This window comes from Bacillus cereus, assembly GCF_002567495.1.
GTDB classification, from domain to species: domain Bacteria; phylum Bacillota; class Bacilli; order Bacillales; family Bacillaceae_G; genus Bacillus_A; species Bacillus_A cereus_AQ.
In genome coordinates this window covers 115,343-168,252 of sequence record NZ_NVAP01000027.1, presented here as the reverse complement: position 1 = coordinate 168,252, position 52,910 = coordinate 115,343, and the positions used below count along the sequence as shown (strand labels likewise).

The following is a 52,910-nucleotide window of genomic DNA, read 5'->3' as shown; positions in this document are numbered from 1 at the left end:
GCCATTAACATTACTGTATCATCATAGCCTTTTGCTGCTGCTTTTTGTAATTCTGGAAATACTCCAGTACTTTCAATTGCGCTATTAAGCAATGGACAGCCTCCAGCAATAGGAGGATTATTAGCTGCATCTTTGTATATAAGGAAAATTGCAAGGATTTTATCGAATGCTGTCTTTTTATTTTCCATTGCTTTATGAAAATGCCCCCACATAATCTCACCACTTTTGTCGTAGGCAGCAAGGACAATTTCTTCTTTATTTTTGAATCTACGATAAATAGCTCCTTTAGATAGTTCCGTAGCTGTCATTATATCCTGAATGGATGTACAAGTGATCCCATTAGTATTAAATAAATATAAAGATGTTTCAATAATCTTTTCTTTTACCTTATCAACTTTAGTCGTGCTTTGTGGTCCTCCTAATAAAACGAACTTAATATTTAAGGTGATTTTTACTATGATTTTTCTACAAGTTTTATTGTAAGTATAAATAAGTTTGAAGCAAAAATATCATATCAATCCCTATCTTATAGGAACTTAAAACAATACAGTTTGAGGTTCATTAAATTATATATTCTATATCATCTGAACGAATTTTCTGTCAATAATAAAATGACCAATTGGTTAATGCAGTCATATTATACAACTAATTTTACCTAAAATTATAGAAGAAATAAAAATATCGTTAATTTTAATGTATGAACATATAACTATTATATCTAATTTTTATTAATATGTTTAGCTAAAGGGGGGAGCTATTCCCACTTTCACTCCATTCTATAAACGGTTAATCATTAATAATTACTGGAATTTGATTGTAAATAAGCAACTGAGATACAAATATATTTTATTATCAATATATTTATCTTACAAATAATTCGTAAAAGGGTTTGAAAAACTAGAAACTTATAGTATTATTAGATTCCGAACCGAACCGTTCGGTTCGTAATCTAATATAAATATATTAAGAAGGAGAAACTAATGCAGCAAGAAAAATCAAAGATTTTAAGTAATAGAAGAAACGAATGAAGTTGATGACTCAATGGATGCGTTTAAGATTCTGAGAGACAAACACAATGTAAATACATCTATAAGGCTGATTCTGAGTCTACTGTATTACAGCCATTGTATAAAAAAGATGGCGAAATAAATTGTGATTAAGCATTGATTTGAAATAAACACGATTTTCCAGTGAAGATATAGAAATTGTATCATATGTAGTGCTGGAAAGAGTATCGTTCCGCATACTGTCACCTTTTTATTACCAAATTACTGTAATATCAATGTCTGTAAGCTGTATCCATATGCTGATTGAAAGAGAGAGGTTAGACATTTATTAAATCTAATTGTTTTAAATGGAGGATATTTAATGAAAAAATTATTTGAAAAGTCACCAGCTGGTGTAATACTTAGCTTTTTTGTAGTAATTATGGCACTTACAATCGTAGTAGATTCAGTTTTCGGGGCTATATTTACTGATGGTAATATATCGCAATTAGTAGCTCGTACTGTTCTAATTGTAATTATGTTGTTAGTTAATGTGACAGTGTTCAAACTGAAATTTGGAAATATGTTGAGTCGAATTGGATTAGGTCTTCTTTTATTGCTTCCAGGATTAAGTTATGTTGTACTAAATTTACTAAGTGTTGAATTTGACACTTTAATGAAAGCAAGTATGCAGGCTTATCTAATAGCGGTAGTATCTACACTTGCTGCAGTTTCATATGAAGAGATTCTATTACGTGGGCTTCTATTAAATGGATTGTTAAAAGCTTGGAGCCAGAAAAAGAACGGTATTTTGTTAGCTGTTATATGGTCAAGTTTACTCTTCTCATCAGTGCATGCTTTAAACTTACTTGCTGGCGCACCTTTAGATGCAACTTTATTACAGCTTGTTTATGCAACAGCATTGGGCTTCCTTTTCGCGGCTGTGTATTTAAGAACAAACAATTTATTAATACCAATTATCGGTCACTTCGTGATAAATTTCAGTGGTAAATTACAAGATATAGGTATCGATCCAGAGGAAGTTACGGGTCATGTTAGCGCAGGAGATAATGTTGGAGTGGCTCTTATTGCTATTACGGTGGCATCAGGTATTGCTTTTGTATTTGCGATGATTTATTTACGCAAGAAGAAACTTGCTGAAGTTAATGATTTAAACTTAAATATAAAGTAAGATTAGAACCATTAGTTATCATAAAGATATTAAAAGTAATTTATACATATAAAACGCAATTATACATTTTAGAAAATAAATAAGACAAGAAAACTGAGACAATGTTTTATGAGCAAAAAAGAATGAATTACAATGTAAAAATGTGATTACCTCATTAGCGTTATATTGAGGGATAGCAGGATTCTCGCACATCATCATCAAGCTAAAGTTTTATTACACCCCCAAAACGAAAAAACTTATTTATCGTTTTGGGGGTGACCTGTTTTCTTAGGTTGATGGGCATGGGGGAGCAGCATAGTAAATGAAATTTACATCAATGATTTTTCGAATATATCTATCGTAACTTCAAATATAGTAGCGATTCGGAGAGGAATACCGATTAACTGACAAAAAACAATAGTAGACGGATCTTTTTCACGATTCAAATGTAATCATCCAAACCCCAATTCATACACTAGGATAGAGGTTTTTTTTCCTAACAATCCGATGAAAAAGGAGCGTAATGATGAAAAAACGTATTGTTAATGAAGCGGGAGGAAGTATACCACAGCCAATCCGTAGCGATGGAGCAGGTGCGATCGATTCTGGACCGCGTAATGTCATGCGGGATATTCAAAATCCGAATATGCTCGTTCCGCCTATAACTGATGCGGGGTTAGTTCCTAACTTGAAGTTTTCATTCTCGGACACTTCTATGATTTTGAAACAAGGTGGGTGGTCTCGGGAGATTACTGTAAGGGAACTGCCGGTTTCGACTACGATTGCTGGGGTAAATATGAGTTTAACGGCTGGCGGAGTACGAGAACTTCATTGGCATAAAGAAGCGGAATGGGCGTATATGCTTTTAGGACGGGCACGCATAACGGCTGTTGATCAAAATGGACGGAATTTTATTGCTGATGTTGGTCCGGGTGATCTTTGGTATTTTCCGCCTGGTATTCCGCATTCCATTCAAGGGTTGGAGCATTGTGAATTTCTGCTCGTTTTCGATGATGGACATTTTTCTGATTTATCTACTTTAGCTATTTCTGATTGGTTTGCGCATACACCGAAAGAAGTGCTATCGGCTAACTTCGGAGTGCCGGAAAGTGCGTTTCACTCCATTCCTTCAGATCAAGTGTATATGTATCAGGGGGAGGTACCGGGTTCGCTTGAGAGTCAGGAAGTGCAGTCACCAGAAGGAGAAGTACCTTTAACGTTTAAACATGAACTATTAAAACAAAATCCGATTAAGACTCCCGGTGGTAGTGTCCGAATTGTAGATTCTACAAATTTCCCTATTTCCAAAACAATCGCAGCAGCGCTCGTTGAGGTTGAGCCTGGTGGAATGAGAGAACTTCATTGGCACCCGAATAATGATGAATGGCAATATTATTTGACTGGGCAAGCGAGAATGACGGTGTTTCTTGGAAATGGTACCGCTCGTACATTTGATTATCGAGCTGGCGATGTCGGATACGTACCGTTTGCGACGGGGCATTATATTCAAAATACAGGTGATGAAACATTATGGTTTTTAGAGATGTTCAGAAGCAATCGTTTTGAAGATGTATCGTTAAATCAATGGATGGCATTGACTCCTAAAGAAATAGTAGAAAGTAATATACATGTTGGGCCGCAAGTAATGGATTCCCTACGTAAAGAGAAGTGGCCTGTTGTGAAATATCCTGGGTTTTCATATAGTCCGAAAGAAAATGAATAAAAATGGGGATACGCGCTATTCTTTCTATAAAAGTATAGGAAGCGATGGCGTTTTTTGTTTGCATGAATAAATTGAAAGAAATCCCCAACACTTGCTGTTCTTTTTACTTAAATTGTGTACTATAAAGGATAGGATGATATAAAGAAGGGGTCATATAGAATGGAATTTCATGAACAGAAGATTTTGCCGGCAGTGAGGCAAATTAAAGATTTGGAAAAGCTATTACATAGTTCGTATGAATATATCGTTATTTTAGATATTCATGTCGGTCAATTGAAGAGTGTTATATCACTTGCGAAGCAATATTGTAAAAAGGTGTTTTTACATGTGGATTTAATTCATGGTTTGCAGAGTGACGGGCATGCGACGGAATATTTATGCCAGGAGTTTAGACCGTACGGGTTACTTTCGACAAAGGCGAGCGTTATTATGAAGGCGAAGCAAAAGGGTGTTGTAGCAATACAGCGCATCTTTTTAATTGATTCTAGTGCAATGGAGAAGAGTTGTAATCTTTTAGAAAAGACGAAGCCAGATTATATTGAGGTGCTTCCTGGTGCGTTAACGGATGTGATTACTGAGATGAAAGAGCGTACAGGTGTACCGATTTTGGCAGGTGGTTTTATTCGTACAGTTGATGATGTGGAGAAAGCGTTAAATGCTGGTGCGACAGCAATTACGACGTCTAAACGTGAATTATGGAAACATTACCAAAAAAAGTGACGAAAATGTGAATATTTCCGTTGACACCGCTTTCATTTGCGGTTAACATTATAGACAAGTTAATAAACGTGACGGAGAAAAGTAGAGATCCACATTTCATTGTTTCTATATAAATTTATATAGAAGCGTGCAAAGCTGTGGGTCTTTTTCTTTTGACAAAAACGAATGGCCATTCATTTTACCTCTATCACATTTGAAAGCGTTTAAATTGATTGTGGAGGGATACTATGTCAGCATTTTTAGGAGAGTTAATAGGGACTGCGTTGTTAATCGTACTTGGAGGCGGCGTTTGTGCTGGTGTAAGTTTAAAGAAATCGTTTGCGAAAGATTCAGGTTGGATTGTTATTACAATGGGCTGGGGCTTAGCAGTAGCGGTTGCAGCGTATGCGGTTGGATCAATTAGTGGGGCACATTTGAATCCAGCTTTAACGATAGGACTAGCGTTTAAGGGAGCGTTCCCATGGAGTGACGTACCAGGTTATATCGCAGCACAAATGATTGGGGCAATTATCGGGGCAGTTATCGTATATTTACATTACTTACCACACTGGAAAGAAACAGAAGATCCAGGAACAAAGTTAGGCGTATTTGCTACAGGTCCAGCAATTCCGAACACATTTGCAAACCTTTTAAGTGAAATGATTGGAACATTCGTTTTAGTATTTGGTATATTAGCAATTGGTGCAAATAAATTTGCAGATGGATTAAATCCATTTATCGTAGGTTTCTTAATTGTAAGTATTGGTTTATCATTAGGTGGGACAACAGGATACGCAATTAACCCAGCACGTGATTTAGGTCCGCGTATCGCACATTTCTTCCTTCCGATTGCAGGAAAAGGCGGTTCAAACTGGAAGTATGCATGGATTCCAGTAGTTGGTCCAATTTTAGGTGGATCACTTGCAGGTTTATTCCATCAAGTTGTATTTGAAGGAAAACAAAATTCAGCACTTATTTATGTGATTATCGCAACTGTGATTGTACTAGCAATCTCTTATATGACAAGTAAAAAAAGCGGAAGCAATACAAATAGTAGAAAAGTAGCATAAGGGGGAAACCGATATGAAAAAATATATTCTTTCATTAGACCAAGGAACAACAAGCTCACGCGCAATTTTATTCAATAAAAAAGGTGAAATTGTTCATTCAGCTCAAAAAGAGTTTACACAACATTTTCCGAAGCCAGGTTGGGTAGAGCATAACGCACAAGAAATTTGGGGATCTATTTTAGCAGTTATCGCAACTTGCTTAAGCGAAGCAGATGTAAAACCAGAACAAATCGCTGGTATCGGTATTACGAACCAACGTGAAACAACGGTTGTATGGGATAAAACAACTAGCAAACCAATTTATAACGCAATCGTATGGCAATCTCGCCAAACAGCTGAAATTTGTGATGAGTTAAAAGAAAAAGGTTATAGCGAAATGGTTCGCGAAAAAACAGGTCTTTTAATTGACGCATACTTCTCTGGTACGAAAGTAAAATGGATTTTAGATAACGTTGAAGGTGCAAGAGAAAAAGCAGAAAACGGCGATCTATTATTCGGAACAATTGATTCGTGGCTTGTATGGAAACTATCTGGTGGTAAAGCACACGTAACAGATTACTCAAACGCATCACGTACATTAATGTTTAACATTCACGACTTACAGTGGGATGATGAGCTTCTAGAAATGTTAACAGTACCGAAGAGCATGCTTCCAGAAGTACGTCCATCATCTGAAATTTACGGAGAAACAATTGATTATCACTTCTTCGGTCAAAATGTACCGATTGCAGGTGTAGCTGGTGATCAACAAGCAGCATTATTTGGACAAGCTTGTTTCGGCGAAGGTATGGCGAAGAACACTTACGGAACTGGTTGCTTCATGTTAATGAACACAGGTGAAAAAGCAGTAGCTTCTGAGCACGGCCTATTAACAACAATTGCATGGGGCTTAGATGGTAAAGTAAACTACGCATTAGAAGGAAGTATTTTCGTAGCAGGTTCTGCAATTCAATGGTTACGTGACGGAATGCGCATGTTTAAAGATGCAAGTGAGAGTGAAGTGTACGCTTCTCGCGTTGAATCAACTGACGGTGTATACGTTGTACCAGCATTCGTTGGACTAGGAACACCTTACTGGGATAGTGAAGTACGCGGCGCTATGTTTGGTGTAACACGCGGTACGACGAAAGAGCACTTCATTCGTGCAACGCTAGAATCTTTAGCATACCAAACGAAAGATGTATTATGTGCAATGGAAGCAGATTCAGGTATTGAACTGAACACATTACGCGTTGATGGCGGAGCAGTTAAGAATAACTTCTTAATGAAGTTCCAAAGTGATATTTTAGATGTTCCTGTAGAGCGTCCAGTGATCAATGAAACGACAGCTTTAGGTGCAGCATACTTAGCTGGTCTTGCGGTTGGATATTGGAAAAACCAAGATGAAATTAAAGCGCAGTGGCATATGGACAAACGCTTTGAACCAACGATGGAAGCGGAAACAAGCGAAGAGCTATATGCTGGATGGAAAAAAGCAATTGAAGCAACAAAAGCTTTCAAATAATCATAAACAGTGTTATAATGATGACAAGTTAATAATTCGGTAGGAGATTTGGAGAGACCACAACGCGCTATAGAGGCGAAATCTATAGCGGAGTTTGTGGTCTCTTTTTTCGTTATCAAAGGGAGGAATTACCATGAAATTTTCAAGTAAACAACGTAAAGACGTATTAAACGGAGTAAATAAACAAGAGTTAGATGTGATCGTAATTGGTGGAGGTATTACTGGTTCTGGTATTGCATTAGATGGAGCAACACGCGGGTTATCAACAATTGTGTTTGAAATGCAGGACTTTGCAGCAGGTACATCAAGTCGTTCAACGAAGCTTGTACACGGTGGTCTACGTTATTTAAAACAACTTGAAGTGAAAATGGTAGCAGAGGTGGGTAAAGAGCGTGCGATCGTATATGAGAACGGTCCCCATGTAACAACACCAGAGTGGATGTTACTTCCGTTCCATACAGGCGGTACGTTCGGATCATTCAGTACATCAATTGGTCTTCGTGTATACGACTTCTTAGCAGGTGTAAAACGAAGCGAGCGCAGAAAGATGTTTAACCGTGAAGAAACGCTAAACAAAGAGCCTCTTGTAAAAAAAGAAGGGTTAAAAGGCGGCGGTTACTACGTAGAATATCGTACAGACGATGCGCGTCTTACAATTGAAGTAATGAAAGAAGCAATTGAGCATGGTGCGAAAGCTGTTAACTACGCAAAAGTAGACAGTTTCTTATATAAAGATGGAAAAGTATGCGGTGTACGTGTAATCGATTTACTAGACGGAGAAGTGTACGAAGTTTACGGTAAGAAAATTGTCAACGCTGCTGGTCCTTGGGTAGATACACTTCGTGAAAAAGATAACTCGAAAAAAGGGAAAGTACTTCAATTATCAAAAGGTGTGCATTTAGTAATTGATCAAAAACGTTTCCCACTCGGGCAAGCAATTTACTTCGACACACCAGATAAACGTATGGTGTTCGCGATTCCTCGCGGCGGAAAAACATACGTAGGTACAACAGATACGTTCTATGATAAAGATGCAGCTGTACCACACATGACAACAGAAGATCGCACATACATCATTAATGCGATTAACTACATGTTCCCAAGTGTGAAAATTACAGAAAAAGATGTGGAATCAAGCTGGGCTGGTGTACGTCCGCTAATTTACGAAGAAGGTAAAAACGCATCTGAAATTTCTCGTAAAGATGAAATTTGGACTTCTGAATCTGGCTTAATTACAATCGCAGGTGGTAAATTAACAGGATACCGTAAAATGGCTGAAATGGTAGTAGACTACGTAACGAACTTACTACAAAAAGAAGGTCATAGTGCATATCAGAAGAGCGATACGAAACATATGCCAATCTCTGGTGGACATGTAGATGGTTCACACGGATTCCCAGCATTCGTTGCGAAAAAAGCAGGCGAAGGTACGAAATACGGTTTAACGACAGCACAAGCAGAAGAGTTTGCGAAATTCTACGGCTCTAACGTTGACGTACTATTCGATTTAGCGAAAAAACATAAAGACGAAGCGAAAGAATACAACATGCCGCTTGACGTTCTAATCCCACTTGTATACGCAATGGATTACGAAATGACAGCAAAACCAGTTGACTTCTTCGTACGTCGCAGAGGTGCTGTATTCTTCAACATCCACTGGGTATACGAGTGGAAAGAAGCAGTAATCAACTACATGGCTGCGAAACTAGGCTGGAGCAAAGAAGAACAAATGAAATATACAGCTGAACTAGAAAAAGCATTAACAGATGCTGTCATTCCTGTAGATCAACAAGAACAGGCAGCTGCATTAGCGTAAAATAGAAAACCACCTGAAGGGGAGCCTTTAGGTGGTTTTTTTGTGCGTTATGTATAGAATATACTTGTATTTTATAACCAAAAAACCTAATATTTAGCTTGTTAAGAGAGGTTTCATACAAAAAATAAGATATCAATATGAGGTGTATCATGAAAAAATTAATTACGTATGATTCTGAAATTCAGATGGCATATCTGTATGTAATTCCATTCACTTCAGAAATTGAGATTGAATCAACTGAAGAATTGGAAGAAAATCCAAAATTGAATGTAGATGTAGATCAATTTGATCGTATAGTGGGGATTGAGTTTTTTGGAGAAAATGCTAATAAATTAAAAGAATTAACAAATAGGAGTAAAATATATATAAAGAAAACGTCAAGTGATAATAAATACATATACTCATTTAGACTTTCTCAGGATACCCATTTGCAAAAAGTGTTATTTCATAATATCGTATTTTATTTTTCGGATAAGAAGTATGAAGAATTTATCGGTTTTGATATTATGAACCCCTCTTTGTATAGCCATGAGATATTAGATTCTTTAAGTGAGTATTAGGAAGAAGGAGGACTCGGTGAAATGAGTTCTCTTTTTCATTTAGCGGTGAGGGGAATCTTGACTATAGAAAACGAAGGTAAAAATCCTTATTGCAAAATAAAAGAGCGCATTGGGAGGAAGACGCTCTTTAGGTGAATGTAGTGTAATGACTATTTGGTTTATTATATGTAATTTGCTGAGGGAATGATTTCCCAAAAAAATATTATTTTAAAAAGGGAGTTGTAATTGATAAAATCAAGAGTTAGTGTTTATAAAACTTTCACTTTATCCTTTTCTTATTATTGGAGGTATAAAGAAAAGCAAGAAGTCCGTATAAGATGCCTCCTAATAAGAAAAACGGTTCAACAATTATCAAGAGTAAAGAAAGGGATTCTGAGTCCAACAAGCTTTGAATGATCCCTACACAACCCCGCAAACCTAAAACCACACATGCTCCCCATGCTGAAGTGAGCAACAGCGAGAGTTGCTAGGTGATATAAATAGACTCGTGGACGAACCATCAGGTAAGGTCGTAGGAAGTTCGATGAGGAAGTAGGAACGAAGAGGGGGAAAGAGCCCTTCTTCGTTTTTGCGTTAAAAGCAACAATATGTACGAAAACAGCCATTAAAAAAGACAAACCTAGCGATTTGATTAGGTTTGTCTACGTTTGATACTTTTTCAGTTGTTAAAACTTGATTGGTTTTTCTATGTTATTTACTACTAAAATCCTTCCAATTATCGGGTTAGTTAGTTTTTTACATTTATAATTGTAATAGGATAGTTAGCGACCATAATCAGTAGTTTTTATAGTTGTTGCCCTTTAACGATGAACTTAGCTTTACCTAATGTATGTTCAATCATGCTGAAGTCCATGAAAGCTGGTGTTGATTCTAATGGAATATCCAATGTTTCAACATCGAGAGCTGTTAAAATAAAGTGATAGTTATGTGGGGCGTCACCTTTAACTGGTGCTGGACCAACATATTGTGTTAAACGAGTATCGTTAGGCATTGGAATAACTGCTTTTGGCATTAAACCACTTTTTGGGTTACCGGCATCTGCTTCTAATGATGAGATGTTTCCTGGAATATCTTTAATCGCCCAGTGCCAGAATCCTGATTCTGTTGGTGCATCTGGATCAAAAATAGTTAAAACAAAACTTTTAGTTCCTGCTGGAACACCGCTCCAAGTAATTTTAGGTGAAACTTCTTCGCCACCTTCAACGCCAAACATTTTTGAATAATGGGCAGGTGCAAAGAACCCGTTTTCTAAAGAATCTTCTACTTTTACTGTGAATTTTTCTGCCATAATCGAGTCACTCCCTTTCGTTATAAATTAATATTACCAATACGAAATAAAAATAAAAGTAGACACTTTAAAGTTCTATACGAACTAAAAAGTAACAATTGAGAACTAGCAACGATTATGACCTGAAATATATTTCTTTACGAATGTATAAAACTTTTCCATAGGTTGTGTCGTCTAATATATGGGAAGGAGGAAATGATGTGGATGAATTAACGATAGAAGTGTTTGAAATAGAAGATAAGGAGGACCTTATCGACGAAATAATGAACAAGTATGGACAAGAAGTCCTGGAGCTTGTGTATTCATATGTAAATAATAAAGAGGTTGCGGAGGATTTAACGCAAGATATATTTGTGAAATGCTATAAATCTCTTCATACATATAAAGGAAATTCGAACTTAAAAACATGGTTATGGAGAATTGCAATCAATCATTGTAAGGACTATATAAAAAGTTGGTATAACAAAAAGGTAATCGTGACAGAGGATGACTTTACATATATGGGGAGTCAAAAAGAAAGTGTGGAACAAACTGTTATTCAAAATGCAGAGGATAGTAGGCTGGCTGCTGCAGTAATGAACTTACCGATAAAATATCGAGAAGTGATTTATCTATTTTATTATGAAGAATTATCAATTAAAGAAATTGCTACGGTAATAGAAGTGAAGGAAAACACAATAAAAACAAGACTGAAAAAAGCGAAGGAACTTTTGAAGAAAGGATTGGAGGAATAATCAAATGGAAGATCGATTAAAAGGCTTGCGAAAATCAGTGGAGAACACAACTTTTAAACATTTGAGTTTTTCTGATCAGCATCGAAAGCGGGTGCGTGAAAAAATCAATCAATCGTCCGAAAAGGAAGAAGATATCCTTTTAGCAGTGTTGCAACTTCTGATGAATGAAAAAACAGGTTATGAATTGATGCAGTTACTGAGGGGGAGAGGGATTCACAAATTCGAAGGCAATGAAGGGTCTCTATACACTGTATTACATCGCCTAGAGCAGAATCACTTTATCCAATCTAGCTGGGACCACGCGGGAGCTAAATATTATCAATTAAATGATAAAGGAAACAAGATGCTGCGAAAGGCAGAGAAGAATGCTACGAAGGCGCGATTTATATTCAAAGGATTAGTACAGGAGTGAGGCAAAGTTGAATAAAAAAGGGGAGCGTTTTTTAAAGGAAGTTACGAACCATATTAAATCAAAAGAAGCAAAGAGCTTTGTAGCAACTGAACTAAATTTTCACTTAAAACAGGCGAAGAATATGTGGATAGAAAAAGGGTTAAGTGAGGAAGTTGCTGAAGATAAGGCTGTTGATCAAATGGGGAGTCCGATTAAACTTGGCCGGGAACTGAACAAACTGCATAAGCCAAAGGTTGATTGGTTCTTAATTGGTTTATTAGTGGCTGCGATGGGGCTAGGATTTTTGCCAGTTATAACTTTTGGACATGCTGACTTATTAATAAATAAGGTGATATTTGTTATTCTCGGCATTGCAACAGCTGTTGGGATCATGCTACTTGATTATCGGAAGTTAGAGAGGCTCGGGTGGCTGTTTTATACAATCGGTGTACTTATCTTGTTAATGACAAAATGTTTTCCGACTGGTTATGTGATTGGGGAAGCAATAATAAAAATGGGCCCCATCAGAATTGACTGTTTAATGACGATACCATTCTTTTTTCTAGCATGGGCTTCATTTTTTAATAACAGTAGATTAAAGTTTATACACCTTCTCATGTTGTACGTATTTTCTTTATATCTATTTTCAACTACATCAACTCTTGTACCACTTTTCATCTACATTACAATGGTATTCGTTATGCTTTGGTGGAGTAAATTAGGAAAGAAAACGGCATGGCTCATTACAATGTTACCAATTTTTCTCTTTATTATTAGGGATCTCTTTTCCTGGTCTGCCGTAAAAGAATACCGGATAGCTAGAATTTTAGGATTTATAAACCCAGCGCATGATCAATGGGATTTACGTTTACAAGAGGCGATGTCTTCAGCAGGTTGGTTTGGTACATATGGAAATATAAAGTCTATCCGTGCTGCCCATACTGATTTTGTATTCGCGAGTTTGACTTACTATTATGGATATGTACTTGCACTAGTTCTTGTCATTATTCTTTCTCTTTTTGCAGTAAGAATAATGAACATAGCTTATAAAATAAATGATGGTTATGGTAAATTGCTTCTCGTTGGCGGAGTGACTCTTTTTGTAATCCATTTTATTTGTAACGTTGGCATGATTTTAGGATTATTACCGCGTACTTCTATATCATTACCTTTTATTAGCTACGGGTTGATACCAACTTTATTTCATGCATTTATAATGGGAATCGTGTTAAGTGTATATCGACGTAAAGATATGCCGTTTAGAATGAGAAAAACACCTTGATGATCATCAAGGTGTTTTCGTTATAAGTTCAAAACTATCCGAATCAGCCCCAAGAACAAAAGGACTAACCTCGCCAACGCTATAAAGTTGTAATTCATGCATCGCTCGCGTACAAGCAGTGTAGAACAGTCTACGTATGCTTTCATCACTGTACACATCTTTAGAAGCATCGTAAATAATAACCGCATCAAACTCAATGCCCTTCGCTAAATAAGCAGGGATAATAACAACGCCTTGCTCGTATTCAGCAGAGGTGCTCTTCACAAGTTTAATACCTTCAATGCTACTAAGTGCCTCATAGGCAGCGGCACTTTCGGCAGCGGATTTACATATAATTGCGATCGTATTGTGATTTTGTTTTTGTAATTCAGCAATTTTGGAAGTAATATGCTCGTGCAGTTCGTTGTGATTTGATACCTTAGTCACTGTAGGTTTCTCACCGTCACGTTCAAATGCGTGAATGTTGTTGCCTTCCGGTACGAGAGCACGTGTAAATTCAATGATCGGTTTTGTTGAGCGATAGCTACGAGTTAAATTGATGCCGTTCGTTTCATCTGGTCCGTATAAGCTAGTAAGTGTATTGAAATTCACTGCTTCACTCGCATGGGCAAATATCGCTTGGTTAAAGTCTCCGAGTACAGTCATTCTTGCAGCAGGGAAGAGACGTTTTAAAAATTCAAATTGAAACGGCGAGTAATCTTGTGCTTCGTCTACGAGTACGTGTTTAATCGATCTATTCGTTTGGAAGCCTTCAATTAATTCTTTTAAAAGTAAAAATGGAGTCGCATCCTCGTAATATAGCTTTCCTTCATCAAGCATGTTTACTGTTAATGAGCAAATGTCATCCCATTCTTTCGGTTTTTCTCCAGTAACCCATGATGCATCTGTGAAGAGCTGTTTATAGATGCCTGTGAAATTGATGAAACGTAATGTTTGAACGCCTTTACGAAGTGGCTTCAATTTTTTACGGACAATCATACGTCCAAGTACTTTCGTTTCTTTCTTAAAATCATGAAAGGAGTTATCGTCAAACTCGCCTTTTTTCTGTAAATATTTATAAGCCTTTTGGTATTCATCTTTACTAAGTAATTCAATTTCTTCTTCTACCCAAGGCTTTTTCAGTTCCGCTTTTTCAATTGCATCTATTTGTTTGTTTAGCCAATCTGTTAACTTTTCAATTCGATTATGGAAACGGAGGGAGGAGTCAGTGTTGTAAAATTGCTCTGTAATTTCTTTAGCAGAAACAATTAACTTTCCTCTAAATTTCATTCCTCTAAATAGCATGCCAGACGATTCAAGAGATTGTCTGTACGCTCTAATCATCTCGAAAAATTGAGTGGATGCTTTAAATCGGATGCTCGCATTTCTCGTTTTATAGGTAGGGCTATTCGTTTCAGTTAGCATATATTCTAATTGCTCATAAGGATCTTCCACATCAAAGGACTTACTTAGTCTATGGTTTAAATATTCTTGGAATGTTACTTGTTGCATATTTTCTTCACCGAGTTCAGGTAGTACGTTAGAAACGTAGCTATTGAACATAGAGTTAGGGGAGAAGAGAATAATTTGATCCGCTTTTAGCCATTCGCGATATTTATATAATAAGTAGGCGATTCGCTGCAAGGCAGCTGACGTTTTACCACTACCAGCAGCTCCTTGCACGATAAGGAGTCGGCCTTCATCGTGACGGATAATTTCATTTTGCTCGCGCTGAATTGTAGCAACGATGCTTTGCATATGTTTGTTCGTACCTTTTCCGAGCGCTTGTTGCAGGATTTCATCACCAATTGTGAGACTCGTATCGAACATAGAATCAATCTCGCCATTTTGAATAATGTATTGTAATTTTTTCTCCACATTACCGTGGATTACGCCACCTGGTGTACTGTATTCAGCTGGCCCTGGTGGATAATCGTAGTACACACTCGAAATGGGGGCGCGCCAGTCATATATAAGAAAGTTTTCTCCGCTTGCATCAGTAAGTGTAGCTACGCCGATATAAATTTGATCGGCAGCAGATTCTCCTTCTTCTTTGAAATCAATTCGCCCAAAGTAAGGTGCTTTATGCATGCGTCTTAATGCGGCAAGTCGATTAAAGGTGTGCTTATGGGTAATTTGTGTGACAGCTAGTGACTGAGCTTGTTGTCTTAAGTTGATAACTGTTTCAAGATAATCATCGAAAGTATCAGTATTCACTTTCACGTCATCCCAGAAATGTTTACGAATATTGATTACTTCTGCCCGGCGTCTGCCAGTTTCGTTTTCCAGTTTATCAATTTGCTGCGTAATCGTTTCGATTACGGTATCCAATCTTTTTTGCTCTAAATCAAGTTTTTTATTCATACGTAAGCACTCCTTTAAAAGTGAAAAATAGAGGTTGACTGAAGAAAGATTTTGTTGTACAATTAAGATACGGATAAATACGTTGTTCGGATTTACGAAAACGTGTTTCTGTACTAATTTAACATATTTTTTTAATTTAATCAATAATGATGAGATAAACCCTCGGTTCCACGCTGCGTGAATCGAGGGTTTTTTGTTTTTCTTTAAGAAACAATTGTAATTTTGCCGGGGGAGAATCTAAGTAGAGCATAGAAGAAAATCAGGGATAGGGGGATACTGATGGAAAAATATTTTGAGGAAGCACATCGTTTTTGTTCTCGTAATAGAAAGCACTTAGAAAAGGATGTTATATGTGGTTGTTTCTATTGTTTAGAAATTTTCCATCCAGAAAAAATTACAGAGTGGTGGGATGATGATAACACAGCAATTTGTCCGCATTGTGGGATTGACTCTATTATAGGGGAAAGTTCAGGATTTAGAATCACAGAAATGTTTTTAAGTGAAATGCATAAAAGGTGGTTTTAGTTAAATAAATGACAAAATAAACTTTCGTGAACTAAGATTTTACACTATCCATAAAACGAAAAAGACGTTATCCTTCCTGTAGAATCGGAGAAGTAATCATATAATTTCATTTGCCGAAAGAGAAGAGGGTACACAAAAAAGCTCGGGCTAAGCCCGAGCTCTTCATTATTTCTTTTCGTCTTTCTTAGCATCAGCTTTCTTCTCGTCGAAAAGATCTTTTAAATCTTTATCATCAACTTTTACGTCAGCTTTTTTGATTTCTTTCATCATAAGATCGTTCATGAATGCGCCATCTTGTGCTTTCTTCGCAATTAGTTCTTTTTTGATGTCTGCTTTAGATTGTTCGAATGATTTTTCTGGCTCTTTAATGTCTGTAACTTTAATGATGTGGTAACCGAATTGTGTTTTTACAGGTTCGCTTACTTCATCTTTTTTCAGTTTATAAGCAGCATCTTCGAATTCTTTAACCATTTTACCATGTTCGAAGAATCCTAAGTCTCCACCTTTTTCTTTTGAGCCAGTATCTTCAGAGTATTGTTTCGCTAACTCTTCGAAAGATTTACCTTGTCCAAGTTCTTCTTTAACCTTTTTCGCAGTAGCTTCATCTTTTACAAGAATGTGGCTTGCTTTAATTTCAGGTTTGTAGTTGTCTTTTAATTCTTTATCAGTGATTGTTTTTTCAATTGCTTTTTCTTGAGCTAATTGAGCACGTAACATATTTTTAAATGTTTCTTCTTTCATACCTTGTTGTTTTAACAGTGTATCGAATTGATCACCAACTTGTTTTTTCGTTTCATCGAACTTCTTGTCTACTTCTTTGTCATCTACTTTGTAGTTTTTGATAAGTACTTTCTCCATAACCATACCTTGTAAGACTTGGCTACCAGCTTTTTGCTTCATTTCATTGTAGAAATCGTCTTTTGTAATGTCACCAGCTTTAGATGTAACGATTTTGTCTGATGATGATGTTCCACATGCTGATAATGCGATTACACTTGTTGCGGCTAAGGCAAGCATAGCTTTCTTCATTCGATAAACACTCCTACTATTATGTATTTTTAATTTATCCTACACCAATGAACTTAAGTTCATAAGAGCCCGATTAAGTCTCACTGATACTTTTGCTTTTTATATTGGTAAAGCGCGCTTAACAGGGCTTACCGAGGCTGAGGATAAAGTTTTGATGAATGTTTTGTTCTATAGTATAAGCAATATGTACAAAATTTAATATATCATATTTCGAACCGTTTTCATATTGATAAAGAAAAATTAACCAGCATGTGTCAGATTTTGAAAGTGTGCCATATTGGGCGTATGTCGCATATACAGAATAGAGGAGGGGATGGGGATGAATTCTCAACTTATTTTATTACTTGTACTGTTTATTTTATTGGTTATAGTAGGTATAATTTGCTTATAGAGGAAAAAAGTGAGGAAGGGGCTTTCCTTCCTCACTTTCCATGAAATATAATTTCTATATAACTAGAAATTAATAAAATTGTTATACATACATTAATAACCCGAAAGACACTGGGTTGGCGGCTCGCAGCTATTTGTTTTCGTTCACACAGTGTATGTGTCATGAAATTCGTGTAAAATATAACAAGAAGTGCGAATGCGACAAAAACAACTGTTATAAGTGTCATGAGGCGAGACCTCCTTTTGGCTAAAATACATATATATATTGTATCACACGATATTTTGTTCGTGTTACAAAATTCAGAAATAGAAGACTTTGTGTTAGAAAGTGAGGGAGAAAATGGACGTTGTTAGAAGATTAGAACAAGCTGAATACTACGTAGACCTACTATTTAAAATGATTGATGAAGAGAAGTGTCCATTTTATTCTTTGATCATAAAGAAAAAAGCTCGTAAAAAAGATATTGAACGTATACTAAAACTTTGTGAAAAACTGAACGAGCAATATGTAGTGGAGAAAGCAGAAGGGCTTCTTTTGTTCGATGCACTATTAAATCAATTTGAAAAAGCGCTTCCACATCAGCTCGAAGTAAACGAAACTGCGGAAGCGCTAGCAAAACAAGGTTTATTTAATCCGCTTATGAATGAATTCTTAAGCATGATTGCGAAAAAATAAATAGATTATTTTTTAACTAACTTTTGATCGGATTCTGTAAAGTTCTCTTCAATATCTTCTAATGATTTCTCAAAAATATCGATGAAGTCTTGTCCGTAAATATTACGTAGGATTGCGATTAGTTCGATATTTTCTGGGAACTTCCCATAAAAGTTACGAAGTGCAAGAGCCCCATTAAACACTGAGTTACTTTCAGGATCATACTCCTCCATTAAGCGAAGTAGTAATTCTTCCCCTTTTTCTGTAATTTCAATGTACGTATTTCGTTTATCATCTTCTTTTTTTGAGAATACAAGATAGCCGCGTTCTTCAAGCTTTTTAGAGAAGTTAAACGCCGTTGATACGTGCATAACTCCAAACTTAGCAATCTCAGAAATAGAAGCCCCTTTTAAATGATAAGCGATTGTTAAAATATGATGTTCATTAATATTTAAATCGTAAGGTTTAATCCACATTTGCCAATCTTTCTCTACACATTTCCATAGCGCTTTCGATAATTGAGCAATGCGTTGGCTGAAAATCATCGCTTCTTTTACCGAGTAATCTTTTTCTCCACTTTTCATTTACTCACCCACTTTAACATTCTTTTTTCATTACTATCTATTATGCCAGTAAAATAAAAATTAATAAAGTCTTTTTGTGAGAATTGTGAAAATTTTTCGGAAAAATGACATTCTATACAAATCATGCATAACTATGGAAGCGTTTTATGAGTCGTGAATACATGCGTTGTCCATACATGTTAAGTGATAACATATATTGTAAATGCATAAAAACACGGCATATCTATGCGATATGCCGTGTTAAGGTCAATTTATATAAAAAATATTTGTTATATGCAAAAAACTAAGCAGGAATTTGTTTACGCTTTTTCTGGAACAGCTTCTTGTAGTTTCTCAATTGACTTTTGGATGTCCAAAATTTCTTTCTCAATATGGCGCTTGTTTTGAGAGATATCTTGCTTCCAGTTAGAAAGCGTGTCTTGCATGTCGTCTTTTAATTCTTGAAACACTTCTTTACCTTCTGAAGCAGTTTCAACGATTTGACGCTTTAATAATTTCGTATCAGCTGTAATATCAGCTAAAGTCTTTTTAATATCATTTCCTTTTTCTTTTAACTTGCCGCGCATGTCTTTACCAGAAGAAGGAGTTGAGAAAAGAACGGCTAGTCCAGCAACTGCCCCGCCGCAAATAACACCTGTAATAAAGGATTTAGCTTTTGACATAAAAGGAGACCTCCTTATTTTTTGTTCGTATTCATGATGTGAAAAAGTATGCATATCTTTCTTATATATGCTATGCACAAACAATCATCCCTGAGCATTTTAAGTGAAGAAACAAGCCATGCAAAATCCGACGACTTCAGGGAAGCGGATTGTTATGTATTACGCTTTCTTATAGTGTCATTATTTCACACTATTTGCAATTGTACTTGCGATGTTTTGTAAATTTTCCATAGTGTATTCATTTTGGTGTGATTTCCAAACAGCACCGAAACCATCTTTTTCACCGTAGCGTGGAATTAAATGAAGGTGGAAGTGGAACACAGTTTGTCCAGCTTTTTCACCGTTATTGTTAAGTAGGTTAAAGCCAACTGGATTAAACTCTGCTTTAATCGCATTTGCGATTTTTGGAACGACAGAAAAAATGTGTGATGCGATTTCTGGCGTTAACGCAAAAATGTCTTGTTTGTGAACTTTTGGAATAACAAGGGTATGTCCTTTTGTTACTTGACTAATATCTAAAAATGCAAGCACATGTTCATCTTCGTATACTTTTGAGCAAGGGATTTGCCCGTCAATGATTTTACAAAAAATACAATTGTCTGCTGTATGATTCATCGATCTCATCCTTTCAAATAGCCTTAGCCGTATTTTACCATAATTACATAAGAGAACAAACACGAAAAACAGGAAGCTGACTCAGCTTCCTGTTTTCTGAAGAGGGATTGAAAAAGCATTATCGTAATTTACGTTTCGCAGACACCTCATTTATTTAAGAAATGCACGGTAAATCGGCTAAAGTTTCTGCCGTAGACACCCCATTTTCAAGTGAAATGAATTGCAATCTTTTTTAAAATGAAATTGTTTATTTTTTAAAACAGTATATGCTCTTTCGGAGACACCCCGTTTCGAAAATGAAACAAATAATCTGGTTATGTGTAAATTTCATTGTCCAACATGGACACCCCATTTCATGATGACTTCACTATGTTGTTGTACTCATCAATTGGTGGTTGCTTTTTCAATGTTTCCTTCTTCAATAATTATGATGTCCGCTTTCGGGAAAATATATGCTCATAAATTTAAATTTTTTTTTGAGGACATGGATACTATGTAGTACACCATGATTTTTGGTAAGATGAATATAGAATGAATACTAATGAAGAAAGTGGTGTCGTATGAGCGAGTTATTGCGTGTAGAAAATGTTACAGGAGGATATACGAAACGACCTGTATTAAAAGACGTTTCGTTCTCTGTTAATAAAGGCGAACTTGTCGGCTTAATCGGTTTAAATGGGGCTGGTAAAAGTACGACGATTAAACATATTATCGGTTTAATGGAACCGAAAAAAGGAACTGTCACAATTAATGGGAAAACAATTCGTGATGATATGACAGCGTACCGTTCTAGCTTTTCATTCATTCCAGAAACGCCGGTATTATATGATGAATTAACGTTAGAAGAGCATTTGAAGTTAACAGCTATGGCGTACGGCGTTGATGAAAAACAATATGAAGAACGTGTAGGACAACTATTACATGAATTTCGCATGAAAAATCGTTTAAAATGGTTTCCATCTCATTTCTCAAAGGGGATGAAACAAAAAGTAATGATTATGAGCGCATTTTTAGTTGAACCATCTCTTTACATAGTAGACGAACCTTTCGTTGGATTAGATCCATTAGCGATTCAATCGCTTCTTCAAATGATGGATCAAATGAAAAAGAGTGGTGCAGGTATTTTAATGAGTACACATATTTTAGCAACGGCAGAGCGTTATTGTGATTCGTTCATTATTTTGCATCAAGGTGAAGTAAGAGCGATGGGAACATTATCTGAACTGCAATCACAGTTTAATATGCCAGGTGCAACGCTAGATGATATTTATATTGCATTAACGAAGGAAGAAGATTATGAATAGCACAGCATTATGGAAAGAACGATTTCGTCACTTTCTAAAAGAAGTTCGTACATATAGTAAATACGTATTTAATGATCATTTGAAATTTATTTTCGTATTTATCATCGGCGCAGGGGCGTATTATTACCAGCAATGGTTACAAACGTTAACATCTTCGTTTCCGACAGCGCTCGTTATGGCAGTGTTACTCGGTCTCGTATTAACGGCCGGATCCATTCAAACGTTATTAAAAGAAGCGGATCTCGTATACTTACTGCCAGTTGAAGAAAAGTTAAAACCTTACTTTACAAAGGCATTTCTTTTTACATTTATGATTCAGTTATACATAATCGCAATCGTAGCAGCTGCGCTTGCTCCGTTATACTTCCAGCAAATGAAGCAAACAGGTGCTGGCTACATATGGATTGTACTCGCGTTTGTCATTGTAAAAGCGTGGAACTTATTCGTTGCGTGGGAAAAATCATTTTTAACAGACCAAAATATACAAAGAGCTGATTGGTTTATTCGTTTTATTTTAAACGGCGTATTTGTGTACTTCCTTGTAGAACGTACTTCCGTTATGTTTATTGGCGGAACCGTCCTTCTCATGGTGTTATACCTCGTAGTACTGCATCAAATGGTGAAGGGGAAGCCGCTAAACTGGGAGTATTTAATTTCTGAAGAAGGTAAGAAAATGATGCTACTGTACCGCATCGCGAACATGTTCGTTGACGTACCAGCATTAAAAGAAAGAGTATCCCGCAAGAAATGGCTTGATTTCATTCTGTCAATGATCGGTGAAAAGCGTACCTATTTATACTTATATACGAGAACGTTTTTACGATCTGGCAACTATTTCGGTTTATATGTGCGCCTGCTCGCTCTTGGCGGAGTTATTCTTTACTTCATTCCGTTTTTATATGGACGATTTATCGTAAGCTTTATCTTCCTATACTTAATCGGCTATCAGCTCTTAACTTTATGGAAGCATCACCGCATGAAGATTTGGCTTGATTTGTATCCAGTAAAGGTAGATGAAAAGAAAAAAGATTTTCTTACTTTATTAAATGCAATTCTAATCATCGGGAGCGTAATCTTTACAGTTATATTTGCACTAGCAACGAAAGATTTCATGATGACAGGAATTTTACTTGTCGTAAGCATATTATTTAGTATCGGTTTCGTTTACCAATACGGGGCGAAACGCATTGAGCGTTTAAATTGAAAGGAATGAACCTATGATTACATACGAAGAGAAAGTTATAAAAGAATTGGAGCAGTGGAAAGCTACATTCATGAAAGATTCTTCTATGATGACACGGTTCTCAAAAAAAGTGCAGACGAAAGTACAACAGCTTATTCCGGCGAAAGTACAAAAGGTGCTAACAGAAACGATTCGGATGATGGTACAAACGATCAGCGCTGGATCAAACTTTATAAAGCCGAAGCTCAAAGAAACAACATGGTCACTGCAAAGACGTGACGATGAAGTACGTAAAAAAATGGATGAGTACAAAAAAATAGCAGCGGCAGAAGGAGCAGGGACGGGAGCTGGCGGTATTCTCCTTGGCCTTGCCGACTTTCCGCTTTTACTCGGCATTAAAATTAAATTTTTATTCGATGCAGCAACATTGTACGGATTTGATACGAGTAACAAAGAAGAGCGCCTGTTTATCCTTCACGTTTTCCAACTCGCCTTTTCAAGTGACGATCACCGAAAAGAAATATGGAATGTGGTTGAAACGTGGGATACAGAAAAAGAAAATCATATGGACTGGGAAAAGTTCCAAACAGAATACCGAGACTATATCGATTTAGCAAAAATGCTTCAGCTCGTACCAATAATCGGTGCCCCAGTCGGCGCATATGCGAATTATCAACTACTGCAAAGACTGGGTGAAGTGACGATGAATTGTTATCGTATGCGCTTGCTGAATAGGGATTAAAAAGAAGGCCTCCTACATGTGTAATGTAGGAGGCCTTTTCTTAGAAGCTAACTCCAATTATAATCAATACGATTAAAAGTACAGTGATTAATGGAAATCCACTCTTACCAGCTTGTCCAGCTTCACCGCCGCCAGTGCCACCGCTACCACCTTTACCGCCAAGTCCCATATGGAAATCCTCCTTATTGTTATATGTTGCTGTTACTTTATATTTTCTTAATTACTAATAAATCCCTTCTGGAGCGCTAACTAACTTGCAAATCATTTCGTTTCATTTTATAATCTACTTACCGACCGGTAAGTAAAAATAAGTGAGGTACAGTATGACAAAGAATTTACAAACATCGCAGAATATTGTTGAGGCATCATTTAAATTAATGGCAGAACACGGTATTGAGAAGATGAGCCTTTCCATGATTGCGAAAGAGGTAGGTATTTCAAAACCGGCTATTTACTATCATTTTTCTTCTAAAGAAGTGTTAGTTGATTTTTTATTTGAAGAAATTTTTTCAGGGTATCATTTCGTGAGTTACTTCGATAAAGAGCAATATACGAAAGAAAATTTTGCAGAAAAATTAATCGCAGATGGTTTACATATGTTGTCTGAGTATGAAGGACAAGAAAGAATACTACGCGTTATCAATGAATTTATCGTAACTGCGGCACGAAATGAAAAGTATCAGAAACGTTTATTTGAAATACAAGAAGATTTCTTAAATGGGTTCCACGATTTATTGAAGCTGGGTGTTGAACTTGGCGTCGTGTCACAACATGCAACGGAAGAAAATGCTCATACACTAGCGCTTGTTATCGATAATATGAGCAACTATATGCTCATGGGATTCCAGTTAAAGTATAAAGAAATTTGGATTCAAAATGTGAAACATGTCATGAAGGAGGAATAAAAATGAAAATGCAAAAAAACTGGTGGCTCGGTTTTCTTGGATTTATTGGGATCTATAAAATTCCAGGTATGATTGAAGCTTTTCAGGCGGATGGAAGTTGGCTTAAGTTAATCGGTTTCATTTGGTTACTTTGGTTTGGATATTTTATTCCTGAGAAGAAAGAAGATTAAATTTCAATTTTCTGTAAATTTATGTAAAATATAGATTGATATTATTCATATATTAGATTACTAGATTTGGAGTGGTTATATGGATCCATTGAAAAATGAAATTCACCCTGACATGGTCAAGGTGTGGAAAGTTCGTGCTGTAATTGAAGAAGGGATCGGTATACTTGTCATTTTAGCTTACCTTTTCCTCATGATAAAATTTGATTGGTGGGCGTGGATTTTGTATGTGATGATTGGGCTAACAGTTGTGTTCGCACCATTTTCGTACTTTTTATTCCCAAAACTACGTCAACGTTATTACAGCTACCAACTAAATGAAGAAGAACTTGAAATACAGCACGGTCTTTTCGTCGTAAAGCGCGTATTAGTACCGATGATTCGTGTGCAGCACGTTACGATTGAACAAGGTCCGATTATGAGAAAATATGGCTTAGCAGAATTACACATTTCAACAGCGGCAACTTCTCACAGCATCCCAGGCTTAACGATGTATGAAGCAGAAATGTTGAAAACGAAAATCGCAGAATTAGCGAAAGTGAGTGATGAGGATGTATAAGAGACAGCATCCAATCACGATGTTATTAGAATTAAAAATAAGAGATTTTATACCGCTCTTTATTTTCATGTTTAGTTTAAACGGAAAATTCCCGTTTTGGTATTTAATTCCCGCAGCATTTGGTTTACTCACCGTTTTTTCAGCGTTTGAAAAGTGGTACTACACAACATACTGGGTTGAAAATAACGTATTACATGTGAAACAAGGTCTCTTTGTGAAGAAGGAGAGCTACTTAAATAAAGAACGTGTTCAAACGATTAATACAAGTTCTAACGTGTTATATCAAATGCTCGGTTTAAAGAAAATTCAAATTGAAACGGCTGGCGGAGGCGATGATGCAGAAGTTAGCTTAGCCGGTATTACGGCAGAAGAAGCGGCGGAGCTTATTTCTTTACTAAATGAGCCGACTCCAGAAGTGAAAGTAGAAAAGACATCAGAAGAAGTAGAAGTAAAAGAAATCATTACAGAGGAAAAACAAGCGACAGAATACAAATTAACGTGGAAAGAGATTTTAATAGCGTCTGTTACATCTGGTCAATTTGGAGTATTATTCTCTTTAATCTTTTTCGTTTATCACCAAGTAGATGAGTATATTCCGAAATGGATAAAAAATAGTGTGACGTCATATGTAATGGACCACGATATATATGGCTGGATTTACATGGTAGCTATTTTACTCGTCGTTTCTTGGATTATATCTACAATTGGCTACGCGTTAAAACATGGTAACTTCACAGTAAATCGAAAAAATGATGAAGTCCGTATTTCGCAAGGGTTACTGGAAAGAAAAGAACTCGTACTAAAATTGCACCGTATTCAAGGTATTACGATAAAAGAAAGTATTTTACGCCAACCATTCGGTTATTGTGCTGTGCAAGTAGAAGTAATTCAAAGTAAGGGAATGGATGACGAAAAAGAAAAAGTTACGCTGCATCCAATTATTCGAAAAGATCGAGTGCAACAGTTACTCGCACATTTACAGTTACCATATGAACTGAATACAAACATTATTTCATTACCAAAAGCAGCATTGCGCCGCTATCTCATTGATAGTTTCATTTTCTTCGCTATGCTAGCAATCCCGCTTACTGGAATAAGTATATACTTTGAAAAGTATTACATCATGTGGGCATTACTACCGCTCGCGATCCTCATCTTTACACTTGGCTACGCAACATTTAAAACAAATGGTTACAGTGTTAATGGAGAGCAAATTACACTTGTATATCGCAGCGTTGGAAAATACACAGGACTTGTCAGAAGAAGACACGTCCAATCAATGGAAAAAACGCAATCGTATTTCCAGCGCCGCGCGGATTTATGTACGTATAAGTTCTCTAGTGCATCATCGAATTATAAACTAGAGCATACGAGAGTAAATGATGTGGAGAGAATGCAGGATTGGTATAAGAAGAAAATAAGTGAAGAATAACTTGAAAGGGCTTGCCTATTATGAAAGGCAGGCTTTTTTGTTATAGGGAAATGAGTCGTTTAATCTATATATTAGTACAACTACAGCACACATGTATCAATGCGTATGAAAAAAGGTAGTATGCTTCTATTTTAGGGAAATCTATGGAGTTTTTGATATAAATGGTATGATAGTATAGAAAAAGTATTAGGAGGTTATATATGATAAGTCAGTTGAAAAGAGAAGCACTTGACGCATTAAAAGGAAGATGGGGATTAGCGGTAGGGGCAACCTTATTAATTGGAATCCTTATTGGAGCTGTTAAAACGCTAACCACAGGTATTTTCTCGATATTTTGGGGTTGGGAAGAAGCAAATGATTCACTTACAGTAAGTATTATTGTAATGATTGTTATTGGTCCATTAACAATAGGTGCCTATTATCTTGTTTTAAATGCAATTCGTGGGACTGATGCTCGCATTGGTCATATATTTAGATGGTTTAGCGATGGAAGTAAGTTGATGAAGTCGTTTTTAACATATTTACTAATGTATGTATACGTGACTCTATGGACATTACTTCTTATTATTCCTGGTATTATTAAATCATTTTCTTATTCTATGACATATTTTATTTTGAATGATCATCCGGAATATACAGCGAATCAAGCGATTACTGAAAGTCGTCATATGATGAATGGACATAAAATGGATTACTTTTTATTATGCTTAAGTTTCTTAGGCTGGTTCATTTTAAGTATTCTTACTATAGGAATCGGTTTCTTATGGTTAGCACCTTATTTCTACGCGACATCAGCCGCATTTTATGAAGAGATTTCAAAAGAATATTATAAAAAAGAAGGCACTACTTTCTAATAAAACACCTAAATCATCTATCCTAAAGAATATAGGGAGCAGATGGTTTAGGTGTTTTTATATAGAAATTCTTCTCTTTATGTTTTATCATAGAGGGTTATTTTTTATGTAAAAATGATAGGAAATAATGAATAATATATAAAGAAAAAAGTGAGGTGAATGAGATTGAGCAAATTTTTAATTCCGTATTCATTTTCTATATTAAGTTTCTTTATTTCATTAACGGTACTTGATTTATATGACAGGATGGAAAAATTTAATGAGGGGACTTCACCGACTATACTTGGAAAGGTAATTCAATCTACTGCGCAAATAGGAGTCCTTACATTGTATTTCGGATTACCTATTATTTTAGGTGGATGTCTTCTTGGTGAGCTATTGTTTAGAGGTATCATTTTACGGTTTAAATTGAGCTATATTATATCTTTATTATTATATTTACTTTTAGCTTTTAGTATTGTTTTTATCTTTGTGTCTGTAATGGTAGGGATTCGAGCTGCATATGAAGAAGTTCGCACTCTTGAAACGATGTATTTCATAGGGATAACTATGATTTGCGCTGTTACATTCTTTGTAGGCCGGAATATATTGGAGAAAAAACAAGTTAATAATGGAGTGATAAAATGAAATATACATGTCCATGTTGCGGATATAGAACATTAGAAGAAGAACCACCAGGTACATATGAAATTTGTAATATATGTTATTGGGAAGATGATGAGGTTCAGTTTAACAATCCTGATTATGAAGGCGGGGCGAATGAAGTCTCGTTAAGACAAGCACAGAAAAATTTCATTGCGTTTGGTGCTTGCGAGGAATGTTGTGTTGGATCAGTTAGAAAACCAACTAGCGAAGATGTGAAGGATGCTAGTTGGAAGCAAATTGTTAAGTAGTTTATAAAAAAATGTTATTACTCTATTTAACGAGAGTGATAACATTTTTTTGTAATGATGAAGGGATTAGTGCCGTCTTATAAGGTAAAACAATAAAGATGATAAAGTAATAGGAAGATCTAAACCAGTAAATCCTATTGGAGAAAAAGATAGAAAAAGTTCTCTAGTCATGAATATACCGAATAAATAATTATAAAAGAAACCTAATAATAAAAACAAAGGGATTCCGATTTTTAATTCGTGACTTCTTTTTATTTTTTTATAGCAAAAATCACCTAATAAACAGCCGATAAAAACAGGAATACTTCCAAGAATGATATACATAATGATAGATACCCAAATTGGTCCCCATGAATCTGCATAATTTGGAACTAGTGTATACTGTAAAACGTTCACAACGACAGAAAAAATTAGTAAGCATGTTAAATAACTAATGGAAAATTTCTTTAATGGGATCATCCTTATAAAATTTTATTTTTATGAAAATATAACTCTTTTTAAATTATAGATTAGATATATGAGGAGAATCAATTTGTAGGGGATTTCGTATGTATGGATATATTTGTAATGAATATAAATGTATAGATGTATAGTCAGCGTTGTGTATTTGATGTTATCATATTGAATGATATGGAAATTTTTAATAGAAGAAGCAACGAATAATTCAAAGGCAATGAAGCCTTTGTTGTATAAAGAAAATATTTATCCCGCATTAACGGGCAGTAAGACCCCCACCTCAAAATTCAGAGAAAGCGAAGAAGTTAGGTGGGGGATCAACTGCCCGTAAAAGCCCGATTGGTGAAGGCTAATAATCAGTGGGGGATGAACAAAACCCCCACTGATTAAAGTTTCACTTTATTATTACTCAGCGATATTAAAAATAAGATACGTATTTATATAAATTTAGTAGAAATGGGGTTTTAAAAAGGAATGAGTATAAGTATAACACGGCAAAAGATTTTAGCAGCCGCTTCTCAAATTGTACAATGTAAAGGGGTTGCTAAATTAACCTTAGAAGCGGTAGCAAAAGAGGCAGGGATAAGTAAAGGGGGATTGTTGTATCACTTTTCAACTAAAGAAGCTTTAATAGAGGGGATGATACTCAAAGGGACGGAGGAGTGTCAAGCCGCTATCTACAATAAAGTAGAGGAAGACTTAGAGGAGAAAGGAAGATGGGTGCGTTCTTTTGTAGAGGAAAGATTAAGTAATGAAAGAAGAGTAGAAGAGTTGGGTAGTAGTATGATGGCAGCATTAATGCTAAAACCTGAATTACTTGAGCCGTTACAACAATCATTTCAGCAACTGCAAAATAAAATAGAAAATGATGAGATAGATTCGGTTTGTGCAACAATTATTAGATTAGCAGCAGATGGATTATGGTATTCGGAATATTTAGGGGTTGGAAGACTAAGCCCCGAATTAAGAGAAAAAGTGATTCAAGCTCTTATTGACAATTCATATAAATAGAATATGCGAACTATATAATGTAAAATAATTCACCATTGCTTATTTAATGTAGTGGTGAATTATTTTTTTTATTAGAAAAATAGAACAATTTGATAGAGTATTGAATTACAACCGTCCAGACGGTATAGTAATATTTGGTTTAAGAGGAAAATGAAACAAAAACAGAATAAATGATATTTTTAGCACACTATTCGAAAGGATAGGCCGCAAAGCTTAGAGTCTACGGTAATACATATTGGTTACTAAGATCGTCTGGTTGCACATTTTTGATGCAACCGGACGGTCTTTTTTTGTTATATAAATATAAAAATTTAGGAGGGAACTATGCAAATGAATAGTGCTAAAAGGCATATTTCAATGGTTTCATTAGTTTTTCTAGTATTATTTTCAGTGCTAAATGTATGGGCTCCAGTTATTCAAGCTGCTGTGATGAAAAGTCCAGTGGACGAAATTAATATTTCCCGTACTGATGGCACGACATCTGAACCATATCAAGCCTCAGATGGCATGAAAGTAGAAGTGAAGTGGTCAGCTAAAGAAAAAATAAAAAGTGGAGATCAATTCACAATTGATATGCCAAAAGAGTTTCGAAAAGACCTTATGAATATGAGTTTTCCTTTAAAAGATGCTGAAGGAAAAACAGTTGGTACATGTGAGATGAAAAAGGGTCTATTGACGTGTACTATGGGTGATTACGTAGAAGGAAAGAATAACATTAAAGGTTCTTTATTCGTAGAATTCTACTTTGGTCTAGAAGCATATGATGGTGTCAAAGAAATTCCATTAGAATTTAACGTTGATGGTCAAATCGTAAATAAAGAAGTAAGTGTAAATAATACGACAGAGAGACCAAAGCCACAGCCCAATACAGATAATCTATTGAAATGGGGTTCTTATAATCAAGAAGATCCGTCCATTGCTGATTGGCTTGTATATGTAAATGCAACTGGAACAGAAATGCAAGATCTTAAATTAACAGATACATTAGGACCTGGGCATGAGTTAATTACAGACAGCGTAGTATTAGAAGAGGCTGTATTTGAAGATGGTTATGCACCAACAAATATTAAGCCAGCAGATTTATCTAAAATTAAAATTAATGCAGCGAAGACTGGATTTACAATTGAATTTCCAGACAGTTCAAAAGGCTATATTTTAAGATATAAAACAAAGATTACTAATCCTGCTGCAAAACCTCATAAAAATACAGTGAAATTAGAAGGGAAAAATATTAAAACTGAAGAAAAAGTAGGACAAGTATTTGTAAGTGGTGGGGGAGGATCCGGTTCAGGTGAAAACAATCCACCGAGCATTGAAAAAAATATAGTTGGTGAGAATGGTAAGCTTGTAGAGAATGAGCAGTTAACACAAATGGATCAAGTTATACAATACCAAGTTGGTACACATATACCAAATGATCCACCTAAATACACATCTATGGTAATTCGTGATGATTTAGAAGATGTTTTAGAAGTATTAGATGCAAAAGTGTATGATCAAAATGGCCAAGATATTACTGCTAAAGGAACGTTAAATGTAGATAAACAAAGAAGTGAAGTAACATTTACGTTTGGTGAGAATTTTGACTATAAGTCATATGAAGACCAGATAATTAACCTCAGTATTAAGGCGAAAATTAAAGCGAATGCAGACTTATCGTCTTACGTAGATAAGAAGATTCCTAATAAAGCGGAATTACATTTTGATGATAAGAAATTAACATCGAAAGAAGTAACTGTTACGCCGCCTGAAACTCCAAAAGACGGTACAGTATCAATTCATAAAATAGATGCTGAGGATTCGAATAAAGGGTTAAAAGGTGCCGAATTTGAAGTTCGAAATAGTGCAAATGAAGTTGTTGCAAAACTGAAAACGGACGAGAAAGGTTTTTCAATACCTCAAACTTTAGCCCCTGGGACGTATAAAGTTTATGAAATAGTAGCACCAGAAGGATATCAAAAATTAAAAGAACCAGTAGAGGTTACACTTCAAGCTGGAGAAACAAAAACAATTGAAATTAAAAATACTATACAAAAGGGTCAAATTGAAGTAAAGAAAATTGATTCGGAAAATGGTGAAAAACCATTAGCAAATGCAGAGTTTGATATAGTAAAAGACGGTGTAGTAGTCGAACATATTGTTACAGATAAAGATGGTAAGGCAATCTCTAAACCGTTAGCAACAGGAAAATATATTTTAAAAGAAACGAAAGCGCCTGAAGGATACCAATTAAAAGAAAAAGAGTTCGAAGTAAATGTAACAGGGGACGGCATATTCCCAATACAAGTGGAAAATGCAATGGTAGACAAAGGTAATATAGAAATTACAAAAGTGGACAAAGAAAACGGTGCAGTATTAGCCGGTGTCGAATTTGAAGTCCAAGATGAGAAAGATGGCGTAGTAAGAAAAGTAGTAACAGATAAAGATGGAAAAGCAAACGTTTCAGATCTATCAGTAGGAAAATACAAATTAGTAGAGACGAAAAGCTTACCAGGTTACAAAAAACTAACAGAGCCAGTATCATTTGAAATTAAAAAAGGTATGACAGAAGTTTTATCATTGAAAGTAGAAAATGAGCAGTTAGACAAAGGCTCAGTAGAAGTTACAAAAGTAGATAAAGACAGCCAAAAAGCATTAGAAGGTGTAGTCTTCGAAGTGCAAGATGAAAAAGGAAAAGTAGTAACAGAAGTAAAAACAGATAAAGATGGTAAAGCAAAAATCTCAGACTTATCAGTAGGAAAGTACAAATTAGTAGAGACGAAAAGCTTACCAGGTTACAAAAAACTAACAGAGCCAGTATCATTTGAAATTAAAAAAGGTATGACAGAAGTCCTATCATTGAAAGTAGAAAATGAGCAGTTAGATAAAGGCTCATTAGAAATTACAAAAGTAGATAAAGACAGTCAGAAAGCATTAAAAGGCGTAGTCTTTGAAGTGCAAGATGAAAACGGAATAGTAGTAAAGGAAGTAACAACAGATAAAGAAGGAAAAGCAACAATCTCTGATTTATCAGTAGGAAAGTACAAATTAGTAGAAAAAGAAAGTTTACCAGGCTATAAGAAATTAACAGAGCCAGTATCGTTTGAAATTAAAAAAGGCATGATCGAGGTACTAGCATTAAAAATAGAAAATGCAATGGTAGATACGGGAAATGTAGAGATAACAAAGGTAGACAAAGATAATAAAGCACCGTTAGCGGGAGTAACGTTCATCGTCCAAGATGAAAAGGGTAATGAAGTTACAAAAGTAACAACAGATAAAGAAGGAAAAGCAAATGTTTCAGGTTTACCTGTAGGAAAGTATGAATTAGTAGAGGTAGAAAGTTTACCTGGTTATAAAAAGCTAGAAAAACCAGTATCATTTGAAATCAAAAAAAGAATGACAGAAGTTCTATCATTAAAAATAGAAAATGAAATGGTAGATACGGGAAATGTAGAAATCACAAAAATAGATAAAGATAGTAAAGCACCATTAGAAAATGTTGTATTTGAAGTACGTGATTCAAAAGGAAAAGTAGTTACAAAAGTAAAAACGGATAAAGAAGGAAAAGCAAATGTTTCAGATTTATCCATTGGGAAGTATGAGTTGGTGGAGGTAGAAACACCAGCGGGATACAAACCACTTGAAAAACCAATTTCATTCGAAATTGAAAAGGGTAGAATAACAGCATTACAATTAACTGTCGAAAATGAATTAGTTGATACAGGAAATGTAGAAATTACAAAAGTAGACAAAGAAAATAAAGATGTTTTAGCTGATGCAGTATTTGAGATTCAAGATAAAGCAGGACAAGTGGTTGCTAAAATAACGACAGATAAAAAAGGGCACGCACAAATTACTAATTTATCAGTTGGCACATACAAGTTAGTAGAAGTAAAAGCACCAAAAGGATATAAGCAATTAGTAGATCCGATTACTTTCCAAATTGAAAAAGGCATGACAAAATCGCTTGCTTTAACAGTAGAAAACGAAATGTTAGACAAGGGTAACGTAGAAATTACAAAAGTAGATAAAGACAGTCAAAAAGTATTAGAAGGTGTAGTCTTCGAAGTGCAAGATGAAAAAGGCAAAGTAGTAACAGAAATAACGACAGATAAAGAAGGAAAAGCAAAAATCTCAGACTTATCTGTAGGAAAGTACAAATTAGTAGAAAAAGCAGGTTTACCAGGTTACAAAAAATTAACGGAGCCAGTATCATTCGAAATCAAAAAAGGTATGACGAAAGTTTTATCATTGAAAGTAGAGAATGAACTATTAGACAAAGGTTCAGTAGAGATTACAAAAGTGGACAAAGAAAGTGGCGCGTTATTAGAAGGCGTAACATTCGAAGTGCAAGATGAAAAAGGCAAAGTAGTAACAACAGTAACGACAGATAAAGAAGGAAAAGCAAACGTTTCAGATTTATCAGTAGGGAAATATAAGCTAGTAGAGGTAGAAAGCTTACCAGGATATAAAAAACTAGCGAAACCAGTATCATTCGAAATTAAAAAAGGAATGACAGAAGTCTTATCACTAAAAGTAGAGAATGAACAGTTAGATAAAGGTTCAGTAGAGATTACAAAAGTAGATAAAGACAGTCAGAAGACATTAGCAGGCGTAGTCTTTGAAGTACAAGATGAAAACGGTAAAGTAGTAACAAAAGTAAAAACAGATAAAGAAGGTAAAGCAAAAATCTCAGACTTATCAGTAGGAAAGTACAAATTAGTAGAGAAAGAAAGCTTACCAGGCTACAAAAAATTAACAGAGCCAGTATCATTCGAAATTAAAAAAGGAATGACAGAAGTCTTATCACTAAAAGTAGAGAATGAACAGTTAGATAAAGGTTCAGTAGAAATTACAAAAGTAGATAAAGAGAGCCAAAAAGTATTAGAAGGCGTAGTCTTCGAAGTACAAGATGAGCAGGGCAAAGTAGTAACAGAAGTAAAAACAGATAAAGAAGGAAAAGCAAACGTTTCAGATCTATCAGTAGGAAAATACAAATTAGTAGAGACGAAAAGCTTACCAGGCTACAAAAAGTTAACAGAGCCAGTATCATTCGAAATCAAAAAAGGAATGACAGAAGTCTTATCACTAAAAGTAGAGAATGAACAGTTAGATAAAGGTTCAGTAGAGATTACAAAAGTAGATAAAGACAGTCAAAAAGTATTAGAAGGTGTAGTCTTCGAAGTGCAAGATGAGCAAGGAAAAGTAGTAACGGAAGTAAAAACAGATAAAAATGGTAAAGCAAAAATCTCAGACTTATCAGTAGGAAAGTACAAATTAGTAGAGAAAGAAAGCTTACCAGGTTACAAAAAGTTAACAGAACCAGTATCATTTGAAATCAAAAAAGGAATGACAGAAGTTCTATCATTAAAAATAGAAAATGAAATGGTAGATACGGGAAATGTAGAAATCACAAAAATAGATAAAGATAGTAAAGCACCATTAGAAAATGTTGTATTTGAAGTACGTGATTCAAAAGGAAAAGTAGTAACGAAAGTAACAACGGATAAAGAAGGAAAAGCAAATGTTTCAGATTTATCTATTGGAAAGTATGAGTTAGTAGAAGTAGAAACACCAGTAGGATACAAGCCACTTGAAAAACCGATTTCATTCGAAATTGAAAAAGGTAGAGTTACAGCATTACAATTAACTGTAGAAAATGAATTAGTGAATACAGGAAATGTAGAAATTACAAAAGTAGATAAAGAGGGCCAAAAAGTATTAGAAGGCGTAGTCTTTGAAGTGCAAGATGAGCAAGGCAAAGTAGTAACAGAAGTAACGACAGATAAAAATGGTAAAGCAAATATTTCAGATCTATCAGTAGGAAAATACAAATTAGTAGAGACGAAGAGCTTACCAGGTTACAAGAAGTTAACGGAACCAGTATCATTCGAAATTACAAAAGGTATGACGAAAGTCTTATCATTGAAAGTAGAGAATGAACAGTTAGACAAAGGTTCAGTGGAGATTACAAAAAGGGCTACTGAAAGCAAGAAAGTATTATCAGGAGCTGTGTTTGAAGTGCAAGATGAAAAAGGTAAAGTGGTAACGAAAGTAACAACAGATAAAGAAGGAAAAGCGAAAGTCTCAGACTTATCAGTAGGTAACTACACACTAGTAGAAGTAGAAGCACCAAAAGGATATGAAAAATTAACTAATCCAATTCCATTTGAAATTACAAAAGGAATGATAAATTCAGTTCAATTAGAAGTATTAAACAAATTGAATCATTTAGCACCGCCAGAACCAGAAAAACCTGGAACACCAAATCCAGAAAAACCTGGAACACCAAATCCAGAAAAACCTGGAACACCGAATCCAGGAGAACCGGAAACGATGAATCCAGAAAAACCGGAAAAAGAATTACCGAAGACAGGACAGAAAATGCCTGTGGAACCATATATGGGAGCACTTCTTGTAATGATGAGTTTTGGATTATTCGTATTAGGTAGAAAACAGCAGAGATAATAAAAGTGAAAAGGTATCCTCAAAGTATTTGAGGATACCTTTTTTAGCATAAAAAAAGCATCTAGCAAAAGAACTAGATGCAAATAAAAACACATGGGAAGACAAAATTCTTCCCGTTTCCCGTATGTAATTATATCAAAAAATTTATAAAAAACTAGTTATATTTAAAATATAATTTTAAAAAAAGTTATATACATAAATAATTGCAATACTCGCAGTTTTCTCTTTCTGAAAAATACATTTCCTTAATTTCGAATATTAAGACTAATGTTGATAAATCTTCAGATAATTAGAAAAAATAACCAAAAGGATATATAATATTGCTTAAGAAATAGTTTTAATGGATTACATATATTTCATTTGGTGTATTAATTGAATATCATAATTTTAAATTTTATTAAGCAAGAATCTCGGTTACGTATTGCATTTCTAACATAGGGTGAGAAAGAAAAATACAATAGTGTGGAGGTTTTTATAATGACGTTTGTTCTTAGTAAAATGAGAGGCTTTAGCATAGAAGAAAAGGTACATGAATTTGAATCTAAAGGATTCCTTGAAATCTCAAATGAAATCTTTTTACAAGAGGAAGAGAATCATCGTTTATTAACACAAGCACAGTTAGATTATTATAATTTGGAAGATGATGCGTACGGTGAATGCCGTGCTAGATCTTATTCAAGGTATATAAAGTATGTTGATTCACCAGATTATATTTTAGATAATAGTAATGATTACTTCCAGTCTAAAGAATATAATTATGATGATGGCGGGAAAGTTAGACAATTCAATAGTATAAATGATAGTTTTTTATATAATCCTTTAATTCAAAATATCGTGCGTTTCGATACTGAATTTGCATTTAATACAAATATAATAGATACAAGTAAAGATTTAATTATAGGGTTACATCAAGTAAGGTATAAAGCTACTAAAGAAAGACCATCTTTTAGTTCGCCTATTTGGTTACATAAAGATGATGAACCAGTAGTGTTTTTACACCTTATGAATTTAAGTAATACAGCCATTGGCGGAGATAATTTAATAGCTAATTCTCCTCGGGAAATTAATCAGTTTATAAGTTTGAAGGATCCTTTAGAAACTTTAGTATTTGGACAAAAGGTCTTCCATGCCGTAACGCCACTTGGAACAGAATGTAGTACTGAGGCTTTTCGTGACATTTTGTTAGTAACATTTTCTTATAAGGAGACAAAATGAGAGAGAATAAAATAATTATGATTTCTGGAGCCAATAGTGGTATAGGTCATGCTTGTATAAAATACTTTTTAGAAAAATCATTTCATGTAATAGCTCTTGATATTAATAATAATAACTTAATAGATTATATGAAAACAGATATACCTTTGAAAGTAGTGCAAATTGATTTAAGTAATAGTGAAGCGATTCATAATCTTTTTACTCAATTAGATTTAGAAAAGCTTTCTCCTGATATATTAATAAATGCTGCTGGTATTCGAGAGATAACACCTGTTTTAAATTTATCCGATGATATGTTTAAAAAAGTAATTGATGTAAATTTAGTAGCCCCATTTATCCTTTCTAGGGAAGTAGCGAAGCGATGGTGTGAATCAAAAATAAAAGGTTGTATTGTGAATATAGCATCGGTTTCTGGATTAATGGCTGAACCAGAGCGAGCTGCTTATGTGGCATCAAAGCATGCCTTAATCGGATTGACTAAACAGATGGCTATGGAATTTGGGAAGCAAAATATAAGAGTAAATAGCATTTCTCCCGGTGTTATTAGAACTGAACTTACAGAAGAATACTTTAGTAATAAAGCCTTGATGTCTATGATAAAAAGTAATCAATCTTTAGATACTTGGGGGTTGCCGCAGGATATTGTTTCCTGTATTGAGTACTTGATTTCTGATCAGGCCCGCTTTATTACTGGTTCTAATTTTGTAATTGATGGTGGTTGGACTGCTGGGAAAAACTTGTAATTGAGTGTTTTTGAGGAAAAGCACCTGTCCTTTTTTAGGCTGGTGTTTTTCTCACTATAAACCGATTTTTTATTGGAGGGGGATTAATTTGCTTCAAAAAAGTTTTAAGCAAGAGAAAACGGTACCGGCTTTAAAGATGATAGCATCAATGGTTATCTTTGGATCAGTTGGATTTTTTTCGGTTCAAACAAACTTACCTTCGTTTGAATTAGTGTTTGTAAGGTGTATTTTTGCGACAATATTTTTAAGTGTATGCTGGTTGCTTACAGGGCAATATAAACAAGATAAATGGGAACGAAAAGAAGTTATTCAAGTTTTAATATGTGGCTTTTTCTTAGTATTTAATTGGGTTTTCTTATTTAAAGCCTTTGAAAATATGTCAGTTACAATTGCTATCTCAGTTTATCATCTTGCACCAGTAATTGTACTGTTAGTTGGAAGTATCGTTTTTAAAGAAAAATTAACATTAATATCTATCATTTCAATAATTGTGTGTTTTGCAGGAGCTTTATTAATTGCTGGTATCGATGGAAGCTTCTCTTTCGGTTCATTAATGTCTTCAGGTATGATATGGGGATTTCTTGCAGCTCTCTTTTATGCATTTACAACTTTATTTGGTAAAGGGATTAATAAAATGAGTGCGTATGCAATGACATTTTTACAAACATTATTGGGGATATTTCTTTTAATACCATTTATAGATTTAGATGCTTTTAGTGGCCTCACTCAAAGTAATTGGACATATATTATAGCTACTGGTTTTATTCATACAGGGATAGTGTATTATCTGTTTTTTGATAGTTTACGCCATTTATCTACAAAAACAATCTCAATATTAGTTTTTTTAGATCCAGCAGTGGCAATATTATTAGATACTGTACTTACTGGATTCCGTCCAACTTTAATGCAAATAACAGGAATTCTTTTTATTTTTATTGGCATGACTTTAACATTAAAAAAATCTAAAGATAAAAAACTGAGCCAAAAAGAAAAGCGAATTGAAAGCGATGCTAGTATATCTCAACAATAATGAAATATATTGTGTATAAAAAGATAAACCTTGCATGAATCATGTAAGGTTTATTTTAGTTCAATATAATTCATATTTATAATATATAATTTTCAAAGCTGAGGTATGTTTTTCTTTAACATGCTTTTGATTCATATATTTTTATTTGACTATAAATTTACAAAAATGTATATAAAACCTTATTTTTTGATAATATATAAGTAATAAATTCATAGAATTGGAGTGATGAGATGCAGCCGTTAGAAAGGGAGATTCATTCTAATATGCTGAAAGTGTGGAGGATTCACGCTTTAATTGGAGCGGCAGTTATACTAACAGTCGTAATTGCGTATTTCTTTTTTATGATTAACTTTAACTGGTGGGGCTGGTTGTTTGGATTGTTAGTAACTGGCGCTATTACATTTATCCCACTTGATTATTTCGTATTTCCAAATTTACGTCAGCGCTATTATAGTTACCGATTAAATGAAGAAGAGATTGAAATTCAAAAGGGAATGTTCGTTGTAGAACGCGTACTTATTCCGATGATCCGTGTGCAGCACGTAACGATTGAGCAAGGGCCGATTATGAGAAAGTATAATTTAGCAGAATTACATATTTCAACAGCAGCAACTTCTCATAGTATTCCAGGTTTAACGAAAGAAGAAGCAGAACAGCTGAAAAGACAAATTGGAGAACTTGCGAAAGTGAGTGATGAGGATGTATAAGAGGCAACATCCGATCACGATATTGTTAGGTATTAGGGTTGCGAGTTTGTTGCCACTTATTATTCTTGTTTTATTTAAACCTGATGAACAAGTGGAACCTTGGTATTTATTTTATCTTTTCCTTCTGGTTGTTTTATTCATCATGGCTATTTTTTCAGCAATTAAATGGTATTTTAAAGTGTACTGGATTGAGAATAATATTTTACATATAAAGCACGGTGTTTTTGTAAAGAAGGAAAGCTATTTAAATAAAGAGCGTGTGCAAAATATTAGTACATCTTCAAACGTCATTTATCAAATGCTCGGACTTATGAAGCTAAATATAGAAGTAGCGGGCGGTGGTAATGAACCAGAAGTGATGTTGGCTGGTATTAAAGAAGACGATGCAAAATATTTAATCTCTTTATTACATAAGAAAGAAACTACTGTAAAAGAAGAAGTAGAAGAGGAAGAAAGTAAGACGGTTTATCAGTTAACGGCGAAAGAGGTTTTAGCAGCTGCGATTACATCTGGTCGGTTCGGACTAGTGTTTTCGGGACTAGTACTTCTTTACACAAAGTTTGATTTTGTTCTTCCTGAAGGGTTCACAAGTAAAGTAGAAGCGTATGTGATGGGGAACGGTGTTTATAAAATAATTGTAATTGCATTAATTTTAATGGCGATTTCATGGATTATTTCCACGGCTGGATATGTGCTGAAATATGCAAACTTTAAAATTGAGCGAAAAGGGGACGAGATTCGTATCGTTCAAGGGTTATTTGAAAAGAAAGAGTTTGTCTTAAAATTGCACCGTATTCAAGCGATTACTGTGAAAGAAGGTATGCTTCGCCAGCCGTTTGGTTATTGTGCTGTTAAAGTGGAAGCAATTCACAGTATTGGAGCAGCAAGTAATGACGTGATGCTACATCCTTTTATGAAGAAAAAAGATGTACAGCAACTGCTCACATATTTAGAGTTGCCTTATGAAATTGAAGCGGAGATCGTTCACTTACCAAAAACAGCGTTGCGTCGTTATTTCATTATGGGCTGGTTAGTAAGTAGCATACTCACAGTTCCAATTGTCAGCGTGAGTATATATTTTAAACAATATATTGCGTTGTTTGTTATTTTACCGTTATTTATCGTATTTTCGTTACTTGCGTATGCTAGATATAAAAGTGGCGGTTATGAATTAAGAGAAAATCAACTAATGGTCGTGTATCGTGATTTTTCGAAATATACAGGGATCATGCGAAGAAGACATATTCAAGCAGTAGGTTATAATCAATCGTATTTTCAAAGAAAAGATGAATTATGTACAACTCTTGTGGCGGTAGCTGGGCGCGGTTATGAAGTGAAGCATATGAGAAAAAAAGATTCGCTTCGTATATATAATTGGTACAAAGAAAAAGGAAACACCGTTGCGTAATGGTGTTTCCTTTTTTGTTTCGTGGTCGTTGAACCAAAAATTTAAACTAATACATCAAAAGTAGTCACAAAAGAAGGACGAGAGAAAATACTCTTTTGCTGTTCTGCATGTGGATGCGCTTGAGCTTGTCCCTCTGCTTGTGCAGGACGTTTCTTATGAGCATTTTCGAATGAACGTGATTCTGTCCAGTCTTTAAAGTTTTGCTCTGTTTCCCACATCGTTAAGATGACATATGTATCGTTACTTAATGGGCGAAGAACGCGGATCGCTTGGAATCCTGGTTCGTTTTCGATAAGGCCTGCGCGGTTTTTAAAGCGGTTTTCAAATACTGGGCGACCTTCGTCTGTGACAGAAATGTTGTTACAAACGATATATCCAGGTTGTCCTTTAAATTCACCGACAGCATCTAGTACGTCATACTTAAGTGAGCCTTCTACAGATTCTTCTGTATTTTCTTTATAAAACATATTTTTTTCATCATTTTTTGCAGTGAAATGTGATTGTTCTAGAGGTGTTTCGTATGAAATAATAGCCTTCATTTTAATGCCCCCTTAATAGTTTGTTTCTATTATATCAACTCTCTTAAAAAACTTCGAAGATTATATACATAAAGATACTTCTTTTTCAAATAATAAATGTACCATCATTTGGAAAGAAGGACGATGTATGAAGAAAGTAAAGTGGACTTTATTAGGTGGCGTCGCAACGTTTGTAGTAGCGATTGTACTCTATAAACTTATCGTGTTAGCTGGTGGCTATATGATGGATGAAAAGCAGCTTGTTTTCCACTCTTCATCACGTATCGTTGACCAGAAAGGGAAAGAAATTACGAAATTATACGTAGAAAATAGAGAGCTCGTACCAGTCGAGCAAATACCGAAATATGTGCAGCAGGCGTTTGTTGCTGTGGAAGATTCTCGTTTTTATGAACATCAAGGAATTGATTATCCATCTATATTTCGGGCTCTTTATAAAGATACATTAGCTGGTGAAAAGGTAGAAGGCGGTAGTACCATTACGCAGCAACTCGCTAAAAATGTCTTTTTGACGCGTGAAAAAACATTTACGCGCAAATTGAAGGAAGTCGCAATTTCCCTTCAACTAGAGCAAAAATATACGAAGCAACAAATTCTTGAAATGTATATGAATCATATTTATTTTGGCCATGGAGCTTACGGTATTCAAGCGGCAGCAAAGTTGTATTTTAATAAAAATGTTGAGGATTTAACAGTAGAAGAAGGGGCAATGCTTGCAGGTCTTCCGAAGTCACCAAACGGATATTCACCGTACTATTCTGCAGAGAAGAGTAAGGAGCGCCGCGATCTCGTGTTGTCACTTATGCATAAACAAGGCTATTTGACTGCAGAAGAAAGCGTTCGTTATCAAGGGAAGACAATTGCTCTATATAAAAACTTAGATGAGAATGAGCTCGCATATATGCCGTATATTGATATGGTTATAGATGAAGCAGCTCGTTTATATGGGTTGTCTCATCAAGAAGTACTTCGCGGAGGATATACGTTTGTTGTACCGATGGATGAAAAAATTCAAAAGGTAGCGTATAACCAATTTCAAGATACAAGGAATTTTCCTGGGAAAGAAGAGGGGGCGCAAGGTGCATTTTTATTAATGGATAATCGTACGGGCGGGATCAAAGCGGCGATTGGTGGAAGAAAGTACGTCCCGAGAGGATTTAATCGTGTTTTTGCAAAAAGACAGCCAGGCTCTGTTTTAAAACCACTTATCGTTTATGCACCAGCACTAGAAACGAAAAAGTATAATCCATATTCTTTATTAACAAATGCAAGAAATTCTTTTGAAGGGTATGAACCTCGAAATTATAATCATCAGTATTCAAAAGAAATGACGATGTATGATGCGATTTTAGAGTCGGCAAACGTACCGGCAGTTTCTTTATTAAATGAGTTAGGGGTAGAAGAAGGGAAGCAATATTTAGAAAAAGGAAATGTCCATATTGCAGACGCTGGTTTAAGTACAGCGCTTGGCGGGCTAAAAAATGGCGTTTCAACATTTGATCTTGTAAAAATGTATCGTTCATTTTTAGCAAATGGCAATATTATTGAGCCGCACGTTATTGATAAAGTATTAAATAGACACGGTGCAGTCATTGGGGAATCGCCGAAAGTAGAAACGAAAATTTTCTCGAAGCAGACGGCATGGTATATGACGAAAATGTTAGAAGGAGTTGTGAAGGAAGGGACAGCGAGAGTTGGTGTATATAACGGTGCGTTAGCTGGGAAAACGGGTACAACTTCATTGCCAAATGACGATAAGGGAGCAAGAGATATGTGGTTCGTCGGCTATACACCGAACTTAGTAGGCGCTGTTTGGATTGGTTATGACCGCACGGATAAGGAGCATCAGTTACAAGGAGAAAGTGCATCTGCGACAAAATTGTTTAAGAAAATTTTAACGAAGGCTAATGTAGAACATAAAGAGAGGTTTATGAAGCCTGAAGGTGTGGAAACAATCGGTGCTCCGATTCGGCTGCGCAGAATTGAAGATGTAAAAATGAAACTATCATTTAGCCCTGTCGGTTTATTTAAAGCAAAATTAAGCTGGACGCCACTTCCAGATAACAGAATTATGTACCGAATCTATAGAGTGGAAAATGGAATTCATACGCATGTTAGCACTGTAAACGGTGCTGGAGAATATGAGGAAAAGTTCGTTAACATATTTTCAAAACCGAGCTTTTACGTTGTACCGTATAATACACAAACGAATCGCGAAGGAGAAAAGTCAAAAGTAGCTAAACCATAGTTTTTCTCTGTGTTATAATAAGAATGTTGCGAAAATGGTAAGCGTTTTTACGAATGTTTGTGTCAATTTAATGAACAACGTCCATAATATTATGCATTTTGTTTTTACAAGATGTATAGTAAAAAAAGATAAATATCGAACGTATTCGAAGCATTGGTAAGGAAGGGAGCAAGGGTCTTGGTAAGAACTATAAATGAGACATTTTTAAAAGCATGTAGGGGGGAACGTACAGAGTATGTGCCAGCATGGTATATGCGTCAAGCAGGTCGTTCACAGCCGGAATATAGAAAGATTAAAGAAAAGTATTCTTTATTTGAAATTACACACAATCCAGAGTTATGTGCTTACGTTACAAAATTGCCGGTTGATCAATATAACGTAGACGCAGCAATTCTTTATAAAGATATTATGTCACCACTACCTGCAATTGGTGTGGATGTAGAAATTAAATCAGGTATTGGCCCAGTTATTGATAACCCAATCCGTTCTTTACAAGACGTAGAAAAACTAGGGGAAATCAATCCGGAAGATGACGTACCGTACATACTAGATACAATTCGTTTATTAACGACAGAAATGTTAGACGTACCGTTAATCGGTTTTTCAGGAGCTCCATTTACATTAGCGAGCTATATGATTGAAGGGGGTCCATCTCGTAACTACCATAATACGAAAGCGTTCATGTATGCAGAGCCGAAAGCTTGGTTCGCTTTAATGGATAAGTTAGCAGATATGGTTATTACATATTTAAAAGCGCAAATTAACGCAGGAGCAAAAGCAGTTCAAATTTTCGATTCATGGGTTGGAACAGTAAATGTAGCAGATTACCGCGTATTTATTAAACCAGCAATGGAACGTATTTTTGCAGAAGTTCGCCCTATGGGTGTACCGATGATTATGCACGGCGTAGGAGCTGCACACTTAGTGAATGAGTGGCACGACTTACCGCTTGATGTAGTCGGTTTAGACTGGCGTTTACCAATTGAAGAAGCACGCGCACGCGGCGTTCATAAGGCGGTACAAGGAAATATGGACCCTTCGTTCTTACTTGCGCCATGGTCTGTTATTGAAGAGCATGTAAAAGGTATTTTGGATCAAGGGATGAAGCAGCCTGGTTATATCTTTAACTTAGGTCACGGTGTATTCCCAGAAGTAAATCCAGATACATTAAAACGTTTAACTACATTTATTCATGAATACTCTAAAGGGCAGTTAGCGAAGTAAAGGAGAATTGCTGTATGAAAAAGAAAATTGGTTTGCTTGTAATGGCATACGGAACGCCATATAAAGAAGAAGATATTGAACGTTACTATACACATATTCGCAGAGGAAGAAAACCAAGTCCTGAAATGCTGGAAGATTTAACAGAGCGTTACCGTGCAATTGGTGGTATTTCTCCTTTAGCTACTATTACATTAGAGCAAGCTAAGAAGTTAGAGAAGCGTTTAAATGAAGTGCAAGATGAAGTAGAGTACCATATGTATCTTGGCTTAAAACATATTGAACCGTTTATTGAAGATGCGGTGAAAGATATGCATAACGATGGAATACAAGATGCAATCGCACTTGTTCTTGCGCCTCACTATTCTACGTTTAGCGTGAAATCATACGTCGGACGAGCACAAGAAGAAGCTGAGAAACTTGGAAACTTAACAATTCACGGCATCGATAGTTGGTATAAAGAGCCGAAATTTATCCAGTACTGGGTTGATGCAGTGAAAGGTATATATAACGGCATGTCAGACGCAGAGCGTGAAAAAGCAGTACTAATCGTATCTGCACACAGCCTACCAGAGAAAATTATTGCAATGGGCGATCCATATCCAGATCAATTAAATGAAACAGCTGATTACATCGCGCGTGGCGCTGAAGTAGCAAACTATGCAGTTGGCTGGCAAAGTGCAGGAAACACACCAGATCCTTGGATTGGTCCAGATGTACAAGATTTAACGAGAGAACTAAATGAAAAGCACGGATACAGTTCATTCGTATATGCACCAGTTGGATTTGTTGCTGAACATTTAGAAGTTTTATATGACAACGACTTTGAGTGTAAAGTTGTAACGGATGAAATTGGCGCGAAATATTATCGTCCAGAAATGCCAAATGCATCGGACGCATTTATTGATTGCTTAACAGATGTTGTATTAAAGAAAAAAGAATCTGTACTGTAAGAAGAAAGGGGGAGCCTGCTTGAGGAAAAAAGTTGTGATCGTCGGCGGAGGCATCACTGGATTAACAGCAATGTATAACTTACAAAAAAATATTCATGAAAAAAACTTGCCGATTGATACATTACTTATAGAAGCATCGGGTAAACTTGGCGGAAAAATTCAAACCGTTCGAAAAAATGGATTTACAATTGAACGCGGACCAGATTCTTTCTTAGCACGAAAAGAAAGTGCAGCTAGATTAGTGAGAGAATTAGGTCTTGGCGATGAAATTGTAGAAAATACGACTGGTCAATCATTTATCCTCGTAAACAATCGGTTACATAAAATGCCGAGCGGATCAATGATGGGAATTCCAACGCAAATTACTCCGTTTCTATTTTCCGGGTTATTCTCCCCAATTGGTAAATTAAGAGCTGGTTTTGATCTGTTAATGCCGAGATCAAAGCCAGTATCTGACCAATCACTCGGGCAGTTTTTCAGACATCGCCTCGGAAATGAAGTGGTTGAAAACTTAATCGAACCATTACTATCGGGTATTTATGCAGGGGATATTGATGAAATGAGCTTAATGTCAACATTCCCGCAAATGTATCAAATTGAGCAGAAGCATCGTAGTATTTCGCTCGGTATGCGTACGCTCGCTCCGAAAAAAGAGAAAGCTGAACCGAAAAAGGGAATCTTCCAAACAGTGAAAACAGGTTTAGAATCTATCGTAGAATCTCTCGAAGCAAAGATGCATGAAGGTACGATAATAAAGGGAACCCGCATCGAAAAAGTTGCAAAACAGGGTGATGACTATACGATTACTCTTAGTAATGGAAAAGAAATAGAAGCGGACGCCATCGTAGTGGCAACTTCGCATAAAGTATTGCCGTCCATGTTTGCTCAGTACAAGCAGTTTCGTTTCTTCCGTAACATTCCAGCCACATCCGTTGCGAATGTGGCACTTGCTTTCCAAAAATCCGCAATCCAGCGCGATATTGATGGTACAGGATTTGTCGTATCACGAAATAGTGATTACACGATTACAGCATGTACATGGACGCATAAAAAATGGCCACATACAACGCCAGAAGGAAAGACACTCCTTCGCTGTTACGTTGGGCGTGCTGGTGATGAAGCGGTTGTAGAACAAACTGAAGAAGAACTCGTGGAGCTTGTACTAGAAGATTTACAAAAGACGATGGACATTACAGAGGATCCAGAGTTTACAATCGTAAGTCGCTGGAAAGAAGCGATGCCTCAATATACTGTAGGCCATAACGAGCGAATGAAGAAGCTTACAACATTTATGGAGAAAGAGTTGCCAGGTGTATACTTGGCAGGTAGCTCCTATGCTGGTGCTGGACTTCCAGACTGTATTGATCAAGGTGAGTTGGCAGCGAAACGTGTGCTGGCACATATTGAAAAAATAGTAAAATGTGAACGAGAAGCTTTAAATGTATAAAAGACTCCTACTTCCTTAATGAAGTGGGAGTTTTTTATTGGAAAATAGGTGTTTGTACTGTCCATATTCCATCTGTTTTTAACGTAAGTAATTTTTTGTTTTAAACTTATAGCTGAGATTAATTTTTTGTAAAACTTGTCGAAACATAGTTCTATATAGCGAATCATTTGTTATGATAGAAATGCTGAGAAAATATGAAATAGGGAGAGGAAAATGGCTGTGAAGAAATTGTTAAGTATCTTTTTATCATTCTTGCTATTGCTTTCATTTACTGGAACTTTAGCGCAAGCAGAAGAAACTGCTTCTATGTCAGTAGAAAAAGCAATTCAAGTATTTAAGCAGCAAGGGAAAGCGAAGGGGATTGTGGAAGGGTATATTGTCGGATATACGCAAAGTTCTTCTAAATACACGAAGGATCCAGCTAAGTTTGATGATACAAACGTAGCAATTGCAGATTCACCAAACGAAATGAATCCAGACAAAATCATGCCTGTTCAGTTGCCAAAAGGTGATGTGAGAACGGCAGTGAATGTAAAAGATCATCCTGAAAATATCGGGAAGAAAGTTAGCTTGACTGGGACTCTTGAATTATATTTTAGTAACCCAGGTTTAAAATCAGTAACAGCTTATAAGTTTCAAGGTGAAGGACAAAACCGTGTTAGCGATGTAGTAGCTTCACCGAACGGTGGGGAAGTTGCTAAAGGAACAGCGGTAACATTAACGACGAATACAGAAGGAGCAACAATCTACTATACGTTAGATGGCTCTAATCCTACAAATAAAAGTGTTCGTTATAATGGACAAATTGTAGTGAATGAAAATAGTGTAGTGAAGGCAATCGCAGAAAAAGAAGGGCTTACTTCTTCAGCGATTTCGACATTTTCATTTATTATCGTAAATAATGAACCAGTTCGTATTCATGATATTCAAGGAAAATCACATATGTCTCCTTACAACGGGAAGAAAGTAAACAATGTGGAAGGCGTTGTCACAGCGCTTGATAAAAATGGCTTTTATATAGAAGATAATCAGCCAGATAATGATCCAGCTACTTCAGAAGGTATTTACGTATATAAAAAAGATGCGAATGTAGCAGCAGGAGATCTTATTCAAGTTGATGGAGTAGTAGAAGAATATGTTGGACCTGGATATGCAGAAAGGTTTGACACCGACTTAACAACGACAGAAATTAAGGCGAGTCGCGTTGCTGTAATCGCAAAAGATCAAACTTTACCAGCGCCGATTGTACTTGGAAAAAATGGTGTGAAAATCCCTGATCAAATTATCGATAATGATGCATTCGGTTTATTTGATCCAAATGAAGATGCAATCGACTTTTATGAAAGTATAGAAGGTATGCGCGTTACAATGCCAACGCCAAAAATTATTGCACCTCAGAAAAATGGGAATTTATATGTAACAGTAGAAAATGGCGGAAATAAAGTCGTAACGAAATATGGCACACCTTTGTTAGATGAAAATCAATTAAACCCAGAGCGTCTTTCTGTAAAAGTACCTCGCGATTATGTAGCAAAAGTAGGAGATACTTTCACTGGAGATATAACAGGGGTAGTCGGATATGATTACGGTTCGTTCCGCATTTCGCCAATAACGGAATTACCATCTGTAGTAGACGGCGGATTTAAGCAAGTAGGGGCGAATATTCAGCCTCGTCTTGATAAGTTAACGGTTGCTACATATAACATTGAAAACTTCTCAGCGAATAAAAAAGAAACAACAGATGAAAAAGTAAAAGCGTTAGCGTACTCTATTAAATACAACTTAAAAATGCCAGATATTATCGGTGTAGAGGAAATGCAAGATAATAATGGAACGCTTAATGACGGTACAACAGATGCTTCATTAAGCGCAAAACGTATCATTGATGCAGTTCTAGAGATTCGTGGACCGAAGTATGAGTATGTAGAAGTTGCTCCAAACAACAATCAAGACGGAGGAGCACCAGGAGCGAATATTCGCGTCGGTTTCTTCTATAATCCATCACGCGTGAAATTAGCGACGTTACCGAAGTTACTTGATAAAAATGTTGTTCGTATTGGGGACGAAAATCCATTATTTGAAAGTACACGTAAACCGTTAGCGGCAGAATTTACGTTCCAAGGACAAAACGTTGTTGTCGTTGCAAATCACTTAAACTCAAAACTAGGAGATGCAACGCCATTTGGAAAAGTGCAACCGATCGTATTAAAGAGTGAGGAAAAACGAATTCAATTAGCACAAGAAGTAAATCATTTCGTGCAAGGAATTCAGAAAAAGAATACGAATGCACCAGTTGTTGTATTAGGTGATATGAACGATTTCGAATTCTCTAAACCACTAAAAGCACTAGAGGGAACAATCTTAAAAGATATGTTAAACACAGTGCCGAAAGAGAATCGTTACACGTACATTCACGAAGGAAATGCACAAGTGTTAGATCATATTTTAGTAACAAACAACATCGCACCGCACACAATTGTAGATCCAGTGCACTTAAACTCAAACATTATGAAAGAGCACGGACGTGTAAGTGACCACGACCCAGTACTTGCTCAAATTGATTTGAAGAAGGCTTCTTAAAGTGAGAGAACGCTTAGGTAACTAAGCGTTCTTTTTTGTTTTTGCATCTTCATACAATTATAAAGAGGGGATTCCTTTTTTTGTAATCTGACGATATAATTAATTGAATATTTAGTCTTTAGGAGGGCGACGATGCAGGCGCAAATTAATGGGAAATTTATGAATCAACTAGCGATTTTTTTTAGTACGATCGTCATGCTTCAGTTTGTAGCTGATATAACAGGACTTACAAGTAATCTAGATATTACGTATAACTTAATACATACAGCAACTTCTTATATAACTTTTAGCTTGGCGGTTATTTTCACTTTAATAGGTGCAAGAAGAGAATTAAGTAAATATGCAATTATTTTATTATGTTCAGTTGTAGGTATTAAAGCGATTTATTTTGCAGTGTTCGTTATTTTATGGGGATTGGCTGGTACACCGTAAGTGAATAGTAAATAAAACCCTAATTTCCAGTATAGTAAGGAAATTAGGGTTTTATTATACTTGAAATGCTTTTCGACACCGATCTCTTTTTTGCAATCTTCTTCTATATTTCTTTTTATCGCGCTTTACTCCTTGTATGTACATGAATAAGCTAACGAGAAGGAAGAAAGCGCATTGCATCGTTAAAATATACGGTGACATGCCGTGCAATGGTTGTTTTGGGTCATATAAATGAAAAGGCGCTCCGCCTATTGTAGGGAATATTGTATTTAGCAGGACGTATGGAATGGAGGCAACTGCAAATGGGAAGAGAATCGCCATATAGTCCTTTTGTGACCACGCAGATGCAGCAAGTCCTAAAAGGGCCATTAAACCTGCAAATAAAAAATTAATTCCGATATATACAGTAATGTAAGTGAGAGGGGATTCGTAATATAAGTTTGCAAACATCCCATTATCATTTATAATGCCTGAACCAGCCGTCGGTTCTCCGTCTGGTATAGTTAATTTGCAAAATAATAATGATAAGATGAATGGAAATGTATAAAGAAATCCGCCACAAAAGAATGTAACGATATATTTCGTTACTGAATAAGGGAACAAAGAAATCCCTTTACTTACAAACGGTTTAAAACCATCTGACTTATCCGAATTGTAACTTGTACTAAAGGGGAAACTCGCAATAACTGGCATTAATAATAAATAAACATCCATTTCATTGTTGCGAAATCCGATCCATTTTATATCTGTTGATATAGGACCATTCGCAGCGTCTCCTAAATAACGAATTACATAATAATAATGATAAACGGAAATAAGAACGAATCCACTAAACATAATAATTAAAGAAACACGATTACAAAAAGCTTGCTTTATATTTAAACGAAGCGCACGCATCATGACTAAAAAAGCCTCCACTATTTTGATAAACTTGTCTATTTTCTATATTACTATTAATTGTAAACATTTTCTTGTTTTTTTATTTGATTATTTGAAAAAGAGGAATTTTGTTGTTGTGAAGTAAGGTTTAACTGAAATTATTTTTTCTAAAATATGGTTGACAATCAAGTATTACGTTTGTAATCTTAATTGTAGATTACAAACGTAATACAGAGGAGTGAAATATACGATGACAAATCAATTACCTAAAATATCTGAAGCGGAATTAGAAATTATGAAAGTACTTTGGTCGAGCTCTCCACAAACAGCGAATGAAATTATAGAAGAACTGGAAGATGCAATGGACTGGAAACCGAAAACAATCCGCACATTAATTAACCGGTTAGTACAAAAAGAAGCCGTTTCTTACCACCAAGATAAAGGGCGTATGTACGCGTATTATCCGCTAGTATCACAAGATAATTATTTGCAAGTTGAAACGAAATCTTTGCTAAAGCGTTTTTGCGGCGCGGCGTTTAAGCCATTACTTGTTAATTTTTTAAAAGAGGAAAAATTGTCTTCAGAAGATATTAATGAACTAAAACGCATTTTAGATGAGAAGACAGAGGAGAATAAGAGGAAGGATCGATAAAAATGATAGATACGCTTATAAATGTATACCTTCCTCATTTTTTTGATTGGCTTATAGAAACGTCACTTATGGCCAGCATATTAGTTGGATTTATTTTATGTATAAAAATTCTATTTAGAAATAAGTTAACGCCCCGGTGGCAATATATGCTGTGGATCATATTAATGATAAGACTCCTTTTGCCATGGTCACCAGACAGCTCTTATAGCATTTATTCATTACTTTCTTACAGTTCTAGCGTATCGGAAGTTATTCCAAAAAATATGCCTTCTACTGAGAATATAGTGAACATAGAAAGCGATCGTAAAGTGGAATTGGAATCAAATTCTAAAATGGTGACAAAAACTAGCGAACCGGAAGTAAAAGTCAGTTCGGAAAAACAGACTATATTTTCTTTATACAAACTTGCTTTGTATGTTTGGCTAGCTGGGGTAATCATATTAGCAGCCATCACGTTTCTTACAAATAGACGTTTATATTCTTACATAAAGAAACAACCGGATATTACAGATGAACAGGTCGCTACAGTGTTTAATCGCTGTAAGCAATCTATGAAAATGAAGAAGGCAGTTTCGTTACGTCTAGCGGGAAAGATTGCGAGCCCAACTGTGTTTAGTTTCTTTCGTCCGAAAGTATTACTATCAAAAAAACATATGAAAGTATTAAATGAACAACAATTACAATATGTCTTTTACCATGAGTTAGCTCATATTAAGAGAAACGATGTAGCTGTAAATTGGATTATGTACAGTTTAATCCTATTAAATTGGTTCAATCCGATTCTTTGGTACGCCTATTTTTGTATGCGAGAAGATCAAGAATTAGCCTGTGATGCATATGCACTTACTTTTATAGATAAAGAGGAGCAAATTGCAT

49 protein-coding genes and 1 riboswitch (1 of these 50 cut by a window edge) are annotated in these 52,910 nt (G+C 35.6%); of the genes, 37 read left to right on the top strand and 12 right to left on the bottom strand.

Translation table 11 applies throughout. The features are described from left to right. Window positions 1–437 (bottom strand): TetR/AcrR family transcriptional regulator (locus COK05_RS13560; RefSeq protein WP_098612976.1); only part of this gene is annotated, 437 nt, incomplete at its 3' end. Window positions 438–1,368: 931 nt separating this feature from the next. Here COK05_RS13560 and COK05_RS13555 point away from each other — a divergent pair. The 7 genes from COK05_RS13555 (at window position 1,369) to COK05_RS13525 (ending at window position 9,529) form a co-directional block, all read left to right on the top strand. After that, complete coding sequence (locus COK05_RS13555; protein WP_098612971.1) at window positions 1,369–2,178, top strand: CPBP family intramembrane glutamic endopeptidase; 810 nt, start codon at window positions 1,369–1,371, stop codon at window positions 2,176–2,178. Window positions 2,179–2,683: 505 nt separating this feature from the next. Beyond that, window positions 2,684–3,880, top strand: coding sequence for an oxalate decarboxylase family bicupin (locus tag COK05_RS13550; RefSeq protein ID WP_098612970.1), 1,197 nt, complete (start codon window positions 2,684–2,686; stop codon window positions 3,878–3,880). A gap of 159 nt (window positions 3,881–4,039) precedes the next feature. Continuing rightward, window positions 4,040–4,600, top strand: coding sequence for a glycerol uptake operon antiterminator GlpP (glpP, locus tag COK05_RS13545; protein WP_098612969.1), 561 nt, complete (start codon window positions 4,040–4,042; stop codon window positions 4,598–4,600). 227 nt (window positions 4,601–4,827) lie between these two features. Next, window positions 4,828–5,649: a glycerol uptake facilitator protein GlpF gene (gene glpF, locus COK05_RS13540; RefSeq protein ID WP_001272195.1), complete on the top strand. Its 822-nt coding sequence runs from the start codon at window positions 4,828–4,830 to the stop codon at window positions 5,647–5,649. 13 nt (window positions 5,650–5,662) lie between these two features. Next, window positions 5,663–7,153 (top strand): glycerol kinase GlpK, encoded by a 1,491-nt coding sequence (gene glpK / locus COK05_RS13535; protein WP_098612968.1) that lies wholly within the window; start codon window positions 5,663–5,665, stop codon window positions 7,151–7,153. Between the two features lie 133 nt (window positions 7,154–7,286). Next, window positions 7,287–8,969 carry an aerobic glycerol-3-phosphate dehydrogenase gene (gene glpD, locus COK05_RS13530; protein WP_098612967.1) on the top strand — a complete coding sequence of 561 codons (1,683 nt, stop codon included), beginning with the start codon at window positions 7,287–7,289 and terminating at the stop codon, window positions 8,967–8,969. Between the two features lie 149 nt (window positions 8,970–9,118). Beyond that, the gene (locus COK05_RS13525; RefSeq protein WP_098612966.1) at window positions 9,119–9,529 is read left to right on the top strand and encodes a DUF2283 domain-containing protein; all 411 of its coding nucleotides are present in this window, start codon (window positions 9,119–9,121) and stop codon (window positions 9,527–9,529) included. A 784-nt stretch (window positions 9,530–10,313) separates the two neighbouring features. Here the strand turns inward: COK05_RS13525 and COK05_RS13520 are convergent. After that, window positions 10,314–10,817, bottom strand: coding sequence for a YbhB/YbcL family Raf kinase inhibitor-like protein (locus COK05_RS13520; protein WP_098612965.1), 504 nt, complete (start codon window positions 10,815–10,817; stop codon window positions 10,314–10,316). Window positions 10,818–11,017: 200 nt separating this feature from the next. Between COK05_RS13520 and COK05_RS13515 the strand changes: the two genes are divergently transcribed. From COK05_RS13515 to COK05_RS13505, 3 genes are read left to right on the top strand one after another with little or no spacing between them, the layout of a single operon-like run. Further along, window positions 11,018–11,551: a sigma-70 family RNA polymerase sigma factor gene (locus COK05_RS13515; protein ID WP_098612964.1), complete on the top strand. Its 534-nt coding sequence runs from the start codon at window positions 11,018–11,020 to the stop codon at window positions 11,549–11,551. Between the two features lie 4 nt (window positions 11,552–11,555). Further along, window positions 11,556–11,963, top strand: coding sequence for a PadR family transcriptional regulator (locus COK05_RS13510; RefSeq protein WP_098612963.1), 408 nt, complete (start codon window positions 11,556–11,558; stop codon window positions 11,961–11,963). A 7-nt stretch (window positions 11,964–11,970) separates the two neighbouring features. Beyond that, a complete protein-coding gene (locus COK05_RS13505; protein ID WP_098612962.1) occupies window positions 11,971–13,224 on the top strand; it encodes an FtsW/RodA/SpoVE family cell cycle protein in 1,254 nt (417 codons plus the stop codon). A 6-nt stretch (window positions 13,225–13,230) separates the two neighbouring features. Here the strand turns inward: COK05_RS13505 and helD are convergent, their stop codons facing one another. Beyond that, window positions 13,231–15,567, bottom strand: a complete 2,337-nt coding sequence (gene helD / locus COK05_RS13500) for an RNA polymerase recycling motor HelD (protein ID WP_098612961.1) — start codon at window positions 15,565–15,567, stop codon at window positions 13,231–13,233. Between the two features lie 279 nt (window positions 15,568–15,846). Between helD and COK05_RS13495 the strand changes: the two genes are divergently transcribed. Beyond that, window positions 15,847–16,092, top strand: a complete 246-nt coding sequence (locus COK05_RS13495; RefSeq protein WP_098612960.1) for a cytoplasmic protein — start codon at window positions 15,847–15,849, stop codon at window positions 16,090–16,092. Between the two features lie 165 nt (window positions 16,093–16,257). Here the strand turns inward: COK05_RS13495 and prsA are convergent, their stop codons facing one another. Together prsA and COK05_RS13480 are read right to left on the bottom strand one after the other, a co-directional pair. Beyond that, on the bottom strand, window positions 16,258–17,121 hold the full coding sequence (gene prsA / locus COK05_RS13490; RefSeq protein WP_098612959.1) for a peptidylprolyl isomerase PrsA: 864 nt from the start codon (window positions 17,119–17,121) through the stop codon (window positions 16,258–16,260). Between the two features lie 422 nt (window positions 17,122–17,543). Then, entirely contained in the window at window positions 17,544–17,738 is a 195-nt protein-coding gene (locus COK05_RS13480) for a hypothetical protein (RefSeq protein ID WP_000172691.1), read from the bottom strand. 113 nt (window positions 17,739–17,851) lie between these two features. Between COK05_RS13480 and COK05_RS13475 the strand changes: the two genes are divergently transcribed. Continuing rightward, the gene (locus COK05_RS13475) at window positions 17,852–18,187 is read left to right on the top strand and encodes a DUF1878 family protein (RefSeq protein ID WP_098612957.1); all 336 of its coding nucleotides are present in this window, start codon (window positions 17,852–17,854) and stop codon (window positions 18,185–18,187) included. Window positions 18,188–18,192: 5 nt separating this feature from the next. Here the strand turns inward: COK05_RS13475 and COK05_RS13470 are convergent, their stop codons facing one another. The 3 genes from COK05_RS13470 to COK05_RS13460 form a co-directional block, all read right to left on the bottom strand. Continuing rightward, window positions 18,193–18,750 carry an HTH-type transcriptional regulator Hpr gene (locus COK05_RS13470; protein ID WP_098612956.1) on the bottom strand — a complete coding sequence of 186 codons (558 nt, stop codon included), beginning with the start codon at window positions 18,748–18,750 and terminating at the stop codon, window positions 18,193–18,195. 299 nt (window positions 18,751–19,049) lie between these two features. After that, a complete protein-coding gene (locus tag COK05_RS13465) occupies window positions 19,050–19,412 on the bottom strand; it encodes a YtxH domain-containing protein (protein WP_000030302.1) in 363 nt (120 codons plus the stop codon). A gap of 180 nt (window positions 19,413–19,592) precedes the next feature. Further along, complete coding sequence (locus tag COK05_RS13460; RefSeq protein WP_001016835.1) at window positions 19,593–20,027, bottom strand: HIT family protein; 435 nt, start codon at window positions 20,025–20,027, stop codon at window positions 19,593–19,595. A 560-nt stretch (window positions 20,028–20,587) separates the two neighbouring features. On the opposite strand from COK05_RS13460, the gene ecsA reads away from it, so the two are divergent. From ecsA to ecsC, 3 genes are read left to right on the top strand one after another with little or no spacing between them, the layout of a single operon-like run. Then, window positions 20,588–21,331 (top strand): ABC transporter ATP-binding protein EcsA, encoded by a 744-nt coding sequence (gene ecsA, locus COK05_RS13450; RefSeq protein ID WP_098612955.1) that lies wholly within the window; start codon window positions 20,588–20,590, stop codon window positions 21,329–21,331. Beyond that, window positions 21,324–22,535 (top strand): ABC transporter permease EcsB, encoded by a 1,212-nt coding sequence (ecsB, locus tag COK05_RS13445; RefSeq protein WP_098612954.1) that lies wholly within the window; start codon window positions 21,324–21,326, stop codon window positions 22,533–22,535. Before ecsA ends, ecsB begins: the two co-directional genes overlap by 8 nt. Window positions 22,536–22,548: 13 nt before the next feature. Further along, window positions 22,549–23,256 (top strand): ecs operon protein EcsC, encoded by a 708-nt coding sequence (ecsC, locus tag COK05_RS13440; RefSeq protein WP_098612953.1) that lies wholly within the window; start codon window positions 22,549–22,551, stop codon window positions 23,254–23,256. Between the two features lie 40 nt (window positions 23,257–23,296). Here the strand turns inward: ecsC and yjcZ are convergent, their stop codons facing one another. Beyond that, window positions 23,297–23,425 (bottom strand): sporulation protein YjcZ, encoded by a 129-nt coding sequence (gene yjcZ, locus COK05_RS13435; RefSeq protein WP_098612952.1) that lies wholly within the window; start codon window positions 23,423–23,425, stop codon window positions 23,297–23,299. 154 nt (window positions 23,426–23,579) lie between these two features. On the opposite strand from yjcZ, the gene COK05_RS13430 reads away from it, so the two are divergent. The 7 genes from COK05_RS13430 (at window position 23,580) to COK05_RS13400 (ending at window position 28,066) form a co-directional block, all read left to right on the top strand. Continuing rightward, the gene (locus tag COK05_RS13430) at window positions 23,580–24,161 is read left to right on the top strand and encodes a TetR/AcrR family transcriptional regulator (protein ID WP_098612951.1); all 582 of its coding nucleotides are present in this window, start codon (window positions 23,580–23,582) and stop codon (window positions 24,159–24,161) included. Between the two features lie 2 nt (window positions 24,162–24,163). Continuing rightward, window positions 24,164–24,331, top strand: coding sequence for a hypothetical protein (locus tag COK05_RS31315; RefSeq protein WP_000783806.1), 168 nt, complete (start codon window positions 24,164–24,166; stop codon window positions 24,329–24,331). Window positions 24,332–24,410: 79 nt separating this feature from the next. Then, a complete protein-coding gene (locus COK05_RS13420) occupies window positions 24,411–24,887 on the top strand; it encodes a PH domain-containing protein (RefSeq protein WP_000371358.1) in 477 nt (158 codons plus the stop codon). After that, the gene (locus COK05_RS13415) at window positions 24,880–26,319 is read left to right on the top strand and encodes a PH domain-containing protein (protein WP_098612949.1); all 1,440 of its coding nucleotides are present in this window, start codon (window positions 24,880–24,882) and stop codon (window positions 26,317–26,319) included. Before COK05_RS13420 ends, COK05_RS13415 begins: the two co-directional genes overlap by 8 nt. 200 nt (window positions 26,320–26,519) lie before the next feature. Further along, entirely contained in the window at window positions 26,520–27,173 is a 654-nt protein-coding gene (locus tag COK05_RS13410; protein WP_098612948.1) for a DUF975 family protein, read from the top strand. 165 nt (window positions 27,174–27,338) lie between these two features. Next, entirely contained in the window at window positions 27,339–27,800 is a 462-nt protein-coding gene (locus COK05_RS13405; RefSeq protein WP_141539080.1) for a hypothetical protein, read from the top strand. Beyond that, window positions 27,797–28,066 (top strand): CPCC family cysteine-rich protein, encoded by a 270-nt coding sequence (locus COK05_RS13400; protein ID WP_098612946.1) that lies wholly within the window; start codon window positions 27,797–27,799, stop codon window positions 28,064–28,066. Before COK05_RS13405 ends, COK05_RS13400 begins: the two co-directional genes overlap by 4 nt. 66 nt (window positions 28,067–28,132) lie before the next feature. Here the strand turns inward: COK05_RS13400 and COK05_RS31725 are convergent, their stop codons facing one another. Next, the gene (locus COK05_RS31725) at window positions 28,133–28,525 is read right to left on the bottom strand and encodes a hypothetical protein (protein WP_098612945.1); all 393 of its coding nucleotides are present in this window, start codon (window positions 28,523–28,525) and stop codon (window positions 28,133–28,135) included. A 471-nt stretch (window positions 28,526–28,996) separates the two neighbouring features. Between COK05_RS31725 and COK05_RS13385 the strand changes: the two genes are divergently transcribed. The 7 genes from COK05_RS13385 to COK05_RS13355 all read left to right on the top strand — a co-directional run bounded on the left by COK05_RS13385 (window position 28,997) and on the right by COK05_RS13355 (window position 41,086). Then, window positions 28,997–29,533, top strand: a complete 537-nt coding sequence (locus COK05_RS13385) for a TetR/AcrR family transcriptional regulator (protein WP_098612944.1) — start codon at window positions 28,997–28,999, stop codon at window positions 29,531–29,533. A gap of 171 nt (window positions 29,534–29,704) precedes the next feature. Then, a riboswitch (cyclic di-GMP riboswitch) is annotated at window positions 29,705–29,797 on the top strand. A gap of 60 nt (window positions 29,798–29,857) precedes the next feature. Continuing rightward, the gene (locus COK05_RS13380) at window positions 29,858–35,983 is read left to right on the top strand and encodes a SpaA isopeptide-forming pilin-related protein (RefSeq protein ID WP_098612943.1); all 6,126 of its coding nucleotides are present in this window, start codon (window positions 29,858–29,860) and stop codon (window positions 35,981–35,983) included. A 477-nt stretch (window positions 35,984–36,460) separates the two neighbouring features. Next, a complete protein-coding gene (locus COK05_RS13375; RefSeq protein ID WP_141539079.1) occupies window positions 36,461–37,198 on the top strand; it encodes a 2OG-Fe dioxygenase family protein in 738 nt (245 codons plus the stop codon). Beyond that, window positions 37,195–37,941 carry an SDR family NAD(P)-dependent oxidoreductase gene (locus tag COK05_RS13370; protein WP_141539078.1) on the top strand — a complete coding sequence of 249 codons (747 nt, stop codon included), beginning with the start codon at window positions 37,195–37,197 and terminating at the stop codon, window positions 37,939–37,941. The genes COK05_RS13375 and COK05_RS13370 overlap by 4 nt, the downstream gene beginning before the upstream one ends. Window positions 37,942–38,029: 88 nt before the next feature. Then, entirely contained in the window at window positions 38,030–38,971 is a 942-nt protein-coding gene (locus tag COK05_RS13365; RefSeq protein ID WP_098612941.1) for a DMT family transporter, read from the top strand. Window positions 38,972–39,201: 230 nt separating this feature from the next. Further along, the gene (locus COK05_RS13360) at window positions 39,202–39,678 is read left to right on the top strand and encodes a PH domain-containing protein (protein WP_001182720.1); all 477 of its coding nucleotides are present in this window, start codon (window positions 39,202–39,204) and stop codon (window positions 39,676–39,678) included. Further along, complete coding sequence (locus tag COK05_RS13355; RefSeq protein ID WP_098612940.1) at window positions 39,671–41,086, top strand: PH domain-containing protein; 1,416 nt, start codon at window positions 39,671–39,673, stop codon at window positions 41,084–41,086. The genes COK05_RS13360 and COK05_RS13355 overlap by 8 nt, the downstream gene beginning before the upstream one ends. 41 nt (window positions 41,087–41,127) lie before the next feature. Here the strand turns inward: COK05_RS13355 and hmoB are convergent, their stop codons facing one another. Beyond that, complete coding sequence (hmoB, locus tag COK05_RS13350; RefSeq protein WP_098612939.1) at window positions 41,128–41,625, bottom strand: heme-degrading monooxygenase HmoB; 498 nt, start codon at window positions 41,623–41,625, stop codon at window positions 41,128–41,130. Between the two features lie 127 nt (window positions 41,626–41,752). Here hmoB and COK05_RS13345 point away from each other — a divergent pair, with 127 nt between their 5' ends. The 6 genes from COK05_RS13345 (at window position 41,753) to COK05_RS13315 (ending at window position 50,503) form a co-directional block, all read left to right on the top strand. Continuing rightward, entirely contained in the window at window positions 41,753–43,870 is a 2,118-nt protein-coding gene (locus COK05_RS13345; protein ID WP_098612938.1) for a transglycosylase domain-containing protein, read from the top strand. A gap of 177 nt (window positions 43,871–44,047) precedes the next feature. Continuing rightward, window positions 44,048–45,094 (top strand): uroporphyrinogen decarboxylase, encoded by a 1,047-nt coding sequence (hemE, locus tag COK05_RS13340; RefSeq protein ID WP_098612937.1) that lies wholly within the window; start codon window positions 44,048–44,050, stop codon window positions 45,092–45,094. Window positions 45,095–45,108: 14 nt separating this feature from the next. Beyond that, the gene (gene hemH, locus COK05_RS13335) at window positions 45,109–46,044 is read left to right on the top strand and encodes a ferrochelatase (RefSeq protein ID WP_098612936.1); all 936 of its coding nucleotides are present in this window, start codon (window positions 45,109–45,111) and stop codon (window positions 46,042–46,044) included. 19 nt (window positions 46,045–46,063) lie between these two features. Beyond that, window positions 46,064–47,491, top strand: a complete 1,428-nt coding sequence (gene hemY, locus COK05_RS13330) for a protoporphyrinogen oxidase (protein WP_098612935.1) — start codon at window positions 46,064–46,066, stop codon at window positions 47,489–47,491. Between the two features lie 213 nt (window positions 47,492–47,704). Beyond that, window positions 47,705–50,071: a DUF6359 domain-containing protein gene (locus COK05_RS13320; RefSeq protein ID WP_098612934.1), complete on the top strand. Its 2,367-nt coding sequence runs from the start codon at window positions 47,705–47,707 to the stop codon at window positions 50,069–50,071. 132 nt (window positions 50,072–50,203) lie between these two features. Next, window positions 50,204–50,503 carry a hypothetical protein gene (locus COK05_RS13315; protein WP_141539077.1) on the top strand — a complete coding sequence of 100 codons (300 nt, stop codon included), beginning with the start codon at window positions 50,204–50,206 and terminating at the stop codon, window positions 50,501–50,503. A gap of 54 nt (window positions 50,504–50,557) precedes the next feature. On the opposite strand, the gene COK05_RS13310 is transcribed toward COK05_RS13315, so the two are convergent. After that, window positions 50,558–51,403 carry a hypothetical protein gene (locus COK05_RS13310; protein WP_098612933.1) on the bottom strand — a complete coding sequence of 282 codons (846 nt, stop codon included), beginning with the start codon at window positions 51,401–51,403 and terminating at the stop codon, window positions 50,558–50,560. A gap of 229 nt (window positions 51,404–51,632) precedes the next feature. Here COK05_RS13310 and COK05_RS13305 point away from each other — a divergent pair, with 229 nt between their 5' ends. Then, window positions 51,633–52,034: a BlaI/MecI/CopY family transcriptional regulator gene (locus COK05_RS13305; protein WP_000184509.1), complete on the top strand. Its 402-nt coding sequence runs from the start codon at window positions 51,633–51,635 to the stop codon at window positions 52,032–52,034. Between the two features lie 2 nt (window positions 52,035–52,036). Beyond that, on the top strand, window positions 52,037–52,910 hold the 5' end (the start) of the coding sequence (locus COK05_RS13300; protein ID WP_098612932.1) for a M56 family metallopeptidase. Its footprint extends 1,025 nt past the window's final position; only the first 874 of its 1,899 coding nucleotides appear in the window; its start codon is at window positions 52,037–52,039; the stop codon falls past the right edge of the window.

Bases quoted from the DNA above. Each gene is read 5' to 3' on its own strand.
- COK05_RS13555 (WP_098612971.1), top strand. From the start codon at position 1,369: ATGAAAAAATTATTTGAAAAGTCACCAGCTGGTGTAATACTTAGCTTT.
- COK05_RS13550 (WP_098612970.1), top strand. From the start codon at position 2,684: ATGAAAAAACGTATTGTTAATGAAGCGGGAGGAAGTATACCACAGCCA.
- glpP (WP_098612969.1), top strand. From the start codon at position 4,040: ATGGAATTTCATGAACAGAAGATTTTGCCGGCAGTGAGGCAAATTAAA.
- glpF (WP_001272195.1), top strand. From the start codon at position 4,828: ATGTCAGCATTTTTAGGAGAGTTAATAGGGACTGCGTTGTTAATCGTA.
- glpK (WP_098612968.1), top strand. From the start codon at position 5,663: ATGAAAAAATATATTCTTTCATTAGACCAAGGAACAACAAGCTCACGC.
- glpD (WP_098612967.1), top strand. From the start codon at position 7,287: ATGAAATTTTCAAGTAAACAACGTAAAGACGTATTAAACGGAGTAAAT.
- COK05_RS13525 (WP_098612966.1), top strand. From the start codon at position 9,119: ATGAAAAAATTAATTACGTATGATTCTGAAATTCAGATGGCATATCTG.
- COK05_RS13520 (WP_098612965.1), bottom strand. From the start codon at position 10,817: ATGGCAGAAAAATTCACAGTAAAAGTAGAAGATTCTTTAGAAAACGGG.
- COK05_RS13510 (WP_098612963.1), top strand. From the start codon at position 11,556: ATGGAAGATCGATTAAAAGGCTTGCGAAAATCAGTGGAGAACACAACT.
- helD (WP_098612961.1), bottom strand. From the start codon at position 15,567: ATGAATAAAAAACTTGATTTAGAGCAAAAAAGATTGGATACCGTAATC.
- COK05_RS13495 (WP_098612960.1), top strand. From the start codon at position 15,847: ATGGAAAAATATTTTGAGGAAGCACATCGTTTTTGTTCTCGTAATAGA.
- prsA (WP_098612959.1), bottom strand. From the start codon at position 17,121: ATGAAGAAAGCTATGCTTGCCTTAGCCGCAACAAGTGTAATCGCATTA.
- COK05_RS13480 (WP_000172691.1), bottom strand. From the start codon at position 17,738: ATGACACTTATAACAGTTGTTTTTGTCGCATTCGCACTTCTTGTTATA.
- COK05_RS13475 (WP_098612957.1), top strand. From the start codon at position 17,852: ATGGACGTTGTTAGAAGATTAGAACAAGCTGAATACTACGTAGACCTA.
- COK05_RS13470 (WP_098612956.1), bottom strand. From the start codon at position 18,750: ATGAAAAGTGGAGAAAAAGATTACTCGGTAAAAGAAGCGATGATTTTC.
- COK05_RS13465 (WP_000030302.1), bottom strand. From the start codon at position 19,412: ATGTCAAAAGCTAAATCCTTTATTACAGGTGTTATTTGCGGCGGGGCA.
- COK05_RS13460 (WP_001016835.1), bottom strand. From the start codon at position 20,027: ATGAATCATACAGCAGACAATTGTATTTTTTGTAAAATCATTGACGGG.
- ecsA (WP_098612955.1), top strand. From the start codon at position 20,588: ATGAGCGAGTTATTGCGTGTAGAAAATGTTACAGGAGGATATACGAAA.
- ecsB (WP_098612954.1), top strand. From the start codon at position 21,324: ATGAATAGCACAGCATTATGGAAAGAACGATTTCGTCACTTTCTAAAA.
- ecsC (WP_098612953.1), top strand. From the start codon at position 22,549: ATGATTACATACGAAGAGAAAGTTATAAAAGAATTGGAGCAGTGGAAA.
- yjcZ (WP_098612952.1), bottom strand. From the start codon at position 23,425: ATGGGACTTGGCGGTAAAGGTGGTAGCGGTGGCACTGGCGGCGGTGAA.
- COK05_RS13430 (WP_098612951.1), top strand. From the start codon at position 23,580: ATGACAAAGAATTTACAAACATCGCAGAATATTGTTGAGGCATCATTT.
- COK05_RS31315 (WP_000783806.1), top strand. From the start codon at position 24,164: ATGAAAATGCAAAAAAACTGGTGGCTCGGTTTTCTTGGATTTATTGGG.
- COK05_RS13420 (WP_000371358.1), top strand. From the start codon at position 24,411: ATGGATCCATTGAAAAATGAAATTCACCCTGACATGGTCAAGGTGTGG.
- COK05_RS13415 (WP_098612949.1), top strand. From the start codon at position 24,880: ATGTATAAGAGACAGCATCCAATCACGATGTTATTAGAATTAAAAATA.
- COK05_RS13410 (WP_098612948.1), top strand. From the start codon at position 26,520: ATGATAAGTCAGTTGAAAAGAGAAGCACTTGACGCATTAAAAGGAAGA.
- COK05_RS13400 (WP_098612946.1), top strand. From the start codon at position 27,797: ATGAAATATACATGTCCATGTTGCGGATATAGAACATTAGAAGAAGAA.
- COK05_RS31725 (WP_098612945.1), bottom strand. From the start codon at position 28,525: ATGATCCCATTAAAGAAATTTTCCATTAGTTATTTAACATGCTTACTA.
- COK05_RS13385 (WP_098612944.1), top strand. From the start codon at position 28,997: ATGAGTATAAGTATAACACGGCAAAAGATTTTAGCAGCCGCTTCTCAA.
- COK05_RS13380 (WP_098612943.1), top strand. From the start codon at position 29,858: ATGCAAATGAATAGTGCTAAAAGGCATATTTCAATGGTTTCATTAGTT.
- COK05_RS13375 (WP_141539079.1), top strand. From the start codon at position 36,461: ATGACGTTTGTTCTTAGTAAAATGAGAGGCTTTAGCATAGAAGAAAAG.
- COK05_RS13370 (WP_141539078.1), top strand. From the start codon at position 37,195: ATGAGAGAGAATAAAATAATTATGATTTCTGGAGCCAATAGTGGTATA.
- COK05_RS13360 (WP_001182720.1), top strand. From the start codon at position 39,202: ATGCAGCCGTTAGAAAGGGAGATTCATTCTAATATGCTGAAAGTGTGG.
- COK05_RS13355 (WP_098612940.1), top strand. From the start codon at position 39,671: ATGTATAAGAGGCAACATCCGATCACGATATTGTTAGGTATTAGGGTT.
- hmoB (WP_098612939.1), bottom strand. From the start codon at position 41,625: ATGAAGGCTATTATTTCATACGAAACACCTCTAGAACAATCACATTTC.
- COK05_RS13345 (WP_098612938.1), top strand. From the start codon at position 41,753: ATGAAGAAAGTAAAGTGGACTTTATTAGGTGGCGTCGCAACGTTTGTA.
- hemH (WP_098612936.1), top strand. From the start codon at position 45,109: ATGAAAAAGAAAATTGGTTTGCTTGTAATGGCATACGGAACGCCATAT.
- COK05_RS13320 (WP_098612934.1), top strand. From the start codon at position 47,705: ATGGCTGTGAAGAAATTGTTAAGTATCTTTTTATCATTCTTGCTATTG.
- COK05_RS13315 (WP_141539077.1), top strand. From the start codon at position 50,204: ATGCAGGCGCAAATTAATGGGAAATTTATGAATCAACTAGCGATTTTT.
- COK05_RS13310 (WP_098612933.1), bottom strand. From the start codon at position 51,403: ATGATGCGTGCGCTTCGTTTAAATATAAAGCAAGCTTTTTGTAATCGT.
- COK05_RS13305 (WP_000184509.1), top strand. From the start codon at position 51,633: ATGACAAATCAATTACCTAAAATATCTGAAGCGGAATTAGAAATTATG.